We start from the raw sequence: 56,312 nt of genomic DNA, 5'->3' as shown, positions 1-56,312 counted from the left end.
CGCTATATAATAAGGTAGATAGCGACCGAGGGGCGCACACGCATGTCGAAGACAACCGTTCAGGGGCTGCTGGCTGGCCTGGCCATGGCCAGCGCCGTGGCTGCTCACGCCCAGGACACGATCCAGGTCACCTACGCCGGTTCCATGGGCGTGGTGATGGACAAGGCACTGGGCCCGGCGTTTGCCCAGCGCGAGCACGTGGCGTACCAGGGGCAGGGGCAGGGCGCCTATGGCATGGCGCGGTTGCTGGCGTCGAAGAAGGTGGTGGCGGATGTGTTCGTGTCCATCACCCCCGGGCCCATCGAGGTGCTCAAGCAGGCGGGGCTGGTGGACCAGGCAGTGCCGGTGGCCAGCACGCGCATGGTCATCGCCTACAACCCCAAGAGCCGGTTCGCCAGCCAGTTGCAGGCCGCCAGCCAAGGCACCCAGCCGTGGTGGCAGGTGCTGCAGCGCCCCGGCCTGCGCTTTGGTCGCACCGATGCGGCCACTGACCCCCAGGGCCAGAACATCATCTTCACCTTCAAGTTGGCGGAGAAGTATTACCAGCAGCCGGGCCTGGCCAAGGCCGTGCTGGGTGATGACCAGAACCCCGAGCAGGTGTTCGGCGAGGGCGGCCTGCTGACGCGCCTGGAGTCGGGGCAGGTGGACGCAGCGTCCGGTTATGAAAGCGCCACCCTGTCGGCCAAGCTGCCCTACATTGCCCTGCCCGATGAGATCAACCTGAGCAACCCCACCTTCAGCCACGACTGGTACGACACTGTCAGCCTCAGCCTGCCCGGCAAGGACGGCAGCGCCCAGGTGGTCACCCCGCAGCCGCTGGTGTTCTACGCCGCCGTGCTGAAGAACGCGCCGGACCCGGCGCGCGCCAAGGCGTTTGTCAGCTACCTGCAATCGGCGGCAGGCCAGCAGCTGTTCCAGGCCAACGGCTACGGCCAGCCCAAGGGCCCGGCGCTGTGACCGCATGAGGCGCGCAGGCTCGGCGTGGCTGGGGCTGCCGGCGCTGCTGGTGCTGGTGGCGCCGTTGCTGGCCCTGGTGGCCGCTACCGGTTGGGCGCATCTGCAACTGGCGTACGGTGACTGGAACGCGGTGGCGGTGTCGCTGGGGCTGACGGCCCTGTCGATGCTGCTGATCGTGCTGCTGGGCACGCCGCTGGCGTTCTGGCTGGCGCGCACCCAGGCACGCTGGCGCGGGCTGGTAGAAGGCGCGGTGCTGCTCAACCTGCTGACCCCGCCGCTGGCCATGGGCATCGTGTTGGTGACGGCCTATGGACCCTACGGCTATTTCGGCGAAGGGCTGCAGCACCTGGGCCTGAGCCTGAACAACAACCCGCCGGCCTTCGTGCTGGCGCAGGTGTATGGGGGGCTGGCGTACTACGTGCTGTGCGCGCGCAATGCCTTCGAGCAGGTGCCGCGCAGCCTGGAAGAAGCGGCGCGCAGCCTGGGCAGCACGGCGGGTGAGGTGTTCTGGCGGGTGACGGTGCCGCTGGCGCGACGCAGCCTGGCCAACGGCCTGGCCATTACCTGGGCGCGGGTGATCGGTGAGTTCGGGATAGTGATGGTCTTCGCCTACTTTCCCCAGGGCATCCCGGTGAAGTTGTTCGTCAACCTGCAGAACGAGGGGGTGGACGCGGTGTATGCGTTGCTGTGGCTGTTGCTGCTGGTGACCTTGCCGTTTCCGCTGTGGTGTTTGCGGGGGCGGCATCGTGAGCAGGCCTTCAGCTGAGGGGGGGCGGTGACGCGGCCTGCGGCCGCTGCTACGGGGGTCGTCGCAGCAACTGTCTTGAATTGGCGTCGTCTGAATCGCCGACTAAAGTCGGCTCCTACACCGTTCGTGGTAGGAGCCGGCCTTGGCCGCGATATGGGGTATACGCATTCGCGTAGCAGCTGCCGCTAGGCTGCGTCAGTTGAGGTGCGCCTTGAGTTCCAGGCCGGCCTGGCGCATGGCTGCCTTGACCTCGGGGATGTTGCTCAGCGGGTTGAGCAGCCCGTAGTCATGGATCATGCCGTTGTAGCGCACGGCGGTCACGTCCACGCCGGCGGCGTCCAGCTTGCGGGCGTAGGCCTCGCCTTCGTCGCGCAGCACGTCCAGGCCGGCGGTCTGCACCAGGGCCGGTGGCAGGCCCTTGAGCTGTTCGGGGCTGGCTTGCAGCGGCGAGGCGTGGATCTCGGCGCGCTGGCCGGCGTCGGTGGTGTAGCTGTCCCAGAACCAGGTCATCATGTTCTTGGTCAGGAAGTGCCCCTCGGCGTACTGCTGGTACGAGCCATTGTCAAAGTGCGCGTCAGTTACCGGCCACAGCAGCAGCTGGAACTTCAGTTGCGGGGCGCCCTGTTCCTTGGCCATCAGCGCCACCACCGCAGCCATGTTGCCGCCCACGCTGTTGCCCGCTACCGCCAGGCGCTTGCCGTCCACGCCAATCTGCCGGCCATGCTCGGCCACCCAGCGGGTCGCGGCGTAGGCCTGGTTGATGGCGGTGGGGTAGTGCGCTTCCGGCGACGGCGTGTAGTCGACATACACCGCCACGGCGCCGGAATTCACCACCAGGTCGTGGATCAGGCGGGCGTGGGTCGGGTAGTCGCCCAGCACCCAGCCGCCGCCGTGGAAGAACATGAACACTGGCAGCTCCCCCTTCACCTTGGCCGGCCGCACGATGGTCAGCTTGATGGCCTGGCCGTCGGCCTGGATGGTCTTGTTGCTGACCTCGGTGCCGCTGAGGTCAACCTTCACCGAGTTCTGCGCGCCGGTCAGCACCGCACGGGCGTCTTTGGGGCTCAGCTGTTCGAGGGGCTTGCCACCACCGGCGTTCAGCGCGTCGAGGAACGCCTGGGTGTGGTGCTCGGCGCCGGTGTCGGCGGCGAAGGCGTTGTTGATGGACAGGGCCAGCAGGGAAGCGGTGAGGGCTTTGCGAATGGTCATGAGGTTGTTCCTTCAAACGTTGTGTGGTTGGTATGGGGGCCACTTTACGGAGGATGACATGAAGGGACAATTAGCCTTATTTGAGAAATATTGATTCTGAATTGGGGACAATCAAGTGATGGCCTGCCCCTTGCTACGGCTGCTAGTGCAAGACCCATCCTTAGCGTTTGGTGGAGGTAGGCATGTTGATCACGAAATCGTTGTTGGCGGTGGCCATGGGCGTGGTGTTGTCGGCGTCCGTGGTGCTGATACCCGATTCACTCGGCGGTTTTTCCAGTGTCCATGCCAAGGAGGGCGGCAGCGGTGGCCATGGTGGCGGTAGCGGAGGTGGAGGTAGCGGAGGCGGAGGCAGTGGTGGTGGTGGTGGTGGTGGTGGTGGTGGTGGTGGTGGCGGCAGCGGAGGCGGCGGGGGAGGCAGTGGTGGCGGAGGCGGCCACGGTGGCAACAGCGGTGGCGGCGGCAACAGTGGCAGTGGTGGCAGCCACGGTGGTTCCGCCAGCAGCGGCGGCACCCATGGCGACGGCCACGCAGGCGCCTCGACCTCCGGCCGCAGCGGCACCCACGCCGAAGCGGGCGACAACCACGGCGTGCACGCTGCCGGTGAAGTGGGTGATGACCATGGCGTGCACGCCGCTGGCGAGCCAGGCGATGATCGCGGCGGTAGCTGATACTGGCGCAACACTAGCCCCATGAACGGGGCAAATCCCCAGGGACGGGGCCTTTGCCCCATACCCGCAGGGTATCGCACCAGACCTTGCGCCTATTGGCGCCCGCGCCCGCAAAGGGTGAAGATGTAGTCACCAATAAAAACAATCCGAGTAACCCCGCCATGCACACGCCTTTACTGGGCCAGCGCAGCGAAGTCTTTCACCTGGCCGACCCCCACGCAGTGTCGCAGTACGTCAACCAGCACGTGGGCAACCATTGCATCCAGCTGCCGCGCGCCAGCCGCCCGCTGGCCCATCTCAGCCACCGTTCGTTCGCCGAACTGGACCTGTGCCGCCTGGGCTACGGCGCCGCCGTGCGCGTGGTGTCGCCGGCGCTGGAGTGCTTTTTCCACCTGCAGGTGCTGCTGCACGGCCATTGCCTGTGGCGCCATGGCCGCGAAGCCCATTACCTGGCGCCGGGCGAGTTGCTGCTGATCAACCCCGACGATCCGGTGGACCTGACCTATTCGGCCGACTGCGAGAAATTCATCGTCAAGGTGCCGGTGCGCCTGCTCGACGGCCTGTGCCAGCAGCAGCGCTGGGCGCTGCCGGCCGGTGGCGTGCGCTTCGGCCAGCAGCGCTACCGGCTCGACCAGCTGCCCAGCCTGGTGAGCCTGCTGGGCATGGTCTGCCAGGAGGCGGAAGAGGCCTGCACGCCGCCGCGGGTGCAGGCCCACTACACGCAGATCATCGCCAGCAAACTGCTGGAGCTGACCAACGTGGTGTCCCTGGCCGGCGACGAGCCGCCCATGAACTTCGAACGGGTGGTGGAGCACATCGACCGCCACCTGGGCCAGGACCTGGCCCCGGAAGCCCTGGCCCAGGTGGCGCAGGTGAGCGTGCGCAGCCTGTACGGCCTGTTCGAGCGCAACGCCAGCACCACGCCTGCGCAGTACATTCGCCAGCGCCGGCTGGCGCGTATCCATGCCTGCCTTGGCGACCCCACCTGCAAGGTCCGCAGCCTGTCCGAGCTGGCCATGGACCATGGCTTCATGCACCTGGGGCGGTTTGCCGAGCAGTACCGCAAGCAGTTCGGCGAGTTGCCGTCCGAGACCTTGAAGCGCCGGCGCGACGGCCTTGCAGGCAACGGATAGCGATCTGCACGGATCGGCTATCGGCCGTACCCACCCATTCGTACGCTGGAGGTGCCTGAACAATAACAACGGAGGCCCCGGCCATGACCCTGGGAATCGATTACCTCAATGCCCTGCTGCAGGAAGACCGCGCGCAGGGCATCTACCGCTGCAAGCGCGAGATGTTCACCGACCCGCGGCTGTTCGACCTGGAGATGAAGCACATCTTCGAGGGCAACTGGCTGTACCTGGCCCACGAAAGCCAGGTCCCCAACGTCAACGACTACTACACCACCCAGATGGGCCGCCAGCCCATCTTCATTGCCCGCAACAAGGCCGGCGAACTCAACGCCTTCCTCAACGCCTGCAGCCACCGCGGCGCCATGCTGTGCCGGCACAAGACCGGCAACCGCAGTTCCTACACCTGTCCCTTCCACGGCTGGACCTTCAACAACGCCGGCAAGCTGCTGAAGGTGAAAGACCCGGCCGAGGCTGGCTACCCCGCAAGCTTCAACTGCGAAGGCTCCCACGACCTGACCAAGGTCGCGCGCTTCGAGTCCTACCGCGGCTTCCTGTTCGGTTCCCTGAACCCCGATGTGCCATCCCTCCAAGAGCACCTGGGCGAGTCGGCGAAAATCATCGACATGATCGTCGACCAGTCCCCCGACGGCCTGGAGGTGCTGCGCGGTTCCAGCAGCTACGTCTACGAAGGCAACTGGAAACTCACCGCCGAGAACGGCGCCGACGGCTACCACGTCAGCGCCGTGCACTGGAACTACGCCGCCACCCAGCAACAACGCCAGCAACGCGAGGCCGATGCAACCGCCAAGACCATGAGCGCCGGCGGCTGGGCCAAGCAGGGTGGGGGCTTCTACTCGTTCGACAAGGGCCACATGCTGCTGTGGACCCGCTGGTCTAATCCCCAGGACCGCCCGCTGTACGAGCGCCGCGACGAGCTGGCGCAACAGTTCGGCAGCGCCCGCGCCGACTGGATGATCCAGAACTCGCGCAACCTGTGCCTGTACCCCAACGTCTACCTGATGGACCAGTTCAGCTCGCAGATCCGCATCGCCCGGCCCATCGACGTCAACCGCACCGAAATCACCATCTACTGCATCGCGCCCAAAGGCGAGAGCGACGCCGCGCGCGCCCAGCGCATTCGCCAGTACGAGGACTTCTTCAACGTCAGCGGCATGGCCACCCCCGACGACCTGGAGGAGTTCCGCTCCTGCCAGCTGGGCTACCAGGGCAGCACCACCGCCTGGAACGACATGTCCCGCGGCGCCGCCCACTGGGTGGAAGGCGCCGACGCCGCCGCAGTGGAAATCGACCTGCACCCGCAGCTCAGCGGCGTGCGCACCGAGGACGAAGGCCTGTTCGTGATGCAGCACAAGTACTGGCAGCAGACCATGATCCAGGCCCTGCAGGCCGAGCGCATCACCGTGGAGGTGGTGCAATGATCAGCCATGACGCCGTGCGCGATTTCCTCTACCGCGAAGCCCGTTACCTGGACGACAAGGCCTGGGACGACTGGCTGGAACTGTACGCCCCGGACGCGACCTTCTGGATGCCCAGCTGGGACGACAACGACGAGTTGACCCAGGACCCGCAACGGGAGATCTCGCTGATCTGGTACGGCCGCCGCGACGGCCTGGAAGACCGTGTATTCCGCATCAAGACCGAACGCTCCAGCGCCAGCATTCCCGACACCCGCACCTCGCACAACCTCAGCAACATCGAGCTGCTGGAACAGCGCGACGGCGTGGCCCAGGTGCGCTTCAACTGGCACACCCTGAGCTTTCGCTACAAGACCGTGGACAGCTACTTCGGTACCAGCTTCTACACCCTCGATACCCGTGGCGAGCGGCCATTGATCAAGACCAAGAAGGTGGTGCTGAAGAATGACTACGTGCGCCAGCTGATCGACATCTACCACATCTGAGGCGGCCAGCATGACTTACAAGATCGCACTGAATTTCGAAGATGGCGTCACCCGTTTCATCGACAGCAGCGCCACCGAGACCGTGGCCGACGCCGCCTACCGCCAGGGCATCAACATTCCCCTGGACTGCCGCGACGGCGCCTGCGGCACCTGCAAGTGCTTCGCCGAGGCCGGCCGATACGAGCTGGGCGAGGAATACATTGAAGATGCCCTGACCGAGGAGGAAGCGGCCCAGGGCTTTGTGCTGACCTGCCAGATGCGCGCGCAGAGCGATTGCGTGGTGCGCGTGCCGGCGTCCTCGGACCTGTGCAAGACCAGGCAGGCCAGGTACGAGGCCACCATCAGCGCCGTGGAGCAGTTGTCCGACAGCACCATTGCGCTGAAGATCAAGGGTGAGGCCCTGAGCCAGCTGGCCTTCCTGCCGGGGCAGTACGTGAACCTGCAAGTGCCGGGCAGCGAGCATACCCGGGCCTATTCCTTCAGCTCGCTGCAACGCAATGGCGAGGTCAGCTTTCTGATCCGCAATGTGCCGGGCGGCTTGATGAGCACCTTCCTGACCGGCCTGGCGAAGGCCGGCGACAGCATGACCCTGGCAGGCCCGTTGGGCAGCTTCTACCTGCGCGAGATCCGTCGGCCGCTGTTGCTGTTGGCGGGCGGCACGGGCCTGGCGCCGTTCACCGCCATGCTCGAACGCATCGCCGAGCAGGGCAGCGAGTACCCGGTGCACTTGATCTATGGCGTAACCCACGACATCGACCTGGTGGAAACCGCGCGGCTGGAAGCCCTGGCGGCGCGCATTCCGAACTTCACCTTCAGCGCCTGCGTGGCCAGCCCGGACAGCAGTTACCCGCGCAAAGGCTACGTGACCCAGCATATCGAACCCGGCCACCTCAACGATGGCGATGTGGACCTGTACCTGTGCGGCCCGCCGCCGATGGTGGAGGCGGTGAGCGCTTACCTGCGCGACCAGGCCATCGTGCCTGCCAACTTCTATTTCGAAAAATTCGCTGCGGCTTGATGCCCCCATCACCGTAGCCGCTGCCGAAGGCTGCGCTGGCCTTGAGCCCCGCTGGAAATCTTCAGGGTTCACCCCGGCCAGCGCAGCCTGGCGGCAGCGGCTACAGAGGACACCTCATGAATCGATTCGAGAACAAAATTGCGTTGGTCACCGGCGCCGCCCAGGGCATCGGCCTGGGTGTGGCCCAGCGCCTGGCCGCCGAAGGCGCGCGGCTGGTGCTGGTGGACCGCTCCGAGCTGGTCTACGAACTGGAGGCGCTGCCCAACCAGCCGCTGGTGCTGACCGCCGACCTTGAGCAATACGACGAATGCGCGCGGGTGGTGGCAGCGGCGGTCAAGCATTTCGGCCGCCTGGACATTCTGATCAACAACGTCGGCGGCACCATCTGGGCCAAGCCGTTCGAGCACTACCAAGCCCAGCAGATCGAGGCCGAAGTGCGCCGCTCGCTGTTCCCCACCCTGTGGTGCTGCCACGCGGTGCTGCCGGTGATGCTGGGGCAGGGCAGTGGCGCCATCGTCAACGTCTCGTCCATCGCCACCCGCAGCCTCAACCGCGTGCCCTACGGCGCGGCCAAGGGCGGGGTGAACGCGCTGACCGCCTGCCTGGCGTTCGAGACCGCCGGGCGCGGCGTGCGGGTCAACGCCACGGCGCCGGGCGGCACTGAGGCGCCGCCACGGCGCATCCCGCGCAACAGCGCCGAGCAAACTGAACAGGAAAAAGCCTGGTACCAGCAGATCGTCGACCAGACCCTGGACAGCAGCCTGATGCATCGCTATGGCACGGTGGACGAGCAGGTGGGGGCGATTCTGTTCCTGGCCTCGGACGAGGCCTCGTACATTACCGGGGTGACCTTGCCGGTGGGCGGTGGCGACCTGGGCTGAGGTTACGCCTGTAGCCGTTGGCGCAGGCTATCCCAGCCGCCAACGACCTCAAGCGTACGCGCGGGCCAGCGCAGCCTGGCGGCAGCGGCTACCAGGCCGTGCAACACGCTGGCGCGCGGCGCCGCCGGTGCAGGTTCCACCACCGCCAGCACCGGCGGCCGCACCCGCGCCCGCGCCAGGTTGCGCACGATGCGGAACAGCCCGCTGGGCCGCACTTCCCCCTGCTGCACGCCAAAGCGCAGCCAGGCCTCCTGCACCAGGCGTTCAGCCTGGTCGCGGCAGCCGACAATGGCGGCGGCGTAGTTGATCAGCGCCTTGCGCTGGGTCAGGTAGAGGTCGAGCTTTGCCGTGCAAGGGTTCACGATCAGTCACCGGTCGTGGGGGAAGACAGGGTGATTCTAGATGCAATGCGAATCATTATCAATGACGATTCCTGATTTATGCACCTCCACGTTCATCGCAACGTATCCAAGCGGATAATTGCCAACCCCTGCATCTGTCTCTAGTCTTGGCACCATCGCCAGACTCACGATGGACAGGCGCTTGGATGGCTGGGTGAGCCCCTCATGATTCGTATTGGAAACGTCACAGTCTCGTTGGCCCTGCGCGAAATCCGCCAGGGCGCGGTGCCGGTCAAACTGGGCAGCCGCGCGTTCGACATCCTCGAAATGCTGATCGCCGCGCAAGGCCAGCTGGTCAGCAAGGATGAGCTGCTGGCGCGGGTGTGGCCCGACGCGGTGGTGGAAGAGAACAACCTGCAGGTGCACATCTCGGCCTTGCGCAAGGCCCTGGGCGATTCGCGCGAGCGCATCCGCACGGTGGCCGGGCGCGGTTACCGGCTGGTGCTCGACCCGGAACCTGCGCCCGCGGCGCCGGCCAGCGGGGCGCGCGACGGCCTGCTGATTGCCCTGCTTGAACGCCTGGGCCTGCACGACATGCTCGAGGCGCCCGTGCCCAGCCTGCCCGAGCTGCCGCCTGCGGTACTGCACGGCGCGCCCATTGTCTATGTGGTGGACGACGAAGCCAGCGTGCGTGACGCCCTGGCGCGGCTGCTGCGTTCCGCTGACATCGCGGTACAAACCTTTGCCTGCGCCGAAGACTTCCTTGCCTGCGGGTTCGAGCAACGCCTGGCCTGCCTGGTGCTGGACGTGAACCTGCAGGTGGGCACCGGCTTCGACCTGCAGGCCGACCTGCAGCGGCGTGGCAGCCAGCTGCCGATCATCTTCATGACCGGCTACGGCACCATTCCCATGTCGGTCAAGGCCATGAAGGCCGGGGCCCAGGAGTTCCTCACCAAGCCGTTCGACGAGGGCGAGCTGCTGGGTGCCATCGACCGCGCCCTGGCCGGCGCCCGCCAGCGTTTCGCCGCCCAGGCCCAAGCCCGCGAGGTGCGTGGCCGCTACCACACCCTTACCCCACGTGAACGGCAAGTGCTGGGGCTGCTGATCGAGGGCAAGGTCAACAAGCAGATTGCCGCCGCCCTGGGCACTCGCGAGGTCACGGCCAAGGTGCACAAGAAACACGTCATGGCCAAGATGCGCGCCGCCACCCTGGTGGAACTGGTGCGCCTGTGCGAACAGATCGGTGTAGACCCGGCCAGGGTCGACGCCCATGCCGGCTGAGCTGGTCGACTACCGCCAGCAATTGGGCGGTTTCAACGAACAATGGCTCAAACACCTCACCTGGCGCCTGCTGCTGGTGGACGGCGAGGTGGCCCGCTACCGGGTGCGCTCGCCGATTTCCGCGCGCGACTGGCTGATAGCGCGCCCGGCGGCGTTACCTTCCGAAGGCGGTTTCCGGCGCCTGCACCAGGAGTTCGATTTCCGCCAGCACCTGCATCCCGCCTGGGCCATTGTGCCGGTCGCGCTGATCAGCGCCGTGGATGGCCCCTTGCTGGTGCTGGACGACAGCCAGGGCCGCGGCCTGCACGAGGTGATGGGCGACCACCTGTCGATCCTGCGTTTCCTGCGCCTGGCGCTGGGCGCCACCCATGCCCTGGGCCAGGCGCACCGGGCAGGCATCCTGCACCGTGACATCAAGCCCTGCAACCTGGTCGAGGGCGCCGATGGCCACGTGCGCCTGATGGCGTTTTCACTGGCCTGCCAGCGTGACGTGCCGGTGCCGGCCGCCGAGGCCATCTGCGGCAGTTTTGCCTACATGTCGCCCGAGCAGGGCGGCCGCGTGGGCCATGAAGTGGACGAGCGCAGCGACCTGTACGCGCTGGGCGTCAGCTTCTACGAAATGCTCACCGGCCAGTTGCCGTTCGAGGGCAACGACCCCGTGGAGTGGCTGCACCAGCATTTGGCCCTGCAGCCGGCGCCGCTGGAAAGCCTGCGCCCCGCGGTGCCAGCGGCGCTGACCGGGCTGGTGTTCAAGCTGCTGGCCAAGCGCGCGGATGAACGCTATGCCGACACCGACGAACTGGCCGCCGACCTGCGCCTGTGCCTGGCGCAATGGACCGAATTCCAGGGCATCCACCCCTTCGAGCCCGGCGCCCGCGGCAGCCGCGCCCACGGGGTGATCAGTGCCGCGCTGCCGGGGCGCCAGCGCGAGTGCGCGGTGCTGCATGACCGGGTGCTGCGCTGCGCGGTCACCGGCGAAGGCGAGCGGGTGCTGCTCAGCGGCCCGCTGGGCAGCGGCAAGACCGCGCTGGTGCGCCAGGTGCACCAGGACCTGGTGGCCGGCAGTATTCTGTTTGCCGTTGGCCGCTTTGACCATGCCGGGCTGACCACGCCTTACGCGGCGGTGTCCACGGCCCTGCGCAGCCTGGTGCTGCGGGTGCTGGGCGAACACCCCGAGGGCCTGGCGCAGTGGCGCAGCCGTCTGCTGCTGGCGCTGGGCGACGGCGTGGCGCCGCTGCTGGCGCTGGTGCCCGAACTGGCCCTGGTGCTGGGCCAGCACGCGCCAGTGCCCGAGCCCGCCCGGGCCGACGGCAGTGACCGCCTGCAGCCGCTGCTGCGCGCCTGCCTTGCCGTGTTTGGCCGGCCCGGCACGCCACTGCTGCTGTTTTTCGACAACACCCAGGGCCTGGACAGCCACAGCCTGGCGCTGCTGCACAACCTGGTCGAGGCGCCCCTGGCCCACGTGGTGCTGGTGCTGGCCAGCCGCGACAGCGCGCCAGGCAGCCTGGCCCAGGCCGTGAAGCGCGGTGGTGGCCACTGCACTGAGCTTGCGCTGTTGCCGCTGGAGCCCGATGGCGTGCTGGCCATGGTCAACGGCCTGCTGGGCAGCGAGGGGCCGGCCCTGCTGCCGCTGGCCGAGGTTATCCACGCCAAGAGCGGCGGCAACCCGCTGTTCATCCAGCAGCTGGTGCGCACCCTGCTGGAAGAAAAACGCCTGGTGCCACGGCCTGGCGGGTTGGGCTGGGCCTGGGACCAGCAGGCGCTGGAGGCCTGCCCGCTGGCCGACAACGTCGTCGACCTGCTGCTCACGCGCATGGCCCGCCTGCCGCGCCGCAGCCGTTGGCTGCTGGGGCTGCTGGCGTTGATCGGCACCCGCGCCGACCTGGCGCACATCGCCCACCTGGGCCGCCTGGCGCCGGCGCGCACGCGGCTGGCGCTGGCCCCGGCGCTGCACGCCGGGCTGTTGCTGGGCGACGGCGAGGGCTGGTGCTTCAGCCACGACCGCGTGCGCGACACGGCCTACCACGCCATCGCTCCGCGCCTGCGCGCCTTGCAGCACACGCGCCTGGCGCACCTGCTGATCCAGGCCATGGACGACAGCCGCGCGCCGGGCTACCTGTTCCGCATTGCCCTGCATATCCAGCAGTGCGCCCATGAACAGCTGCAGGAAGCCGACCTGCGGGTGTTCGTCGACGCCCTGCTGCGGGCGGCGCAGCGGGCCCGCGACAGCTCGACCTTGCCCTTCGCCCTGCAGTACCTGCGCCTGGCGCGCGAGCTGGCAGGCTGCCCGCGCTGGGTGCAGGCCCCGCAGCAGCGCGACGCCATGGACATGCTGTACGCCCAGTGCCTGATGAACAGCGCTGACTACGCCGGCGCCCACGCCTGCATCGACCAGATCCTCGATCGCGCCGACTCGCTGACCCAGGTGTCGGCCCTGTACGTGCTGAAGATCGAGGCGCTGTCGCTGGCCGACAACTACGCCGCCAGCCTGCACACCGGGCGCGCCGGCCTGGCCCTGTTCGGCATCGAATTCAACGGCCATGACCGCGACCAGCTGCGCCTGCAGGTCAGCCAGGCGTTGGGCGACCGGCCGATCGACGCCTTGCTCGCGCACCAGGCGGTGAACAATTCCTTCATCGCCGCCGCGCTGGAGCTGATGGCGGCGATGATCATCCCGGCCATTCACGTCGAGCGCGAGCTGGCCTTGCCGCTGCTGGCGCGCATGCTACAGATGACCGTGCGCCATGGCGTCAGCCCGGCGTCGGTGCCGGGCCTGGCCTGGTTCGGCGTGCTGCTGGCCGATGAATACGGCGCCTATGCAGAGGGCCAGCACTACGTCGAGGTGGCGGTGCGCCTGGAGCAGGCCCTGGGCCTGGGCAGCGGGCAAGTCTCCACGCAGCTGGCCCTGGGCCGCACCAGCGCCTGGACACGCTCGCTGGCGTTCTCGCTGGAGTGCGGCGAGCAGGCGTTCGCCGCTGGCCGCCGCGAGGGGCGGGCGGCGCTGAGCTGCTACGCCTGCCATCACATGGTCAGCATCCTGCTGGTGATGGGCGGGCCGCTTGCGCGCGTGGCTCAGCGCCTGGACGCGGCCATGGGCGTGGCCGACGCTGCCGGTTTCGCCGACAGCCGGCTGCTGCTGGAAATCCAGCAGGCCTATGTGCGCGGCCTGCGGGATGCCGACAGCCCGGCGCACGGCGACCCGCTGCTGCCCTGGCAGGCCCGGGTAGAGGCCAGCCGCATGCTGCCCATCGGCTTCTTCTACTGGCTGTACCGGGGCATGCTGGCCTTCACCCAGGGCCGCCACGAAGCCGCCCGCGACGACCTGGCGCGCGCGGCCCAGCTCAAGGGCTGCATGGCCGCCCATGTGCACCTGGCGGACCTGGCGTGCTACTCGGCGCTCAACCACGCCGCCCTGGCGGCCAGTGCCCATAGCCCGCTGGCGGCCATCCAGGGCCTGCAGCCGCCGTTGCACGACCTGCGGCGCTGGGCGCAGCTCAACCCCCAGGCGTTCCTGGGCCGCGAACTGCTGGTGGAAGCCGAGATCGCCCGCCTGCAGGGCGACCTGCTGCGCGCCCTGCAGCTGCTGGAGGCGGCCATCGAGCAGGCGGCTGCCAGTGGCTGCGTGCCGGTGCTGGCCCTGGCGCACGAGCGCGCGGCCAACTGTCACCAGGCGCTGGGCCTGGCCAGCGCTGCCCGCAGCCACCGTTTCAGCGCCCGGGACGCCTACCTGCGCTGGGGCGCGTCGGGCAAGGTCGCGGCCCTGGAGGCCGCGCACCTGTACCTGAACAACAAACCGCTGGACGCCCGCGCGTCCATCGACATGCTCAACGGCCAGCAGTACCTGGACCTGGTCTCGGTGACCAAGGCGTCCCAGGCGTTGTCGCGGGAAATCGTCTTCGAGCGCCTGGTGGAGACCCTGCTGGCCAACACCATCGTCCACGCCGGCGCGCGCAATGGCGCGTTGATCCTGGTCGAAGGCGGCGACCTGCTCAGCGTCGCCAGCGGCGCAACCGCCGAGGCCGGCGTGTGCGTGACCCTGCGCCAGCAGCCCGTGCAGCCGCGCAGCCTGCCGCTGTCGTTGCTGTACACAGTGATGCGCACCGGCCGTACGGTGGCGCTGGAGCAGGCCGGCGGCGACGCCGAGTTCGCCGACGACCCGTACTTCGCCGTGCAGGCCGCCGGCGCCGTGTTGTGCCTGCCGCTGCTCAAGCAGGGCGAGGTGATTGGCCTGCTGTACCTGGAGAACGCCCTGGCCTGCGGCGTGTTCAGCCACCCGCGGGTGGCGATGATCGAGCTGCTGGCGGCGCAGGCGGCCATTTCGCTGGAAACCGCGCGCCTGTATGCCCAGGTGCTGGAGGAGAACGCCCGGCGCCGCGACACCGAGGCGCAGTTGCGCACCAGCCAGGCGTTGTTGGCCATCGGCCAGAAAATCATTCGTTCCGGCTCGTTCCGCTGGGACGTTACCAGCGACCAATCGCAATGGTCGGATGAACTGTTCGCCGTATGGGGCCTGCCGATCGCGGCCACCGCCCCGGCGCCCGAGGTGCTGGCGCGCCGGGTGCACGCGGACGACGCCGAGCGTTTCAACGCCCAGTTGCTGTGGGCGCGGCAGACGCGCCTGCCGCTGCGCATGGCCTTCCGCATCACCCTGGACGATGGCGCCGTGCGCCACCTGGAAGCCCACGCCGAGCCTGCCGAGGACGGCGTGTACGTGGGCGTGACCACTGACGTCAGCGAGCGCCGCGCCACCGAGGCCGCGCTGCGCAGCGCCCGCGCCGAGCTGGCCCAGGTGCGCCAGAGCACGGTGATGGGCGAGCTGGCCGCCAGCATCGCCCACGAAATCAACCAGCCGCTGGCGTCCATCGTCACCAACGCCAGCGCCAGCGTGCGCTGGCTGCAGCGCGAGGTGCCGCAGGTGGGCGAGGCCCTGGAAGGCCTGCGCGACATTGCCCGTGACGGCCGCCGCGCTGCCGATATCATCCGCGCCTTGCAGGCGTTGGCGCGCCAGGAACCGGCCAGCCGCAGCTGGCTGTTGATCGATGAGCTGATCACCCAGGTGCTGCGCCTGCTGGCGGTGGAAACCGACGCCCAGCAGGTCACGGTGCACACCGCCTTGCAGGCGGCCGGGGTGCATGTGCAGGTGGATGGCGTGCAGTTGCAGCAGGTGCTCTACAACCTGGTGGCCAACGCCGTGGAGGCCATGGCCAGCGTGCCGGCTGCCGCGCGGCGCCTGCAGGTGACGTCCAACGTGCCGGTGGCCGGGCAGCTGGTGGTGATGGTGGAGGACAGCGGGCCGGGTATCAGCGTCGAAGATGAAGGCAAGGTGTTCAACGCCTTCTTCACCACCAAGGCCAACGGCATGGGCATGGGGTTGGCGATTTGCCGTTCGATCATGGATGCCCAGGGCGGCACCCTGCACCTGCACCGGGGGCGGCAGGGGCAGACGGTGTTCGTGTTTACCTTGCCGTGTGCGGGCCTTGCGTGATGTCGGCGGGGGGGGGGGCATGGGGGGGCCGGGGCGCGGGGGCGCCTGCGGTGTGGGGGGGGGGGGGGGGGGCACCCCGACCACGGTCGGCTCCTACGCCGGACAGGGGTAGGAGCCGACCTTGGTCGCGATGCAGGCGCTGCGTTACCCGCGGGCAAACGCCAGCAGGTCCTGGTTCAGCTGGTCCTTGTGGGTGAAATACACCGCATGCGGGGCGCCGGGGTAGACCTTCAACTGCGCACCACGCACCAGCTCGGCCGCGGCCTTGCCGGTCACCTCGAAGCTCACCACCGCGTCGCCGTCGCCATGGATGACCAGGGTGGGGATGGTGATGCTGCGCAGGTCAGCGCGGAAGTCGGTCTCGGAGAACGCTGCCACGCAGTCATAGGTGCCCTTGAAACCGGCCTGCAGGGCCAGGAACTGGGTCCAGTCGAGCATCGGCTTGCCGACCTTGTTGGCGGGCTTGTCGCTGCCGGTGAACACCGGGCCGAAGGCGTCGAGGAAGCCGGCGCGGTCGTTCAACAGGCCGGCACGGATGCCGTCGAAAATGGCCGGGTCCATGCCCTCGGGGTGGTCGTCGCGGCGGCTCATCAGCGGCGTCACCGCGCTCACCAGCACCGCCTTGGCGATGCGCTGGCTGCCGTGGCGGCCCAGGTAGCGCGCCACTTCGCCGCCGCCCATGGAGAAGCCCACCAGGATCGCGTTGCTGATGTCCAGCTCGTCCAGCAGCTGCTCCAGGTCGTCGGCGAAGGTGTCGTAGTCGTAGCCGGTCCACGGCTGGCTGGAACGGCCGAAACCACGGCGGTCATGGGCGATGACGCGGAAGCCGTTGGCCGCCAGGAAGTTCATCTGGTAGTCCCACATGTCAGCGTTCAGCGGCCAGCCGTGGCTGAGCACGACGGGTTGCCCGGTGCCCCAATCCTTGTAGTAGAGCTGCGTGCCGTCGGTGGTGGTCAAGTAAGCCATGTGCGAACGCCTCGGTAGGGTATGGAATGGCCAACGCTATCGGGTATGCCGGGGTAATTCCTTGGCCGAACCTTAATCGTTCTTAATTCAGAACATTTAAGGTGGCGGCAAGGACGTTGCGCCCACGCGCGGGGAGACTGGCAGCCTGGACCGTAGAAGGAATTCTTGCCCATGAACGCCCGTACCCACATCCCTGGTGGCCCGCTGGACCCGGTGACCCTCGACCTGTTGTTGACCCTGGCCGCTACCCTGGCCGACGCCGATACGCCGCAGCCTGAAGCCCTGCACCAGCATTCCAGTGCCCTGTGTGCGCACCTGCTGGTGCACTACGGCGACACCGCCCCCGAGCCGCAGCGCCTGGCGCTGTCGCCCTGGCAGGCGCGGCGCGCCAAGCAGTTGATGCTGGAGCAACTGGGCGGCAGCCCGTCGATCGCCGACATTGCCAGCGCCTGCTCGCTGTCGCGCAGCCATTTTTCCCGCGCGTTCAAGAAGACCACCGGGCAGTCGCCCCGGGACTGGCTGCAACAGGCGCGGCTGGAGCGGGCCAAGGCGTTGCTGGCGGACAAGGCCCTGTCCATCGCCCAGGTGGGCCTGGACTGCGGCTTCGCCGACCAGTCGCATTTCACCCGGGTGTTCACCCGGGCGACCGGCACCACGCCGTTCGCGTGGCGCCGGGCGCTGCCGCGTCAGGCGCTTACCAACTGAACTTGAGTTCCACGCCCAGGTAATTGCTGTCATGCCCACCGGCGTCGCGCAGGGTCTGCCCGACGTTGTAGTGCACCGCTTCCACCGCACCGGCGAGGTTGGCGGTGAAGGCGTAGTCGGTGCGCAGCTGGGCATAGGCGCCGGTCCAGCGCTGGCCGGTGCCGGCGGTGTTGGCCACGGCAATATTGGGCTGGGTGTACACCGCATCCTCGGTGGTCTGGCGCCACAGCAGGCCGATGGCGGTCTGCACGCTCAGGCCCGGTAGCGGCTTGACCGTCAGCGATGGCTTGACGTGGATCAGGTTGCTGTAGCCGGTGTAGCCCGCCAGGGTGAAGTAGTAGCCGTTGGGGAACAGCGGGTTGAAGGTGCCCACGCGGCCGTCGCCGGGGTGGCTGTCACCCGAGGCAACGTCCAGTTGCAGGCCCAGGCGCGGCGTCCAGGGGGTGCTGGCGAAGGTGTAGCCCACGCGGCTGCCGCCAGCCCAGGCGCGAATGTCCTTGCCGCCCACGCTGCCACCCTGGTACATGCCCTCCAGGTCCCAGTCCACCTGCGCGGCGGTGCCGGCGTAGCGGGCGTCGAAGATGGAACGGTTTTCATGGCCCGACGCGTCCAGGTACTGGGCCTCGTCGCGCTGGTACAGCGCGTAGTAGGCGGACAGTTCCTGGCTGCCGTTGACCAGCCGCTCCACCCGCAGCATGTCGAAGCGCACGGCCTGGCTGGAGGTGTCGTCGAAGTCCTGGTCGTCGCGGTACTGCACCGGGTGGCTGGCGATGCCGATGAAGCGCCACTGCGCGGTTTCCCAGTCGGCCCACAGGGCGTCGAACGACTGGCGCACGTTGGGGCCGTCGCGCGACGACACGAAGCGCTGCAGGTCGAAGGCAAAGTCCTGGCGGCCGACGCGGGTCTTCAGGGTGCCGCTGTCGTAGGCGTTGATGTATTCCAGGAACGCCAGGCGCAGGTCCAGGCGGTTCTGGTCGGCGCCGCCAAGGGTGGTCTTGTCGTAGGCGCGCACGTCTTCGAGCTGGGTGAACAGCCGCCAGTGCTCGTTGAAGTGCAGGTCGGCGTGCACCTGGAAACGCTGCAGCAGGTAGTTGTCGCGCTTCACGCCCTTGGTGCCGAAGCCGTTGGCATCGTTCATCTCCAGGCGCTCGCGCAGGGTTGCCCCCAGGGACAGCCAGGCGCTGTCCCCCAGGGCAATGTACTTGAGGTCATCCAGCGGCTGGGTGCGCAGGGCCGGCGAGGCCAGCGCCGACCAGTCCTCCTGCCAGCGGTTGGCCTTGATGGCGGGGCGCGTGTCGTCGGCGGCAGCCAGCAGCGGCAGCAGCGCCAGCGACAGGCCGACGATTGGCCGCCTCACTGCTTGGCCAGGGCTTGGTGGATTTCAGCCACGTAGCCGCCCGGGAACTGCACCATGGCCGCCTGGCGGCCGTCGCTGCTGGCCGGTTGCACCAGCACGCTGGCGCCGCTGCCGGTGGCTTTCTGCAGGGTGGCGTTGAGGTCGGCGACTTCGTAGCCGGTGGTTTCGTGGCCGTACGGGAAGGGCAGGTGACCGTCGGTGACCAGCACGGTCATGCGGCCGAAGTCCGAGGTGATGCGCACGCGCTCGTAGGTGCCCTTGTCGCGGCCGATCTCGGCGCCCGGGGCGTGCTTGTCGTCAGCCACCACTTTGCCGTGGGAGAAGGTGGTGAAGGCCTTGATGAAGGCGGGGGCGCGGTCGGCTGATACGTACACGCGGTTTTCCGGTACGTACTGGAACGCTGCGTAGTTGGGGGCGGTGTTGTGCCAGTAGAGCTGCATGTTCACGCCGCCCGGCCATTGCACAACCGCGTCGCGGCCGATGGGGTCGGGGAACGGCGCGACAATCACGTCGGCGCCGGCCTGGCGCGCCAGCTTGACGGCCTGGTCCATGTCCTTGACCAGGTAGCCGTTGCGCTCATCGCCGAACGGGTGCGGGATGGGGGTCTTGAAACCGAACAGCGACACCGTGCCGGACGGCGTCTGCAGCAGCTGCGAGGTGGTGCTGCTAGGCGTGGGCGTGACATCGGCCACCACCTGCGGGGTGCTCTTGCCGCCGAAGGTGGCGGTGAAGCTTTGCACGAAGGCATCGACGTCGGCGGGCGCCACGTACACGTGGCTGGTGTCGTACTGCGGCCCAACCGCAGGGCCGGTGGCGGCCAGCGCCGACAGCGGCGTGGCAATGGCGAGCATGAGCAGGGTATGACGCATGACAAACTCCAGAGAGGGGTAAGCGGATGGCGTCAGGGTGGCGGGTGGGGTAGATGAATAATTGAATGGGTGTGCTTTTGTGGCGCTGCAACCTGTAGCCGCGGCCGCAGGCTGCGCTGGCCCTTTGCCACGCTGGTGATCTTCCGCGCACGCAGGGGCCAGCGCAGCCTGGCGGCAGCGGCTACGCGAAATTCTGCGCGCACCGCACCTGTAGCAGCGGCCCCAGGCCGCGTCCGATACGGAAAGCCGTGTTTGGTTACTAAAAATTTGTAGGAAATGCCCTACAACTTCAGCGATAATCGTCCTACAGCTCGAAAAATGGCGCTTGCCGTGCTGGGTTTGAGTGGCTAATCTCGCTCCGCCGTTGCTTGTCAGCGGTCGGGTTTAGTAGCCCGTCAATCCAGATTTTCACGCTGCCAGCCTGCGGTTGCAGGCCTTGTCATGGCGGCTGTGCACAGGGCACTTCGGTGCGCTGGGTCCCTGGGTTCCCGGTCTACTAACCTGTCGTCACAGCCGCCACCCTTCGTTTAGTAGCGAAGGCTGTCGGCTCCCAGCAACCCAGGAGCCGTACCATGACCCCTGTTGCCCCCGACCCACCCGACCTCACCACCGCCTTCCACCCCTTCGCCCCCTGGCACGCAACATCGAGCACCTGGCGGAAATCGCCCGGGCGTTGGTCGAAGCCTCGATAACCGGTCTGCCAAAACAACCCTGATCCGTAGCAGCTGCCGCAGGCTGCGTCCGAAACCAACGCGTACGATGTGGGGCCGGGACGCGGCCTTCGGCCGCTGCTACAGGGGGTGCATGGCCAGGTGGCCGGTCTTGTCGCTTTTCACTTCGTATTGCGGTTCGGCTTTGGAGGCGGGGCGGTGTTTGCCCATGAACTCCACGTCGCGAACGTGCACCTTGACCACCTTGCCGTGAATTTCACCGGCTTCGGCGTTCCAGCGTACGGCGTCGCCTGCCTTGAATGCTTTCATCGTCTGTTCTCCAGATACTGCTGGGCCTGGTCATATGACCCCTCTGGCACGCGAATAGCACAATCATTCAAAACGCCGGCCCGCAGTTATGCTTCACTATCGGGTCGCCCACCCCCAGCCCGTCAGGAGCCCGCCGCCCATGAACCGCAACGACCTGCGCCACGTCGACATGAACCTGCTGGTGCTGTTCGAAGCCTTGATGTTCGAACGCAACCTGACGCGCGTGGCTGAAAAGCACTTCATTGGCCAGCCGGCGGTGAGCGCCGCGCTGGGCCGGCTGCGGGACCTGTTCGATGACCCGTTGCTGATTCGCAACGGCCGCAGCATGGAGCCGACGCTGCGCGCGCTGGCGATTTTGGAAGAGTTGCGGCCGGCGCTGGACACCATTTCCGGCGCGGTCAGCCGTGCCAAGGATTTCGACCCCAGCACCAGCTGCGCCACCTTCCGCATCGGCCTGTCGGACGACGCCGAGTTCGGCCTGTTCCCGCCCTTGCTGGCGCAGCTGCGCGAGGAGGCGCCGGGCATCATCATCGTCGTGCGCCGGGCCAATTACTTGTTGCTGCCGGCCATGCTCGCCAGCGGCGAAATCTCGGTGGGGGTGAGCTATACCACCGACCTGCCGGCCAACGCCAAGCGCCGCAAGCTGCGCGATATCGGCTGCAAGGTGCTGCGTGGCGACAGCGCGCCCGGGCCATTGACCCTGGATGATTACTGCCAGCGGCCCCACGCCATGGTGTCGTTCTCGGGCGACCTGAGCGGCAACATCGACATGGACCTGGCCAAGGTCGGCCGCAGCCGCCGGGTAGTGCTGGGGGTGCCGCAGTTCCATGGCCTGCGGGCGCTGCTCAAGGGCAGCGACCTGATTGCCACGGTGCCCGACTACGCTGCCTGCGCACTGGTGGAAGACGGCGTGCTGCGCGCCGACGAGCCGCCGTTCCCGATCGTGCCGGCCGAACTGTCGATGGTGTGGAGCGGGGTGCACGACAACGACCCGGCCGAGCGCTGGTTGCGCGCCCATATCAGCCGAGTAATGGCGGCGCCGTTGCCATGAAGCACCCCGTACCGTAGCCGCTGCCGAAGGCTGCGCTGGCAGGTATGAACCCAGGAAATCGCCAGTGGGCACGGGGCCAGCGCAGCCTGGCGGCAGCGGCTACGCGAAGGGCACACCCGTTCAAAACACAGCACGTCCGTGCAATCGGTCCGGCGGCAGGGCGCTCACTATAGGCGCTCCTGATCACCCGCCAAGGACCCTCGATGAGCCAGCGCCGCCATGACCCCGCCGACCTTGCACTGCTGTGGCTGCGCGTGTGCGCCGCGGTGTTTTTGCTCAAGGTGCATGGCCTGCCCAAGCTGCTCGACTTCCACGCGCAACTGCAGCTGATCGAAGACCCGTTCCACCTGGGCGCCGTGCCCACCCTGTGCCTGGCCATTTTCGCCGAAGTACTGTGCCCGCTGCTGATCATTGCCGGCGTGCTGACCCGTCTGGCCTGCCTGCCGGTGCTGGCGGTGCTGCTGGTGGCGCTGGTGTTCGTGCACCCCGAATGGACCCTTGAGCAAGGCCAGTTCGCCTGGCTGCTGCTGATTCTGTTTACCACCATCCTGATTGGCGGCCCCGGCCGGCTGGCCGTGGGCCTGCGCCTGCCCGCGCCGCTGCGCTACGCCTGATTTTTCTTCCTTCCCAGGAGCTGCAATGAACGCCGAGCTGATTCTTCTCAATGGCAAGTTCCACACCGTCGACCGCCAGAACCCCACGGCCAGCGCCGTGGCCATCAAGGACGGGCGCTTCGTGGCCGTGGGCAGCGACGCCCAGGCCATGGCCTTCCGCGGCGCGGGCACCCAGGTCATCGACCTTAAAGGCCGCACGGTCATCCCGGGCCTCAACGACTCGCACCTGCACCTGATTCGTGGCGGCCTGAACTACAACCTGGAGCTGCGCTGGGAAGGCGTGCCGTCGGTGGCCGACGCCCTGCGCATGCTCAAGGAGCAGGCCGACCGCACCCCCACGCCGCAATGGGTGCGCGTGGTGGGCGGCTGGAACGAATTCCAGTTCGCCGAAAAGCGCATGCCCACCCTGCAGGAGCTGAACCAGGCTGCGCCCGACACCCCGGTGTTCGTGCTGCACCTGTACGACCGCGCCTTGCTCAACCGCGCCGCCCTGCGCGTGGTGGGCTACACCCGCGATACGCCGAACCCGCCCGGCGGCGAGATCCAGCGCGACGCCAACGGCGACCCTACCGGCATGCTGATCGCCCGGCCCAACGCCATGATCCTCTACGCCACCCTGGCCAAGGGGCCTAAGCTGCCGCTGGAATACCAGGTGAACTCCACCCGCCAGTTCATGCGTGAGCTGAACCGCCTGGGCCTGACCAGCGTGATCGACGCCGGCGGCGGCTTCCAGAACTACCCCGACGACTACCAGGTGATCGAGCAGTTGGCCAAGGACGACCAGCTGACCGTGCGCATCGCCTACAACCTGTTCACCCAGAAGCCCAAGGAAGAGCTCACCGACTTCAAGAACTGGACCTCCAGCGTCAAGCTGCACCAGGGCGACGACTACCTGCGCCACAACGGCGCCGGCGAGATGCTGGTGTTCTCTGCCGCCGACTTCGAGGACTTCCTGGAGCCGCGCCCGGACCTGCCGCAAACCATGGAAGAAGAGCTGGAGCCGGTGGTGCGCCACCTGGTGGAACAGCGCTGGCCGTTCCGCCTGCACGCCACCTATGACGAGTCGATCTCGCGCATGCTCGACGTGTTCGAGAAGGTCAACCGCGACATCCCCTTCAACGGCCTGCCGTGGTTCTTCGACCACGCCGAGACCATCTCGCCGAAGAACATCGAGCGCGTGCGCGCCCTCAACGGCGGCATCGCCATTCAGGACCGCATGGCCTTCCAGGGCGAATATTTCGTCGACCGCTACGGCCAGCAGGCCGCCGAAGCCACGCCGCCGATCAAGCGCATGCTCGCCGAGGGCGTGCCGGTGGGCGCCGGCACCGATGCCACGCGGGTGTCCAGCTACAATCCGTGGACCTCGCTGTACTGGATGGTCAGCGGCCGCACTGTCGGCGGCCTGGCCTTGCAGCCCGAAGGCCTGCCACGCGACACCGCGCTGGAGCTGTTCACCCATGGCAGCGCCTGGTTCTCGTCCGAGCAGGGCAACAAGGGCAAGATCAAGATCGGCCAGCTGGCCGACCTGGCCGCGCTGTCGGCCGACTTCTTCGCGGTAGAAGAGGAGGCGATCAAATGGCTGGAGTCGGTGCTGACCGTGGTCGGCGGCAAAGTCGTGCACGCCGACGCCGAATTCTGCGACCTGGCGCCACCGCGCCTGCCGGTGGTGCCCGAGTGGTCGCCGGTGGTCAAGGTGCCGGGCCACTGGCGCCCGCAAGCGCCCATGGCGCAACAGGTACACCACTGCAGCGGCCCGTGCGCCGTGCATGCCCATGGCCACGACCGGGCGCGCCAGTCCAACGCGCCGATCAGCGACTTCCAGGGCTTCTGGGGTGCGCTGGGCTGTTCCTGCTTCTCGTTCTGAATCCGTCAAACCACACGTTAGGAGTTCGTCATGAGCAACGCCCCTGTCTACAACCGCCTGAACAAAGATGACGCCGTAGTACTGCTGGTCGACCACCAGACCGGCCTGATCTCGCTGGTGCAGGATTTCTCGCCCAACGAGTTCAAGAACAACGTGTTGGCCCTGGCCGACTGCGCCAAGTTCTTCAACCTGCCGACCATCCTCACCACCAGCTTCGAAAACGGCCCGAACGGCCCGCTGGTGCCCGAGCTGAAAGAGATGTTCCCGGACGCGCCCTACATCCCGCGCCCTGGCCAGATCAACGCCTGGGACAACGCCGACTTCGTCCAGGCCATCAAGGCCACCGGCCGCAAGCAGCTGATCATCGCCGGTGTGGTGACCGATGTGTGCGTAGCGTTCCCGACCCTGTCGGCGCTGGCCGAAGGCTTTGACGTGTTCGTGGTGACCGACGCCTCGGGCACCTTCAACGACACCGTGCAACAGGCCGCCTGGGCACGCATGAGCGCCGCCGGTGCGCAACTGATGAACTGGTTCGCCGTGGCCTGCGAGCTGCACCGCGACTGGCGCAACGACATCGAAGGCCTGGGCAACCTGTTGTCCCAGCGCCTGCCCAACTACCGCAACCTGATGAACAGCTACGTGGCGCTGACCGCCAAGAAGTAACACAAACCCCGTAGCAGCGGCCCCTAGGCCGCGTCCCAGCCACCACCTGGGACGCGGCCTGCGGCCGCTGCTACGGGGTTGCGCTTGCGATTATTGCTGGACAGGGTACTGTCGCCTGCTTGAGCACAGGCAATTGGCCCCTGGACATGAAACACGTTGCAATCGCGCTATACCCCGACTTCCTGCTGCTGGACATGGCCGGCCCGGTGGAGGTGTTCTCCATCGCCAACCGCTACCTGGCGCCTTGCCAGCACTATCGGATTTCCACCTTCGCCACGGCCCAGCGCAGCGTGCGCGCCTCCAGTGGCATTACCGTGCAGGCCGATCACCTGGTCGAACAGGCCTGCGCCGATGTCGACCTGTTGCTGGTGCCCGGCGGCCCCGGCGCCTACAACGCTCAGCACCCCGAGCTGGTGGCCTGGCTGCGCGCCGCCGCACAGACGGTGCAGGGCTACGGCTCGATCTGCACCGGCGCGTTCATTCTCGGCCACGCCGGCCTGCTCGACGACCACCGCGTCACCACCCACTGGCACTACACCGAACGGTTGATCAAGGCCTTCCCCAAGGCGCAGGTGGGCACCGAGGACATCTACATCCACGACCGCAAGCTGATCTCCTCGGGCGGGGTGACCGCGGGCATCGACCTGGCGCTGTCGGTGGTGGCCCATGACCACGGGCGCAAGGTGGCGCTGGACGTGGCCAAGGTGCTGCTGGTGCTGATGCGCCGCCAGGGCGACCAGGCGCAGTTCAGCCCGCTGGTGGCCGAGGTGGCCGCCCAGGACTCGCCGGTGACGCGCGTGCAGCACTACATCCTCGACCACCTGGAGCAGCCGCTGACCCTCGAACGCCTGGCCGAGGCGGCCGCCTTGAGCCCGCGCCACCTGAGCCGGGTGTTCACCCGCGACGTGGGCATGACGCCCATGGCGTTTATCCAGAACGCGCGCATCGACCGTGCGCGCAACCTGCTGGAAAGCACCGAGTTGCCCCTCAAGACCGTGGCGTTCAAGAGCGGTTTTGGCAGCGTCCGACACATGCGCCTGCTGTTCAACGAGCGGTTGGGGCGCAGCCCGGCGGAATACCGGGCGCAGTTCAACTAGCACTCGGATGGCCGGATAGGGCACCCGAATGACCGTCCTGCGCCCCTTGTCGTCGTACCACCATGGGCAATGCCTGCCAAGATACTACCCAACCAGTACATAACGCGCGGGAGGCGGGCATGGGCGACATGGGGGTAATGGACGAGATCGCGCAGGCGCTGCGCGACAGCATGAGCCCCAGTGACCGGCTGGCCGGCTGGACCTTCCGTTGGACGGTTCAAGACGGGCGTATCACTTGCAGCCAGTGCCAGGCGTCGCAGTCGGCGAACCACCCGTGCGAGGCGTTCAGCCACCGGCCCGGGTGCGGGGCGCGCCGCGAGCAGGGCCCGTGGCAGGAGTTGGCGGGGTTGTTGGGGCGGTTGGCGGGGCACTGAACCCCGCCCGATGGCTCACGCCTCGCGCTGTTCGCGGGCCTGGCGCTCGGCCTTTTCCTTGCGATGGTTCTTCAGGTCCAGGCGCGCACCCCAGGCCATCACGGCGACGCCGATGAGCAGTAGCAGGACAAGTTGGCTGGTCGGCATGTGAATCTCCCTTGGAAAAAATCCCATTGGAACCCGTGGCCTGCGGTAAAACCAAACAGTTCACGGTTACATAATGTTTCGGCGTGCCCCGCGCCGGTGCAACTGGACGCCCGGGTACTGGCGCTCTTACACTGCGCCAGCCCCCCTTGGTAGCCACAGGCGCACGCCATGACCATGCCCGAACAGCCCGCGCGCCGGCGTTTCCGTGATTCCGTCCAGCCCATTCCGGCGCACCTGCGCCCGGCATTCGAAGCCTACGTGCTGGAGCATTACCGCAGCTTTCTGCTAGCCATCAACCTGATCGCCGCTGGCGCCTATTATTCCTACGTGTTCGCCGACGCTATCCTGATCCCGGACATGGCCTGGGCCTCGGTGGTCACCCGCACCACGCTGGTGGCGGTGGGCCTGGTGAACATCTTCCTGGTGTTCCGTTTCAGCCGGAACCTGTTGCTGCTCGACCTGCTGATGCCGGTGCACGACCTGATCTGCGCGGTGGCCTGGTTCGAGCTGCTCAAGCGCAGCCATTCTCCCGACGTGCCGACGTTCCTGTATGCCTCGGTGATCTTCGTGCTGCTGTGCAACCTGGGCGTGCGCGTGTCGTTCAAGGGCACGCTGTGGATTTCCCTGGCCATCAGCGCGGTGGTGGTGGGCAACGTGGCCCTGCTGCACCCCGGCGACCCCAAGGCGCTGCTGGTGTTCGTGGTGGTGTACCTGCCGGTGTTGCTGTTCAGCCTGTTCATTGCCTGGACCAACATCACCAGCGTGCGCCGAGCCTTCCTGGCCGACCAGGAAGAGCGCTGGCAGCAGGCGCAACTCTACGACCTCAACCAGCGCCTGCAGGCCCTGGCCATCACCGACGCGTTGACTCGCGTGGGCAACCGCCGCGCCTTCGACCAACACCTGAGCGAACGCTGGGCGCTGATGGAACAGGTGGGGCAACGGTTCGGGCTGTTGCTGGTGGACATCGACTATTTCAAGCCCTTCAACGACCACTACGGCCACCAGGCCGGCGACCGCTGCCTGGCGGAGGTGGCGCGGGTGATGGCGGCGAGCGTGGGACAGGGGCAGCTGTTCCGCTATGGCGGCGAAGAGTTCGCGATTCTGTTGCCGCTGGAAGGGCAGCCGCAGTTGCTGCTGGCCGCCGAGCGGCTGGCCAATGAGGTGCGGGGCTTGAAGATACTGCACCAGCATCGGCCTGACGGCCATGGGGTGCTGACGGTGAGCATCGGCGCGGCGTTGAGCGAGAATCCCGAGGCGGTGCAGCCCCAGGATCTGTTCGCGTTGTGTGACCGGTTGCTGTATCAGGCCAAGCAAGAGGGGCGTAACCGCTGCGCAGTCGCCTGACGACCAACCCCCGTAGCAGCGGCCGCAGGCCGCGTCCCTTAAGGGTTAACCCAATTCTGCGGCCGCTCCCCGTTCAACGCCGCCAGCAGATTGTCCACCGCGCACCGCGCCATCGCCTCCCGGGTTTCATGGGTAGCCGAACCGATATGCGGGGTCGCCACCACGTTGTCCAGCTGTAGCAGCGGTGATTGCGGGTCCACCGGCTCGCGCTCGAACACGTCCAGGCCCGCCGCGCGGATCTGCCCGGCCTGCAGGGCCTGGATCATGGCCTGCTCATCCACCACCTTGCCGCGCGAAATGTTGATGAAGATGCTGTCGGGCCCCATCAGCTCGAACTCGCGGGCGCCGATCAGGCCGGTGGTCTCGGCCGTCAGCGGCAGGGTCAGGCAGATGAAATCGGCCTCGCGCAGCAGTTCGTCGAGGCTGCAATGGCGGGCGCCGAAGCGCTGGTCGACGGCGGGCTTGGGCGAGTGGCTGTGGTAGATCACCGGCATGTTGAAGCCGAAATGCCCGCGCTGGGCCAACGCCTCGCCGATGCGGCCCATGCCGACGATGCCCAGGGTCTTGCCGTGCACGTCGGTGCCGAACTGCCTGGGGCCGACGCTGGCGGTCCATTGGCCGTTGCGCACCACGTTGGCCAGTTCCACCACGCGCCGGGCGGTGGCCAGTATCAGCGCAAAGCCGGTGTCGGCGGTGGTCTCGGTGAGCACGTCGGGGGTGTTGGTGAGCTTAACGCCGCGGCGGCTGAGGTCGGCGATGTCGTAGTTGTCGACGCCCACCGACACGCTGGAGACGGCTTCGAGGTTGGGCGCCAGGTCGAGCAGGGCGGCGTCCAGTTTCAGGCTGGCGCCCAGCAGACCGTGGGCCTGGGGCAGGGCTTCGCGCAGGCGCGCCAGGCCGTCGCTGGCCGGGTCTTCGATGTAGGTCACGTCCACCTGGTCGCCGAGGCGGGCGAGCAGGGCGGGGGACAGTTTCTTGTACAGCACCACGTGCTTTTTCATCAGGAACTCTCGACGTCAGGAATGGTGGGCAGTGAGGGGGCGGGCGCGGGCCGCGACCTTGTCGCAGCCGCCAGGGGCCAGCAATATCGTCAGCACCGCTGACAGCACCAGCGCGCCGCTCATCAGCAGGTACGAGGCGCCGGGGTTGCCGGTTTCGCTGTTGAGGTAGCCCACAAGGTAGGAACCGGCGAATGAGCCCAGGGCGCCCATGCTGTTGATCAGCGCCATGGCGCCGCCGGCGACGTTGGCCGGCAGCACCTCGGGGACGATGGCGAAGAACGGCCCGTAAGGGGCATACATGCAGGCGCCGGCCAGCACCAGCAGGCCGTAGGACCACCAGAAGTGCTCGCTGCCCAGGGCGTACGAGCCATAGAACGCCAGGGCCGCCAGCAGCAGCGGCGGCCACACGAAGCGCTTGCGCCGCTGGATGCGGTCCGAGCCCCAGCTCACCGCCAGCATGGCGATGACCGCGGCCAGGTACGGCAGCGCCGACAGCCAGCCGGCCTCGACCATGTCCATTTCCTGGCCCTGCTTGAGGATGGACGGCAGCCACAGCACGAAGCCGTACACACCAATGCTCCAGCAGAAGAACTGCACCGACAGGATGATGACCTTGGGCGAGCGGAACGCCTCGGCGTAGTTCTTCACAGGCTTGATGCCTTGCTGCTCGGCGGCCAGGGTCTGCTGCAGGTCCTGCTTCTGCTGGCCGCTGAGCCAGGTGGCGTCGGCCGGTTTTTCATCGGCCAGGCGCCACCAGATGAACGCCCAGGCGATGGCCGGCAAGCCCTCGACGATGAACATCCAGCGCCAGCTGTAGTGCTGCACCAGGTAGCCGGACACCACCGACATCCACAGCATGGTCACCGGGTTGCCGAGGATCAGGAAGGTATTGGCGCGCGAGCGCTCGGCGCGGGTGAACCAGTAACACAGGTACACCAGCATGGCCGGCATCACCACGGCCTCGACCACGCCGAGCATGAAGCGGATGGCGATCAGCCAATAGGCGTTTTCCACCATGCCGGTGAGGCTGGCCAGGGCGCCCCAGGCGATCAGGCTGGCGAAGATCAGCTTCTTCACGCTGCGCTTTTCGGCGTAGATGGCGCCGGGCACCTGGAAGAAGAAATAGCCGAGGAAGAACAGCGCGCCCAGCAGGGACGACAGCCCCGGCGTCATGGCCAGGTCCTTGGCCATGCCGGAGGCAGCGGCAAAGCCATAGTTGGCCCGGTCCAGGTAGGCCAGGCTGTAGGTGATGAACACGATGGGCATGATCACCCACCAACGGCGCGGGGCCAGTTTCAGCGGTTGCATGGCAAGGCTCCTGAGCATTTTGTTGTTGTCGCAACAGGGTTGTTCGGGTGGATCAGGCGCGGCGCAGGGCCGCGGCTTCCAGCAATTGGTCACGGCTGGGCAGGCCCTCCATGTCGCCCTGGCTTTGCACGGCGCGGCTGCCGATCCAGTTGCCGCGGTCGGTGGCCTGCGGGAGGGTCAGGCCTTCCAGCAGCGCGCTGATCACGCCCACCGCGAAGCCGTCGCCGGCGCCCACGGTGTCCACCACCTTGGCTACTTTGTGCGCGGCCACGTAGCCTTCGCCCAGGGCCGTGCGGTAATAGGCGCCTTCCGCGCCTAGCTTGATGGCCACCGCTTCCGCGCCGTGGTCCAGGTAGAACGCGGCGATGTCACCCGGGGTTTCATAGCCGGTCAGCAGGCGCCCTTCGGCCAGGCCCGGCAGCACCCAGTCGGCGTGGCTGGCCAGGGCGTTGACCTCGCTGATCATGCGCGTCTGGCTGGGCCACAACGACGGCCGCAGGTTGGGGTCGAACGACACGCTGCGGCCGGCACCGCGCATGGTCTGCATCAGGTGGCTGGACAGCTCCTGGGCGCTGGCCGACAACGCCGGCGGGATACCGGTGGCGTGCAGGTGGCGGGCGCCGAGCAGGTCATCGTTGAGGTCGGCGACGCTGAGGTGGCTGGCGGCCGAGCCGCGGCGGAAGTATTCCACCACCGGGTCCTGGCCGTCGTCCTCGCGGGACTTGAACTGGAAACCGGTGGGGTGCGCATTGTCCACGGCCACGTGGCGGCAGTCCAGGCCTTCGCGCTGCAGGGTGTCGACCACGAAGCGGCCCAGGGAGTCATTGCCCACGCGGCTCAGCCAGCTGACCTTGAAACCCAGGCGCGACAGGCCGATGGCGACGTTGCTGTCGGCGCCGGCAATGCGCTTGTGGAAGTGCGAGACGGCGGCGAGGTCGCCGGTCTGTTCGGCCACCAGCATGGCCATGGTTTCACCAAAACACAGGATATCAGCCATGGGCGACGCTCCCTGCCTGCGGTTGGCCCAAGTGGGCGAGGGTGGCCACGTGGCCACGGGTTACCTGCAGTAGATCCTCGCCTTGCAGCGGAAATTCCGCAGCGCGCATCACCCCGGGCGTCATGCGCCGCAGCAGTTGCTCCCACAGTTCCAGGTCACGCGGGTGCGGCGGTATGGCCACCAGTTTGCCGGCGCTGGTGCGCTCCACGGCCTTGCAGTGCACGTACTCCACGTACTGCGCCAGCTGTACGGCGGCGCTGAACACCGATTGATCCTGCCACTGCCAGTTGCCGATGTCGAAGGTCATGCCCACCGGCACCTTGTGCTCGCGGGCGCGGGTGAAGAAACGCGCCAGCGGGTCGATGCGCCCGCCCTGGGTGGTCTGGTCGTTTTCCACCAGCAGGCGCACCGGCTGGTCGGCCAGCAGTTGCTTGAGGGCAGCGAAGTCGTTGTGCGGGGCGAAGAAGCCCAGCGACACCTTCAGCCACTTCGAGCCGCAGGCCGCGGCGTTGGCCAGGGCGGTGACCAGCGCCGGGTCCGGCTCGGTGCGGCCTGCCTGCCACAGCTCCATGGGGCACGAATACACGCTTTCCAGGCCCTGGGCCTCGGCGGCCTGGCGCAATTGGTCAGCGTCGAGGGTGGTGAACAGTTCTTCACGCCATTCGATGACGTCAGCGCCGGCCTGCTTGAGCAGGGCGGCGAAGGGCACCTGGCCCTGTTCGCGAACCAGGGTGGCGCCGTAGCTGGACAGGCTGATGGACACGGGGTAGAGATTCATTGTTATTGGGCCTCTGAAACCGGTTACATTTCGATCAGTAAAAAGGTATGCGGAAGACCCCGGCGTGGGGCCGGTGGTTCATTTATTCGTGGGGATTGGCGCGATGTTGAAAATAAAGGGACGGCACATGGCCAGGTTTCCTTCTTCGATATTGTTGTTGTTTTATCAGCACTGAAATCGGTTTCAGTGTTGATTAGAAAACACCTTCCACGCGCGAACGTCAAGCCCCTGCGCGCCGCCGCGCACGCTGCAATACGCCTGGGGACCGGGACGCGGCCTGCGGCCGCTGCTACGAAGGGGGGGCACACCCGATCGCGTAGCAGCTGCCGCCAGGCGGCGTCTGGCCGTTACGCGGTCGGGACCTACTTTTGCGGGGTCGAACCGCGCACCACCAACTCGGCCGCGAAATCAAAGCGCTGCGCCGGCCCCGCATCGCCGCGCAACCGCTCCAGCAGGCACTCGAACGCACGCACGCCAATGGCATGGGTAGGTTGCGCCAGGGCCGTGATGCCGCTGCCCACCAGCGGGTACCAGTCCAGGTCGTCCAGGGCAATCAGGCCGACGTCGTCGAACAGGTTGCAGCCCAGTGTGCGCAATGCCTGGGCGGCCGCCAGTGCGGCCAGGCCGTTGGCACAGAACAGCGCCTTGGGGCCGTGGTCATTGCTGGCAAGAAAGTCGCGCAGGTGGGTTTCCAGCGCTTCGCCGGTTTGCACCCTGCAGCCACGCAATTGGCTGTCCTGCGCCACCAGCGCATCGAACGCACTGATGCGCTCGTTGCGCGAGCTGGTGCCGTCCTGGGGCTCGCTGACCAGCGCCAGGTCGCGATACCCACGGGCCTTGAGGTGCACCAGGCCCATGCGCATGGCGCCGGCGTTGTCGAGGCCGGTCATGTCGCTGTGAAAGGCTTCCAGCTTGCGGTCCACCAGCACCATGGGCAGCTCGCTCTGCAGTTCGCGCAGCTCGTCCATGTGCTTGCCCAGGGTGTTCACGATCAGCCCCTCGATGTTGTAGCTGCGCAGCGCCTGCAGCTGCTGCAGTTCCTGTTCGCCATCGCGGTCGGTGTTGCACACCACAAGGCTGTAGCCATGGCGGCGGCAGGCGGTTTCCACGCCGTGCATCACGGCAATGGAATAGGGGTTGCGGATGTCGGCCATCAGCATGCCGATCAGCCGCGTGCGCCCGCGCTTGAGGCCGCGGGCCATCTGGTTGGGGCGGTAGCCCAGCTCGCCGATGGCCTTTTCGATGCGCAAGGCGATGGCGTCCGAAAGCAGGGCTTTGTCGTCGCCGATGAAGCGCGACACGCTGGCTTTCGACACCCCGGCGCGGCGGGCAACGTCGAGCATGGTGACGCGGTGGCGGGGCGGGGTGGTGGGGCTGCTCACGGGCCTTGTTCCTTGTTGGCATGATTGCCGCCAGGGGCGAGGCAGGCTGACATGAACTCAGCACGGGCGCAGCGCACACCTTGAGGGGCGGGGCCTCAAGTGTACCGTTTATCGGCAGGCGGGGCGAAGTTCGAACTGCGCCCCGCAGGCAACTTGTAACAATCGGCCCCCGCAGGGCCGATCAGGCAACCGCTATCTTGCTGATCAGAAGCTATAGCGCAACCCCAGGTTTGCGCCCCACGGCTGCTCGATGTTCTTGCCGTTGCTATAGTCCAGGTCCACGTGCAGCTGCAGGTGCTTGTTCATGGATACCGCGACGCCGGTGCCGACTTCGCCGCGTGAGCCGGACAGGTCATTGTTGAAGGCGTTGCCGTTGACCTGCACGCGGTTGCTCTGGGCAAACTCATGGGCCAGCGCCACCCGCACGTAAGGCTGCACCATGCCGTTGTCCAGCGCGATGGTGCGCCCAAGGGTAGTACCGACCTTGCCCAGCAGGGAATGGGTTATGTCGCCTTCGGCACGCATGCCGTTGTCCATGGTGTAGTCGCGGCCACTGATTGCCACGCCGGCCAGTTGGGCATAAGGCTCCACGAAGTAGTCATCAGCCACGGTAATGTGCCGTCCGAACTCTAGCGAAGCGCCCACGCCGCTGTTGTCGTAGTTGCCCTTGGCACGGGTGCCATCGCTCATGCTGACCGTGGCGTCGTTCTGGAAGCGGTTGAACTTCAACACCCCGTCGAAATAATAGCCGTTGTCCGGGTTCAGCCAGGTCGCGTAGGCGCCCAGGTAGTAGCTGTCGACGCTGCCGGAGGTGCCGTGGTTAAGGTTCAGGCTGGAGTCGCTGTAACCGCCCATCACGCCGACCAACCAATTGCCATCGCCCATCGGCAAGGGAGCATCGGCGCCAAACGATAGACCTTGCTGGGTTTGCTTGTAGCTGACGTCGGTGCTGGTGGTGACGTTGTATTTGTTGCCGTACGCGCGCATCCAGAAACCGGGCTGGGCACCGTTGTAGCGCAGCTCGCCCATGCGTGACCGCAAGGTCGACAACTCGCCGTACCAGACGGTGGGCGCCGTGTTGAAGAGGGCCAATACCGTCGCGGTTTCAGGGCTGATTGTCTTGGTACTGGTATCCAGGAACCAGTCAGTGCCGCGCTGCATCAGCTCATAGGAATAGGTGCCCATGTCAACGGGCCCACCCAACAAGCTGAACTGGGCCGTGGAGCCAGTGCCGGTGTGTACGACCTGCAGGCTGTTGTCGGCGGCGGGGTCTTCGCCGCGGGCACTGACCAATAGCTTGTAATCGCCGGTGGCAGTGCCGCTGACGTCGACGAAGCTGGCCAGCTCGCGGGCGAAGTCCACGCTCAGCTCGAAGGTGCCGGTGCCCGATAATGAAGCCAGGGACAGCCGATAAAATTGACCCGCGTCACCCAGGGCCACGGTGCCATCCGCCAAGGCAAGCGTGCCGACGGTACTGTCGCCCGTGACCTGCCAGGTCGAGTCGCTGAGGTTGGCGCTGGCGATGTTGGTCAGGGTGCCCTTGAGGCTTGAACCGTCAGTCATCACCACGCTGGCTTGGCTGGAGGCGTCTGCCGTGAGATCGCCCACCATAGTGCTCCGGGCCAGGTTGACCTGCAGGTTGCCGCCGTTGCTGGCGACGCCGGTCCCAATCCAGTCGCTGCCGGTGAGTTGCGCCTGCGCCGCCATGCCATCGGCACTGATGGTGCCGTTCAGGGCGCTGGTGTCAAGTGCCAGGCTGGCAACATCAAGCAGGTTGCCGTTGATCTGCGAATCAGTCGCGTGCACGGTAGTGGTCGTGGCGCCGTCGTTGCTGATGTTGCCGTTGAGCACGCTGCTGGCAAGGGTCAGGCTGTCGACGTTGAGCAGGTTGCCGTTGATCTGCGAGCCAGTCGCTTGCACGGTAGTAGTGGTGGCGCCATCATTGCTGATGTTGCCGTTGAGCACACTGCCGGCAAGGGTCAGGCTGTCGACGTTGAGCAGGTTGCCGGTAAGTTGCGAACCGGTCATTTGCACCGTGGTGTTGCCGGTGCCATCGGAGGTCACGTTCCCTTCCATCAGGCTGCTGTCCAGGCTAAGCGCTACGGTGCTTGCGCCGCTGGCCTCGACGTTACCGCGCAGTTGGCTGCCGCCGCCTGCATTCACGACCACAGAGCTGCCATCCGCGGCACTGACATCGCCGGTGATCAGCCCCTGGTTAAGCGTGAAGGCCGCTGCAGTATTGGCTTCAGACAGGGAAATATTCCCTTTGATATGTGCGTTGTCCACCGCAACGCTGGCAGTGGAGCCCGAGTCCATCAACATGGCGATGCCAGCATCGCTGGTGAGCAGGCTGCCGTTGCGCAGCACGATGTTCGCCGAAGCGGGTCCGGCTAGAATCCCCCCCATCGCTATTCCGGCGCCGCTCGTGGTGGTCACGGTAGAGTCATCGATGACCAGGGTGGTAGGGACGGCGGGAATTCCCAGCATCATAATGCCATTGTTCGCCCCCGTAACCACTGTACCGGCACTGAGGTTTACGGTGCCGCCCGAGACCAGCAACAAGCCGGCGGCGAGCTCCGGCGTCGAGGCGCCACCCCTGGCTGTCACCTTTGTATTAACCAGGTCCAACGTCGTGGCCGCCCCTGCAACGCGAATGCCGATCTGGCCGCTGACCTCGCTATCAATCAGGGTCACCTGCCCGCCCCGGTCGACATTGATTGCATATTGGCGGGCACTTTGAATCGTGGAGTTACGGACCGTGGCGACGCTGTCGTATTGAACGTCGAGCGCTGCGTAGTAGCCGTACGAACCATCATTGGTCATGGTTACCCCATCGGCAACGATGGTGCTGCCATCCGTCGCTCTGGCGCCAGCCCGAAGCAGGAGCGTCCCGGGCGTGAGGTTAAGGGTGCTGCCCTCGATGGCATACGCGCCTTCTAGCTGATGGCCGTTGGTGGTCAGTGTGGAACCCCTCTGCATCTGATAAATATCGTAATCGGCCCTAATGGTCATGTCTTTGTCGACATTGAAAAATACGGTGGTGGCCTGGGCGCCTGCGGAGTAACTGGTCAGTGCGACCAATAGGGCGCCTGCCAATTGCCGTGTCTTGAAGGCCGGCTGTAACTGGATATTCACGGGAAGTTGTCCCGTACAATTACTTACATGCATTTTATTGGCTCCTTTGATTCGCGTGGGCACGTGTTGGGAGCGCAATACAATAAGGTCTAAAGTTTGAAGTGTTTGTAGGCATGATAACTTTCCAATGTAGGAAAATTCGCCGTCGTTTTCGGAAAGTTCCGCACAAGCCTTGAAAAAGCTTGCGCGGAAGTCCGCTTCAGACAACCAGTGAAGTTTAACCGCTTTGCATCAGCAATTACGGCGTCGGCACGCAGGTATTGCCGCCGCCGTCAAGATTCACCATCACGAAGTTGACAACGCCGCTACTGCCCGTTTGCCCTGCATTATCGATGTTGTACTTGATTTCAATACGCTTCATGGTCGAAGCACGCAGGAAGTCGGAGAACACCACGGGGTAGCTGAAGCCGTTGACGACATCACTCAGCGTTGTTTCGTATGGCGGGGTTGGGACTGTTTCGGTCGCCCCCGCAGTGCCGCCGGAGTCGAGTACGTCGTAAACCTGGAAGGTTGCAGTAAACTTCGCACCGACACCCCACTTCCCGTTTGCAGCCGGAATGCTCAGGCCAAACCCTTCCCAATACCTCTCGTTGCAGCGCACTATATAGGCAGGAAACGGCGTGGCACTCGGGTATTGTTGAATAGGGCGGCCTGTGACACTCGGCAGTGGCAGGCCGATAATGCCCCCCAGCTGCGAATCGACCAATGTGGTACGAGACTGCTGGTAGCCGTCGGCCGGGTCGTCGGTGATGACCTTGTAATACACGGGAACCGCCGGCCCGAATGTCCCTTCTAGAATGAACTGCCATGGAATGTCAAAGGTGATGACTTGGCCAACAGCGGCATTCGTGATGGGTTGAACATCAACGGGCTCGTCAATGCCAGGCCACATCAGTGCCAGATAGTGCGCGTTCGCTGTAAACCCAGCAATCAGCACTACGTCTGCGGTGGCGTCTTCGCCCTCATCGCCAACCAGCAATTTGTTGTCGTCCGCCGCACTCTGCCAGCTGGCGCTCTTGACGCGTACCAGGTTCAACAGGCTGTTCTCCGGGCCGGGTTCGCCAGGCGGAAAGTCGGGGCCGGGTACCGCCAGGTCATAGTCCACACGGATAGTGTTGGTGAAGGTGCCGACATTGGTTTGGTTCCGGACTACCTTGACCCTGACGGCGATATTGGTGCCGTCCTGGCCGCCACTCGATACCACACTGTATGGCAGGGGAATCAGCGCGCTATCCGTTACGAGGGGATAAACGAAGGCGGGGGTTGTCATGTTATCCCAGTACACTTGGGCCTGGTCGCCTGCAATGAATGGGGCATACGTCGGCAACCTCAACCCGGCTTGCAGATACAGGTCTTCGCGAGTCAACAGGGTGCCGGTGCTTGCTTTTTCCAGGGTCAGTAGTCTGCCGTTGAAATCGGGCAGAGGGGTCAACAGCACTTGCAGTTTTGGTTGCAGCGCGGTCATCTGGGCGTTGTCATTGCCTGCCCGGTCGAAAACTTGATACCACAGCACGAACGTGCCTTCGAGTTGCCGCCTGATGTCCGCTTCGGAAACCCTGACAGTGATGGGCAGCGAGGGGTCTGCGATGATCTGCGTATCGACAATGATGCCAGCGTCGTCTTCGGTACCGAGCGCTGTCACGCGGGTCCAGTGGAACTCAATTCGATCATCCCGGGCGATATCCACCCAGCGCTGCACATTACCCGTGATGCCTCCATTGGCGGTGAGGTACTCGTCGGTAATCCCGTCCAGCACCTCTTGGGGAAACACCACCGGCGCGAGCGAGTTGCCAAGATTGGGACGGTCGTGATCGATGGTGATGATGTACGGCGCGGTCGTATCATCGCCAATGACGTCGTTTTCGACTTTGCCGACAAAAGTATGACGGCCGCTGGCGCGCAGAGCGGTCTGTTCGATGAACACCACCTGGTCTTCCGGAGCGCTGCCACCCGGAACGATTTTGCCTATCACCACAGTACCGTCTCCGTCCCAGGTGCCGGAGATAGTGCTTGGCAGGTCGGGAAGGGGTACATAAGGAATAATGATGGACAGGTTTTCGTGGGTTTTTTCAGAACGCAGCAGGTTGAAATGGTCACCAGGCAATTGCGGATCGGGGAGGTTGGCAAGCACCCCTTCCACGATGGGGGGCAATACTTGGTTAACACCAGGCTGCCGAGCGGTGGCCAACTCGATGCGCAGTTTTTCTGCCTGAAGCTTGGCTTTCCAGCTGGCAATATTTTCTTTATGGGTGGGGGTGGATGACGACATAGGTCGAACTCCGTATCAGTCAGTGCGTGAAGGCTGTTGGAAAAAGCTGCTCCAAAAGCCGGTGGCGCGGTGTGGTTCACACCTGCTGATACCCATTCAATGCTCATTTCCGTGGGGTGCCTACTGATAGAAATGACAGGTAGGCGCCTTGGCCCGACCAGCGGTCCATTGGCCCACGCCCGGCAGCAAACCCCATTCATCCGAACTGTTAGTTCTGACAGTAGCGGGCCATATGGCCCAGCACGCCTAATTGGTAATACAAGCACTGGCGGCTTGCCTAGTGCCTAATTCCACGAGGTATTGTCATGACCAACACCCCACCTCCCGGCGCCAGCACGCCAACACGTCGGCCAGACGTATTTTCCCCTCCCAGGGCCCAGGCGGTGCTGCTAGACCTGCCCGGGGCGCTGGAACATAACCTGCTGCCCATCAGCGCCCTGACCTCCCCCCTGGTCGTGGAGTTCGACCAATGGGCGCTTGCGCCCGTGAACCCGAATGATCTTTCTGCCGAGGTGTTCTACTACTGGAATGACGCCGAATTGGGCAGCAAGACATTCAGCTACCCCTTCGACCCCACCCAATTGTTTTTCGAGGTGCCCGTCGCCCACCTGCAAGAAGGCGTTCACAGGCTTAAGTACCGGATATCCTCCTTCTTATACGACGATGATTCCAAGATCACTGAGGTGACCATCGACCGTAGCGCGCCCTACCGCAATTCCTCCCCGGTGGAGCCCCGGCTGCCCGCTGACGTCGGCGCCGGAGGCATTGACGACGCTTATCTGGCCAGCCACGGCGACCAGGTACTGATCACGATCGATGCCTATCTCGATTGCAAGCCCTATGACGTGATCGAACTGTACTGGCGCAACCTTTCCCCGGTGCCAGGGGATGAGTTGGTCGCGGCCAGGCTGGTGGTACCAGCGGGCGCTGGCATTGGGCCTTTCGATGTAGTGGTGCCGGGTGATGTGATTCGCGCGCGTCGCAACGGCAGCAAAATCCTGAAGTATTACATCAAGGACCGGGCGGGCAACGCCAGCGCCGACTCACGCGAAACGTTGGTGAGCGTGAACGTAACCGTCCCGCCCAGCCTGGCACGCCCGAAAGTACCTGCCTTGGATGATGGCCTGATCACCCGTGCCGATGTCATCGCCAACCCTGGCGTGGAAGTGCTGATTGACCAGTATGATTACCAGGCCGGTGATTCCATCAGTGTCGATTGGGGCGGGCAGGTCATGGTGGAGGTCCCCGTGGAGCCTAACCCTTCGTTTCCCCTGCGGCGGCAAATTCCCTGGGATGTGCTGGCGGTGGGTAATCATTTCGAAGTGCCTCACGAGGTCGACGTAACCTATACCGTGGTGCGTGGCGCGCAGCGCTGGCCGTCAGTGGAACTTGAGGTGGCGGTTGACTTCAGCGTGGCCGGGCCGCCCAACCCGGCCATCGACCCCGTCAATTCGCGTCTGCCGCTGGTGACGGTGAAAGGTGCTACCGGCGACAACGTCATCACCCTTGCCGACGCCAACCAACCGGTGCGCGTAGAAGTGCTGCTGTACGCAGACCCGCAGCTCGACGAGAGGCTTGATCTGTTCTGGGGCGGGCTGGTGGGGGACGCACCGGTGGCGACCTACACGGTGCAAGCCGGCGACACGGCGGGCAAACTGATTGTCTTCGCGGTGCTTTGGGAGGACGTACAGGTGGGGGGCGGCAGTCTGGAGGTGCCGGTGCGTTACACCACCTTCAACGGCATCAACGGCCAGCAGTGCCGGGACACCTTGTGCCGCGTGGAGGTTGCCGTAGAGGACCGTACCTTGCCGGTGCCGTTCTACCCGGACCCCAACCCTGCCACGTTCGCTGCCGACCCTGAGGAGACCTGGAACCCGATCATCGCCAATTACAATTGCGCGGCCCACCCATGGCGCGGCGTGGTCATCAAGATTCCGGCCAGTGACCGTTTCGTCGCTAACAGTCGGATTGTGCTGGAATGGAAGGGCTATTCCACCTCAAACCTGGTCGACAGCTCGTTCCTGCCTGGAACCCTGTATCAGGAGGAGCGCGATATCACCGCAGCAACGGAAAAACAGGAAGTTTCCTTCACGATTGCGCCAGCAGATTTTCGTCGTTGCATCCTGCCTACCAGCTACCGGGGGCAGGGCGAGGGCCAGCGCACCCCGGGCTCCGGCTACGCTTTCTACACGCTGTACTCACCGGGCCTGCCCGCCGTGCACAACGAGCATAAGCAATCTTATTGCCGCATTGACCTGATTCGGGCGGGCGCCCATTGCCCTTGCAGTTGGGACGGCTACCCGACCGAAGAGGAGGATTGGTGCCTGGGCTGTGACCCTATCACCGACGACACGTGTGCACCGCAACCTTGAGCGGCGCGGGTTTCAGTTGAGCAACCCTGCGGCGATGTTGATGGAAAACCCCAGTATCGCCGTATTGAACAGAAACCCGATCAACGAGTGCCCCAGCACCACCCGCCGCAACGCGCGGGTGGCTACCCCCACGTCGGAGGTCTGCACGGCCACGCTGATGGTGAAGGAGAAGTACAGAAAGTCCCAATAGTCGGGGTCGGTCTCGCCATCGGCAAACCGCAGGGGTGCCTCCTGGGCCTTGGTGAGGTAGAACAGCCGCGCATAGTGCAGGGCGAAAATGATGCCGGTCATCAGCCAGGAGCCGATCACCGTCAGCGCCGTAAGCGCGTAGTGCAGGCCGCGCACGCCGGTGCTCAGTTGCTTGCCACCGGCCAGCAGGAACCCAATGGCGGCCAGGCTGGCGATGGCGGCGATGCACACGGTCACCAGCACCAGGCCGGCGTTTTCGTCTTCCTGCTGGGCGGTTTGCTGGACCTTCTGCGCGTCGGCGTGGGTGGCCAGCCAGGTCATCAGCAGCAGGTAGCACCACACGCCGCAGTTCCAGCCGATGATCACCCGCATGACCGGGTCGGCGGGGGCCAGCAGCCCGGCGGCAATGCCCAGGGCGGCGGAGGATGACAGGCGAGGGTGGGTGCGGGGCAGGCTGGGCAGGGCCATGGCAATCCTTTGAATGAGTGGTACATGGACTGTAGCCGCTGCCGCCAGGCTGCGCTGGCCCCGGGGCACGCTGAAGATTTTCAGGGTAATCAAGGGCCAGAGCAGCCTGCGGCAGCGGCTACAAGGTGTGGAGGCAGTAAGGAGTTGGGCAAAACGCGGCTCGCCATACACTTTTTTTCAGGTCTTGTCACCTGTCAGAACTACCAGTAGTCAAGAATTCATTTAACCGGTTCAATGTAGGACCAGTCCTACAAGGAAAGTGCGCGATGACCACAGACTCTCCCAACGAGCCCGTGCTACTGCAGGGCATGATGAGCCAGGCGCGCCTGATGCGGCATGCCCGGGTGCAACGGCGGCCCAGCAACGATGCGGTGTTTGACCGCCATCCCGGTCCGCAGTGCCCGGGCGGCGAACCAAAACCTGGGCTGCCACGCTGAGGCATTGCGCTTTCTACCAGTAACGCGCACCGGCGTTCCGGCGTTCAATGGCGGCCAACGACCGCTACCCGGAACACTTTCAACATGGACATCATCACTTTCATCCTCGTGGGCCTGTTCACTGGCGCCATGGGCGGCTGGGCCGCCTTTACCTTCGGCACCAAGACCGGCAAGGTGATCGCCGGCTCCGCCAGCCTGGGCGCGGTGGCCCTGGAGACGGATTCGGCCTTGCAGGGTTTCATGGGCTATGGGCACGAATCGGGCGAGCTGGTGTTCACCCTTGGCGGCGCCTACGTGGTGGGTTTTTTCGCCACCATCGCGCTGTTGACCCAACTACTGCTCAAGCAGGACTCCCGGTACCGCATCACCCTGATCGACGTGGTGTTTGGCAACAACAAGGCGCTGGACGCCTACCACGACGCCAAGCGTCACGAACTGGAGACGCTGCTCAAGCGTGAACTCAATATCGAGGCGCTGAGCGCCGAGCGGGCGCTGCTCGACCAGCGCCAGGCGCAATTGGACGTGCAACGGCGGTTGCTGGCCGTCGAGCTTGAAGAGGCGCAAGCGCTGCTGCAGGCCCGCGATGGCGTGGCAAAGGGGCGCCTGGCCATGCCCTTGCCGTTGCAGTACAAGCAGCTGATCTACCCCGATTTCTTCGAACTGTTGCCCCGGCAGGTGTTCAAGGTGTGCCGCTTCCACCATGCCTTGCTCGCGCAGACCGACCGTTTCCTGGCCGGTGGCACCGGTGGCTTTGACACCTACCTGCTGGCTGTCGCCGGGCACCTGGCCACCCACCTGTTCGGCCAGACCGCGCAGGTGGGCATGGAGGAGGTGCGCGTACACTTTCGCCAGCTGGACCCTGCCGACAAGGTCTACAAGCCCTACGTGGTGCAGGGCGGTACCGAACTGGAAGTGAGCGGCGTGCACATTGACGACGGCCTGATCAGGGCGTCGCGCGAATCACGGCGCAGCCTGGTGTATTCGGCCAACAAACGACTGGCCATCAGCAGCGGCGCCAACTTTCTGTGGCAGGACTACCTGGTGCATGTGTTCGAGGCCATCAAGGTGGCGGGGTTGCCGCGCTACAGCCTGGGCATTTCCATTCGCCATCGGGCGGCACATTCCAGCGTGTTGTACCTGTTCAGCTTCATCCAGCTGGAGCAGGTGATCCAGCATGAGATGGTGCGGGCACACAGGCATTCCTTAGTGGAATCGGCTGCATAAAAAACATGAATTTTATTTATGAGTTGTCGGGGGTTATTTTTATCTGCACCTGAAAGGAGATAACACCATGGACACCCCCACCCACGAACAGCACTGGCAGCGCAACCTCGCCGTGTGCGTCTTCGGCGCCTTCACCACCATCGTCGCCATGACCCTGCTGTTGCCGTTCCTGCCCATCTACGTAGAGCACCTGGGCGTCAGCGACCCGGCCGCCGTGGTGCAGTGGTCGGGCATTGCCTTCGGCGCCACTTTCCTCTCGGCCGCGCTCACCGCCCCGTTATGGGGCCGCCTGGGCGACCGCTACGGGCGCAAGCTGATGCTGATTCGCGCCAGCCTGGGCATGGCCATCGCCATGTCGCTGATCGGCCTGGCGGAGAATATCTGGCAATTGGTGCTGCTGCGCTTGCTGGCGGGGTTGTTGGGCGGCTACGCCTCGGGCGCGACCATCCTGGTGGCCACGCAAACCCCCAAGGCGCGCTCGGGCTGGGCGTTGGGCATCCTGTCGTCGGGCATCATGGCCGGCAGCCTGGCGGGGCCGTTGATTGGTGGGTTATTGCCGCCGTTGGTGGGCATCCGCAACACCTTCTTCCTTGCCGGCGCGGTGATTTTCGTGACCTTCCTGGGCACTGCCTTCCTGCTCAAGGAAGCGCCACGGCCCAAGCGGGCGCCGGTGGCCAAGGGCGCGCCGAAGGCCACGGCCGGGGTGAACATGAAGCCGGTGTGGGCGATGTTCGTGGTGGCGTGCCTGGTGATGTTCTCGAACATGTCCATCGAACCGATCATCACCGTGTACCTGATGCAATTGGGCGCGGCCAACGTGACGCTGGTGGCCGGGGTGGTGATGTCGGCGGCGGCGCTGGGCAGCATTCTCTCGGCGTCGCGCCTGGGCAAGCTGGCGGACCGGGTAGGGCACTGGAAGGTGGTGATCGGCTGCCTGGTGGCGGCTGCGGTGTTGCTGGTTCCCCAGGCGCTGGTCACCGAGCCGTGGCAGCTGGTGGTGTTGCGCTTGTTGATGGGCCTGGCGTTGGGCGGCTTGTTGCCGTGCATTGCCGCCATCATCCGCCACTCGGTGCCTGAAGGTATTGCGGGGCGCATGCTCGGCTATTCCACCTCCAGCCAGTACGTGGGGCAGGTGTTGGGGCCGTTGGCCGGTGGCTACCTGGGTGGCCACGTGGGCATGCGCGTGGTGTTCGTGGTGACCTGCGTGCTGATGGCGGTGGGGGCGGTGGTGACCGCCCTGGCACGCCCGCGGCCGCAGGCCTCAGAAGGACATGGCGACGGCGAAGAACACCCCGCAGGCCACTACCACGTAAAGTGAAAACCTGACCAGCTCCTTGACTCCGAACTCTTCCATTGTCTCGACTCCTGCATCGCTGTTCTGATGGCTGAACTATGCGCTGCAGGGGTCGAAGGACACCAGATTCAGAAACACGAGAAAAAACCGGATCAGATGGCGCGGCCCGGACGCGGCCTTACGGCCGCTGCTACGGATATTGCTGCGCCATCAGGCAATGGTATCCACCACCCCGCCATCCACGCGCAGCGCAGCCCCGGTAGTGGCCGAGGCCTGGGGCGAGGCGATGTACACCGCCATGTTCGCCACCTCTTCCATGCTCGCTGCGCGCTGGATGATCGAGGTGGGGCGGTTTTTCATCACGAACGCCGCGGCCGTTTCTTCCAGCGAAGCGCCGCTGGCCGCCTGGTCGTCCTTGAGCATCTCCTGCAGGCCTTCGGACAGGGTAGGGCCCGGCAGAATGGCGTTCACCGTCACCCCGGTGCCGGCCATGCGCTTGGCCAGCCCGCGGGAGATGGACAGGTTGGAGGTCTTGGTGAAGCCGTAGTGGATCATGTCCGCCGGGATATTCAGCCCCGACTCGGACGAGATGAAGATGATCCGCCCCCAGCCGCGCTCGGCCATCTTCGGCGCGTAGGCCCGCGACAGGCGCACGCCGGACATCACGTTGACCTGGAAGAAACGTTCCCATTCCTCGTCGGGGGTGTCGAAGAAGTCCTGCAGGGCGAACACGCCCAGGTTGTTCACCAGGATGTCGACCTGGGGCACGCTGGCCACCGCCTGCCTGCAGCCTTCAGCCGTGGCCAGGTCGCCGGCTAGGCCCTGCACCTTGGCGCCGCTCACGGCCTGCTGCAGCTTGGCCACTGCAGCGTCCACGACGTCGGCCTTGCGACCGTTGATGATTACGTGGGCGCCGGCCTGGGCCAGGCCCTTGGCGATGGCGAAGCCGATACCCTGGGTGGAGCCGGTGACGAGCGCGGTCTTGCCGTTCAAATCGATATGCATGGCGGGTCTCCCGTTGGATGAGTCAGACAGCATAGGTGCAAGTATCGAGACCGGCTGTGCCGGCTGGCGTTCCGCCTATACTGCAATTCCCTTCCCGTGTTCCTCTCAGGAGTCACGCCATGAACCTGCGCACCTGCCTGTTGCCCATTGCCCTGCTCAGCGCCGCCCTGGCCAGTGCCCCGCTGTGGGCCAGTGGCGGCGACGACTCGCCGCCCAAGCCCAACTGCCCCAAGGGCAAGGTCTGGGACAGCAAAAGCAAAAGCTGCGTGATGCAACAGAGCAGCGCCGCCAGCGATGCAGACCGCACCGACTACGCCTACCGCCTGGCCAAGGACGGGCGTTACGAAGAGGCCATCGCCTTGCTCGACACGCTCAAGCAGCCCAACACCGCCAAGGCGCTCAACTACCGCGGCTACGCCACGCGCAAGCTGGGGCGCACCGACGAGGGCATCGGTTACTACCTGCAGTCGGTGCAGCTCGACCCGCGCTATGCCCAGGTGCGTGAGTACCTGGGCGAGGCGTACGTGATCAAGGGGCGGCTTGACCTGGCCAAGGAGCAGTTGGCGACCATCAAGTCCATTTGCAGCACCACCTGCGAGGAGTACCAGGATTTGGCGGAGGCGATCGAGGGGGCTTCGAAGACCTGATGGCGCGATACCGCGGTGTCGGCGGACGCGGCCTGGGGCCGCTGCTACGGGGCTAGCGCTCGAACATCCGTGGGTCGTACATGAAGTCATAGACCTGCACGACCTGCACCTGGCTGATGGCGGGGTGCCTGGGGTTGAGCAGCACATTGCGTTCCAGTGCCAGTACGGCCGAGGGCACGATCAGCCCCAGGTACTTGCCCTCGCGCAGCCAGGCGCTGCCGAACGCCATGCTCGGCCGGTCGGCGGGCAGGGTATTCCAGCCAGCGGGCAGCTCATGGCCGCCAGGCTCGAGGTATAGGGCGGGGTCATCCGGCAGTTCGAAGCAGGTAATCTTCATGGCCATGACCGGCTCGCCGTTGGCGTGCACGAAGGTTTCCAGGCAACAAATGCCAGGTGTCAGGCCCATGTACTCGGCGGGCAGGTCCTGGTCGTTCCAGCGGCCGCCAGCGATGGCAGCACCTTGGCCGGACAGATCAGTTGCACGACGGGCCTTGGCGATGCGCCAACCGCGCATCAGGCCACGCCCCCCCATTCCAGTGCATGCAGCACGCGCAGCACCTGGCGGGCACCGATTTCGGTTTCGCACAGCATGATCGGGGCCTCGTTGCCGAGGGCCTTGTTGGCAGTGGCCATCCATTGCGCCGCTGCTGGCTTGGCTTCGAACACTTCCTGGGCCAGTTGCGATACCGCGGCAATGCGGTCCAGCCGCTCGGAAGCCACCGGGTCCAGCGGTTTGTGTTCTCGACGGCGACGTTCCAGCGTGGAGATCGAAGCGTTCATGAGCGTTTCCAACTGCCGCTCCGCAAGGTCGAAGGTCACGCGGATGGCCATGGACAAGTCGGCGGCGAAGCCTTCCTTGATCTGTACCAGGCGTTGGGCGTCCAGCAGCGAAGCGCGGGCGTTACTGAATGCCCAGAATTGCTCGGTGACCTGCTCTCGCGGGCTACCCTTGCTACGTGGCGTGTGGCGCGAGGGAAGGGCAGGATTCATTTTGCATCCCTCATTTGAAGAAAATATTCGGTCAGGTGAAGTCTATGCGCTTTCAGTCATGGTTGCCACCGTGGTGTGCCGGACGCGGCCGGCGGCCGCTGCTACGGGGTGTAGAGGATTTTGCCCATGCTGATGCGGGGTTCAACGGCGTAGCCTAGACGCTCATAGAAGCCCGCCACCGCGTCGTTGCCGGCGGTGATCTGCAGGTTGATCTTCAGGCAGCCCAACGCGGCCAGGGCGGTTTCGGCATGGCGCACCAGGGCGGCGCCGATGCCGTGCTGCTGCCAGGCCGGGTGCACCGCCACCGAATATAGCCAGCCGCGGTGGCCGTCGTAGCCGGCCATGGTGGTGCCCACCACCTGGCCATCCTGCAGCGCCACGAACAGCAGGTCATCCACCGCCAGCTTGCGTTCCAGCGCAAGCTCAGGGCGGTTGTGGGCCGTGGGGTAGGCGAACACGTCGCGCCACAGGGCAATCACGGCGTCGCGGTGCAGGTTGTCGTCGTAGGTGATGATCTGGGCCATGGCCGGTCCTTGGAGTGGGCGAAAGCATGGATTCTAATGCCCCGCCAGCTACGCTCAAGGGAAATCTCGCCGAGCGCCGCCGCCATGAAAACCCTGATGTTGCTGTGCTGCCTGGCACTGGCCAGTTGCAGCGGCGTGGACGTACACACCTACCGTGACCAGCAGCCGACGCTGGACCTTGCGACCTTTTTCGCTGGCCGCACCGAGGCCTGGGGCATTTTCCAGAAGCGCTCCGGCGAGGTGGCGAAGCGCATGCACGTGGTGGTCGACGGCCGCCTGCAGGGTGACGCGCTGATACTGCATGAGGCGTTCACCTACAGCGACGGCACCCAGCAGGTGCGTGAATGGACCCTGCGCCCGGACGGCCCCGGGCGCTGGCGCGGCACCGCTGGCGATGTGATCGGCGAGGCCACGGGGGAGGTCTCGGGCAACACCCTGCACTGGCAGTACGACCTCAACCTGCTGGTGGACGGCAAGACCTGGCAGGTGCATTTCGATGACTGGATGTACCTGCTGGACGCGCACACCCTGGCCAACCGTTCGACCATGAGCAAACTGGGCTTCGAGCTGGGCCAGGTGTCGTTGTTTTTCCGCAAGCCTTAAGCGGCGCGCAACGTCTTGACGATGGCCAGGGCGTTGGCGGTCAGGCGCAGTTCGCCCAGCTGCTGGCGGCTTTGCCAGCGGCATTCGGCGATTTCGTTCTGCGGCGTGGCTACGGCGCTGTCGGCGATACGCGCCTCGAACAGGTGATGCAGGGTGTCGTCGCTTTCGTAAGCGCCCAGGAACACCAGGTCCACCACCTGCAAGCCGGTTTCCTCGCGCAGCTCGCGCACGGCGGCCGCGGCGGGGCTCTCGTCTTTTTCAATCTTGCCGCCGGGCAGGTTCCAGCGGGATTTGGCCTTGCGCACGTAAAGAATCCGGTCTTCACGGCGGCAAATCAAGGTAGCGCGCTCTTTCATGGTGCAGGTTTCCGCGATACTGCAACGCGATGCGCTGGAACAGGCATCTACGCTGTCACAAAAATGTCATGTCCTTGACGCAAGCATTAACAATGCCAACCCAATGTGACATTGATTCGTTCGCCCGCCGCAGGTTCCGATGGCTGGACAACAAATATTCCATTGATTTACGGTGCGCCTGCCAGGGAAAGGAACTTGCCGGTGGGCGCCTGTCACATAAATTGCAGGCATTGCCCGGTAAAGTGTAGAAAAACAACAATAAGGAGGCTGCCCATGAGCTGCTTGATATGCGCGGGAAGCGCAGAAGATCTGCAGTGCGAAGGCGCGTGGGAAGAACGTCATTGCCCCGAATGCGGGCGTTATCGCATGTCACATGAGCTGGTGCTGACCCTGATGGAGCAGGGCCAGATTTTCGACGTGCACAAGATGCGGGCCTGGCTGCAGGACCGCCGGCACCAGTGCGAGGTGCCCAGCGTGGAGATTCACGAGGCCTTGCTGGTGCCGTAGCAGGTCAGCGCAGCGGCCGGAAGAACGCGCGGATGTCCTCAGCCAGCGCATAAGGGCACTCCATGGCGGCGAAATGCCCGCCGCGGTGCAGGTGCGTCCAGCGTTGCACGTTGTAGCAGCGCTGCACCCAGCTGCGCGGCGGCATGGGCAGTTCCGCCGGGAACTGCGCCACGCCCAGGGGTGGCAGCACGCGCTGGCCGGGGCTGAACTGCAGCGGTTTGCGCCGGCTTTCCAGGTACAGGCGGAAGGTGGCGCCGATGCCGCCGGTCAACCAGTACAGGGCGATGTTGGTCAGCAGCGCGTCCAGGCCGAACGCCCGTTCCACGTCGCCCTGGCAGTCGCTCCAGGCCTGGAATTTTTCCAGTATCCACGCCGCCAGGCCGGCGGGCGAGTCGTTGAGGCCCACCGCCAGCGTTTGCGGGCGGGTGCCCTGGATTTGCCCATAGGCGCCGTGCATCTGCGCCCAGGCGCTGGCCTGGTCGAGAAAGCGCCGCTCCTCGTCGCTGGCGGGCGGCTGGTCGGGGCCCAGGGGCGGGCGGTAGGAGCCGGGGATGAAGTTCAGGTGCAGGCCCTTGACCCGCACCGGGTAGCGGTAGGCCAGCCAGGTGGAGACGCTGGCGCCCCAGTCGCCGCCCTGGGCGCCGAAGGTGTCGTAGCCCAGGGCGGTCATCAGTTGCGCCCACAGGCCGGCGATCTCGAACGGGCCGGTGCCCTTGGCGCTGGGCGCGGGCGAGAAGCCGTAGCCGGGCAGCGAGGGCACCACTACGTGGAAGGCGTCGGCGGCGTCGCCGCCATGGCTGGCGGGGTCGGCCAGCAGCGGCAGGATGGCTTCCATTTCCACGAACGAGCCGGGCCAGCCGTGGGTCAGCACCAGCGGCAACGGCGCCGGGCCCTGGCCGCGCTGGTGCAGGAAATGAATGCGTTGCCCGGGCATGTGCGCCATGAACTGCGGCAGGCGGTTGAGCCGCGCCTCCTGGGCGCGCCAGTCGAAACCCTCGCGCCAGTAGTCCACCAGCCGGCGCAGGGTGGCGCTGTCGGTGCCTTCGCTCCAGCCATTGCCTTCCACGCCGGCGGCCCAGCGGGTGGCCCCCAGGCGCTGGTGCAAATCATCAAGTGCCGTCTGCTCGATGGCAATCCTGAAGGGCTCAATCCTCATCCGTCCTACTCCCTGAACGCGGCGGTGGCCTACGGATGATAAATGACCTGACGGTTTTGTGCAGGTTCCGTAGCAGTGGCCGCCAGGCCGCGTCCCGCCACACCACCGGCTCAGAAGTGGTAATACACCCCCACGGTCAGGTTCTGCGGGTCGTCCCCTGCCTGTTCCACCGGCGTCCCCTCGTAGGTCACCGAGGCGTTGCGCTGGTTGCTGATCATGCCCACGTGCACGTAGCTGGCGAAACGTGGGGTGAAGAAGTGGTCCCAGCCGATCATCGCGCCATAGGCATCCTTGGCGCCGAACTCCACCGTGCGCTTGACCAGTAGCAGCCGGCCCAGGTCGCGCTTGCCCAGGGGCTTGATGAACCCTGCGGTGAGCACCGTGGTGCTCGGCGTGCCGCTTTCATCCACGTCCTGGCGCTGCCAGGTGAGGCTGCTGGAGAAGGGCCCGAAGTCGTAGAACGCCGACAGGCTCTTGTAGTAGTTGGCGGTTTGTTTGAGGCTGCCGTCGTCTTCCCAGGGGTCGCTGAGGTAGCGGTTGAACGAGGCCAGCAGGATCAGGCGCTTGTCGGTGTACTGCAGCTTGGCGCCGCCGCCGCGCAGGGTGCGCCCCGCACTGGCGTGGTCGTCCAGGCCAAGGCTGGCGGCGGTGCCAATGCTCCAGCCATGGAAGGTGGGGGTGGTGTAGGCCACGGTGTGCTTGGGCCGCAGGTCCAGATAGTAGGCGCCCTTGCCGGCGGCGGGCACCGCCAGGTAGGTGTAGGGCGAGCCGTAGCTGGCCAGGAACGGGTCGGCGTAGGTGGGCGTGCCCATGCCGTAGGTCTTGCCGATTTCCAGCTTGCCGTAGGCTTTGCTGCGCAACGCCGCCACGGCCAGGCGCAGGGTGCCGATGCTGCTCCAGTCCTGGCCCACGGTGTTGCCGTTGACGTTGAAGCCTTCCTCCACGTCCATTTCCAGCACGGTATCGGTGGCCACCGGGGTGCGCGCGTACACCCCCAGCTTGTTGGTCCAGGCGCCACCGCCGCCCAGCTGGGTGCCGGTGGAGTGGCCGGAGTCGTGATAGCTGGCGAAGGCGTCCAGGGTGCCGTAGGCCTTGAGCTTGCTGTCGAACCCGCTGTCGATGGCGTAGTAGCCAAAGCCGGGGGCGATCATGGCGATACCGGGAAAACCGTCTGCCTGGGCCTGTGGCGCCAAGGCCAGGCCTTGGGCAAAGACCGCCAGGGACGCGGCGGTAGCATAACCTTTGTTCATCGACAGCTCCTTGGGAAGACCGGGGAACTGCAGGGTCGATGAAGGCGGCCCAGGGCGGGAATGGTTTATTGGTTCAGGCCATGCGCTTTGCTCAAGGGCCACGCGGCGGGCACGCAAATGCGCGGGTAGGGAGGGGCAGCCAAGGCAGCGCGGGCTGCAAGGGGCTGGCCGTCAAGCGGGCGGGCGCGCCATTTTGCACCATTGCATGCGGTGCCCTGGTGCACGCTGGCAAGTGCGGGGCAGGTCAAGGCCGGGCGTGGCGGCGGCCTTGAACGCGGGTCAAGGCCTTGCCCAATATGCAGGGTGGGAGTGTGTTTGCGACGTCGCTTACAGGCACTCGCGCACGGCTTTGTTCAGCGCGCCACGGCCCAGGGTCAGGGGCTCGCGCTGGTACCAGGAGACTTCGCTGCCGTTGGAGGTCTTGTAGATCTCCAGGATCTCGTCGGCGGCCAGCTTGCTGCTCACCACCAGGCGGTAGTGGCGGCTGTTGCCCGAGGACTCGGTGTCAGGGCGCAGCGCCTGCCATTTGGGGGCGATGCATTCACCCACTTCCTGGGGCGACTTGAGGCTGGTAAAGGTCTTGTTGGGGGAGTTGGGGGTGGCGCAGCCGGCCACGCACACAACGGCGAAGAGAGACAGTAAAGGTAGGCGCATTGAACGGTATCCTGGAACACGGACGCGGCCGCGGGGTGGCGTGCTGGCAGGCACGCAACGGTCAATTATATCGAGGAAATCCGATATGGGGAGATTTTTGCGGGTTGTTCAGGGGGGCGACAGGGGGGGACTTTGGTTGTAGGGGGAGGACGCAGCCTGCGGCAGCTGCTACGGGTGTGCGTAGCAACGGCCGCGTCCGGGAATCAGCGCGGCACGCGCACCCAGCCCTCCATCAGCACCCGGGCGCTGCGGCTCATGATGGCCTTGAGTACCTTCCATTCGCCATTGACCCGCTCGGCTTGGGCGCCTACGCGCAAGGTGCCGGAGGGGTGGCCGAAGCGCACGCTCTGGCGCTCGCCACCGCCGGCCGCCAGGTTCACCAGGGTGCCGGGGATGGCTGCCGCTGTGCCGATGGCCACGGCGGCGGTGCCCATCATGGCATGGTGCAGCTTGCCCATGGACAGCGCGCGCACCAGCAGGTCGACGTCGCCTGCACCTACCGCCTTGCCGCTGGAGGCGGTGTAGGCGGCGGGCCCGGCGACGAAGGCCACCTTGGGCGTGTGCTGGCGCGTGGCGGCCTCGTCCAGGTGCGAAATCAGGCCCATGCGCAGGGCGCCGTGGGCGCGGAGGGTCTCGAAGCGTGCCAGCGCCTTGGGGTCGCCGTTGATGGCGTCCTGCAGCTCGGTGCCGGTGTAGCCGATGTCGGCGGCGTTGAGGAAGATGGTGGGGATGCCGGCGTTGATCAGCGTCGCCTTGAAGGTGCCGATGCCGGGCACCTCCAGGTCGTCCACCAGGTGGCCGGTGGGGAACATGGCGCCTGCGCCGCCTTCTTCCTCGGCGGCCGGGTCCATGAACTCCAGCTGCACTTCGGCGGCGGGGAAGGTCACGCCGTCCAACTCGAAGTCGCCGGTTTCCTGCACCGCGCCGTCGGTGATGGGCACGTGGGCGATGATGGTCTTGGCGATGTTGGCCTGCCAGATGCGCACGGTGGCCACGCCGTTGCGCGGGATGCGCTCGGCCGGCACCAGACCGTTGCTGATGGCGAACGAACCCACGGCGGCCGAGAGGTTGCCGCAGTTGCCGGTCCAGTCGATGAACGCCGCGTCGATGGCCACCTGGCCGAACAGGTAGTCCACGTCGTGGCCGGGCCGCGTGCTCTGGCTCAGGATCACCGTCTTGCTGGTGCTGGAGGTGGCGCCGCCCATGCCGTCGATCTGCTTGCCGTACGGGTCGGGGCTGCCGATCACGCGCAGCAGCAGCGCGTCGCGGGCCGGGCCCGGTTGGCGGGCATCTGCAGGCAGGTCATCAAGCTTGAAGAACACGCCCTTGCTGGTGCCGCCACGCATGTAGGTGGCGGGAATGCGGATTTGTGCGGGGTAGCTCATGGCATCGCTCCTCAGGCCGCGGGGGCTTGTTCGAGGAAGTCCTGGGCGAAGCGTTGCAGCACGCCGCCGGCTTCGTAGATGGAGACTTCTTCGGCGGTGTCCAGGCGGCAGGTCACCGGCACCTCAAGGCGTTCGCCGTTAGCGCGGTGGATCACCAGGGTCAAGGTGGCGCGCGGGGTGCGTGCGCCGACCACGTCATAGGTCTCGCTGCCGTCGATGGCCAGGGTGTGGCGGTTGGTGCCCGGCAGGAACTCCAGCGGCAGCACGCCCATGCCCACCAAATTGGTGCGGTGGATGCGCTCGAAGCCTTCGGCGGCAATCGCTTCCACGCCGGCCAGGCGCACGCCCTTGGCGGCCCAGTCGCGTGACGAGCCCTGGCCGTAGTCGGCGCCGGCGATGATGATCAGCGGCTGCTTGCGGTTCATGTAAGTCTCGATGGCCTCCCACATGCGCATCACCTGGCCCTCGGGCTCCACGCGGGCCAGGGAGCCCTGCTTGACCTGGCCGTTTTCCTTGACCATTTCGTTGAACAGCTTGGGGTTGGCGAAGGTGGCGCGCTGGGCGGTCAGGTGGTCACCGCGGTGGGTGGCGTAGCTGTTGAAATCTTCCTCGGGCAGGCCCATTTTCGCCAGGTACTCGCCAGCGGCGCTGTCGAGCATGATGGCGTTCGAGGGCGACAGGTGGTCGGTGGTGATATTGTCCGGCAGCACCGCCAGCGGGCGCATGCCCTTGAGCGGCCGGGCGCCGGCCAGGGCGCCTTCCCAATAGGGCGGACGGCGAATGTAGGTGCTCATGGGGCGCCAGTCGTACAGCGGGCTGACCTTGGGGCCGGTGTCCTCGTGGATGGCGAACATGGGGATGTACACCTGGCGGAACTGCTCGGGCTTCACCGAGGATTTGACCAGGGCGTCTATTTCGGCGTCGCTGGGCCAGATGTCCTTGAGGCGAATTTCCGCGCCGTCAGGGCCGTGGCCCAGCACGTCCTTCTCGATGTCGAAGCGGATGGTGCCGGCGATGGCGTAGGCCACCACCAGCGGCGGCGAGGCCAGGAACGCCTGCTTGGCGTAGGGGTGGATGCGCCCGTCGAAGTTGCGGTTGCCCGAGAGCACGGCGGTGGCGTACAGGTCGCGGTCGATGATCTCCTGCTGGATGGCCGGGTCCAGGGCGCCGGACATGCCGTTGCAGGTGGTGCAGGCGAACGCCACCACGCCGAAGCCCAGCTGCTCCAGTTCCGGCAGCAGGCCGCCTTCTTCCAGGTACAGCTTGACGGTTTTCGAGCCGGGCGCCAGCGAGGTCTTCACCCACGGCTTGCGGGTCAGGCCCAGGCGGTTGGCGTTGCGCGCCAGCAGGCCTGCGGCGATCACGTTGCGCGGGTTGCTGGTGTTGGTGCAGCTGGTGATGGCGGCGATGATCACCGCGCCGTCGGGCATCTGCCCCGGCGTCTCGGTCCACGGTGCGGCGATGCCCTTGGCCGCCAGGTCGCTGGTGGCCAGGCGCGCGTGGGGGTTGCTGGGGCCGGCCATGTTGCGCACCACGCTGCTCAGGTCGAAGCTCAAGGTGCGTTCGTATTCGGCAGTGGCCAGGCTGTCGGCCCACAGGCCGGTCAGCTTGGCGTAATCCTCCACCAGCTGCACCTGCTGGTCTTCGCGGCCGGTGAGTTTCAGGTAGTCGATGGTCTGCTGGTCGATGTAGAACATCGCCGCGGTGGCCCCGTATTCGGGGGCCATGTTGGAAATGGTCGCGCGGTCGCCCAAGGTCAGCTTCGCCGCGCCCGCACCGTAAAATTCCAGCCAGGCGCCCACCACTTTCTGCTGGCGCAGGTATTGGGTCAGGGCCAGCACCATGTCGGTGGCGGTGATGCCCGGCTGCAATTGGCCAGTCAGCTCCACGCCGATGATGTCCGGCAGGCGCATCCACGAGGCGCGGCCGAGCATCACGCTCTCGGCTTCAAGGCCGCCGACGCCGATGGCGATCACGCCCAGGGCGTCGACGTGGGGGGTATGGCTGTCGGTGCCCACGCAGGTGTCGGGGAAGGCCACGCCGCCCTGCACCTGGATCACCGGCGACATTTTCTCCAGGTTGATCTGGTGCATGATGCCGTTGCCGGGCGGGATCACGTCGACGTTCTTGAAGGCTTTCTTGGTCCAGTCGATGAAGTGGAAGCGGTCTTCGTTGCGGCGGTCTTCGATGGCGCGGTTCTGCTCGAACGCCTGCGGGTCGAAGCCTGCGCGCTCCACGGCCAGGGAGTGGTCGACGATCAGTTGGGTGGGCACCACCGGGTTGACCTGCGCCGGGTCACCGCCCTGGCTGGCGATGGCGTCGCGCAGGCCGGCCAGGTCCACCAGCGCGGTCTGGCCGAGGATGTCGTGGCACACCACGCGGGCCGGGAACCAGGGGAAGTCGAGGTCGCGTTGGCGGTTGATCAGTTGGCTCAGGGAGGCACTGAGGGTGGCCGGGTCGCAGCGGCGCACCAGGTTCTCGGCCAGCACGCGGGACACGTAGGGCAGGGTGGCGTAGGCGCCGGGCTTGATCGCGTCGATGGCGGCGCGGGTGTCGAAATAGTCCAGGGCGGTGCCTGGCAGGTTCTTGCGGTATTGAGTGTTCATGGTAGTGGGCTCATTCACGGTGTCTGTCACACAATCGCGAGGGCGAGCACTCATCCGTAGGAGCCGGCCTTGGCCGCGATGGCGATATTGCGGGCCCCATCG

At 65.8% G+C, this 56,312-nt stretch carries 49 protein-coding genes and 1 pseudogene; 25 read left to right on the top strand and 25 right to left on the bottom strand.

What is annotated here, in order from left to right; all coding sequences use genetic code 11:
• Positions 1-42: 42 nt before the first annotated feature.
• Together AC0Z2B_RS20970 and AC0Z2B_RS20965 are read left to right on the top strand one after the other, a co-directional pair.
• Positions 43-957 (top strand): extracellular solute-binding protein, encoded by a 915-nt coding sequence (locus tag AC0Z2B_RS20970; protein WP_416424717.1) that lies wholly within the window; start codon positions 43-45, stop codon positions 955-957.
• Positions 958-961: 4 nt separating this feature from the next.
• A complete protein-coding gene (locus AC0Z2B_RS20965; protein ID WP_476299142.1) occupies positions 962-1,723 on the top strand; it encodes a molybdate ABC transporter permease subunit in 762 nt (253 codons plus the stop codon).
• A 177-nt stretch (positions 1,724-1,900) separates the two neighbouring features.
• Here the strand turns inward: AC0Z2B_RS20965 and AC0Z2B_RS20960 are convergent, their stop codons facing one another.
• Complete coding sequence (locus AC0Z2B_RS20960; RefSeq protein WP_476299140.1) at positions 1,901-2,914, bottom strand: alpha/beta hydrolase; 1,014 nt, start codon at positions 2,912-2,914, stop codon at positions 1,901-1,903.
• 182 nt (positions 2,915-3,096) lie between these two features.
• Between AC0Z2B_RS20960 and AC0Z2B_RS20955 the strand changes: the two are divergent.
• The 6 genes and pseudogenes from AC0Z2B_RS20955 to AC0Z2B_RS20930 form a co-directional block, all read left to right on the top strand.
• Positions 3,097-3,573 (top strand): annotated as a pseudogene (locus AC0Z2B_RS20955) (hypothetical protein); the annotation flags it as partial.
• A 170-nt stretch (positions 3,574-3,743) separates the two neighbouring features.
• Positions 3,744-4,715, top strand: coding sequence for an AraC-like ligand-binding domain-containing protein (locus AC0Z2B_RS20950; protein WP_476299139.1), 972 nt, complete (start codon positions 3,744-3,746; stop codon positions 4,713-4,715).
• Between the two features lie 83 nt (positions 4,716-4,798).
• On the top strand, positions 4,799-6,154 hold the full coding sequence (gene benA, locus AC0Z2B_RS20945) for a benzoate 1,2-dioxygenase large subunit (RefSeq protein ID WP_476299137.1): 1,356 nt from the start codon (positions 4,799-4,801) through the stop codon (positions 6,152-6,154).
• The gene (gene benB, locus AC0Z2B_RS20940; RefSeq protein ID WP_476299135.1) at positions 6,151-6,636 is read left to right on the top strand and encodes a benzoate 1,2-dioxygenase small subunit; all 486 of its coding nucleotides are present in this window, start codon (positions 6,151-6,153) and stop codon (positions 6,634-6,636) included. Before benA ends, benB begins: the two co-directional genes overlap by 4 nt.
• Positions 6,637-6,646: 10 nt before the next feature.
• Positions 6,647-7,654, top strand: a complete 1,008-nt coding sequence (benC, locus tag AC0Z2B_RS20935; protein ID WP_476299133.1) for a benzoate 1,2-dioxygenase electron transfer component BenC — start codon at positions 6,647-6,649, stop codon at positions 7,652-7,654.
• A 116-nt stretch (positions 7,655-7,770) separates the two neighbouring features.
• On the top strand, positions 7,771-8,535 hold the full coding sequence (locus AC0Z2B_RS20930; RefSeq protein WP_476299131.1) for a 1,6-dihydroxycyclohexa-2,4-diene-1-carboxylate dehydrogenase: 765 nt from the start codon (positions 7,771-7,773) through the stop codon (positions 8,533-8,535).
• A gap of 2 nt (positions 8,536-8,537) precedes the next feature.
• Here the strand turns inward: AC0Z2B_RS20930 and AC0Z2B_RS20925 are convergent, their stop codons facing one another.
• Positions 8,538-8,897: an RNA polymerase sigma factor gene (locus tag AC0Z2B_RS20925; RefSeq protein WP_476299129.1), complete on the bottom strand. Its 360-nt coding sequence runs from the start codon at positions 8,895-8,897 to the stop codon at positions 8,538-8,540.
• Between the two features lie 204 nt (positions 8,898-9,101).
• Between AC0Z2B_RS20925 and AC0Z2B_RS20920 the strand changes: the two genes are divergently transcribed.
• Both AC0Z2B_RS20920 and AC0Z2B_RS20915 read left to right on the top strand, forming a co-directional pair.
• Entirely contained in the window at positions 9,102-10,157 is a 1,056-nt protein-coding gene (locus tag AC0Z2B_RS20920; protein WP_476299127.1) for a response regulator, read from the top strand.
• Positions 10,147-15,642 carry a trifunctional serine/threonine-protein kinase/ATP-binding protein/sensor histidine kinase gene (locus tag AC0Z2B_RS20915; protein WP_476299125.1) on the top strand — a complete coding sequence of 1,832 codons (5,496 nt, stop codon included), beginning with the start codon at positions 10,147-10,149 and terminating at the stop codon, positions 15,640-15,642. The genes AC0Z2B_RS20920 and AC0Z2B_RS20915 overlap by 11 nt, the downstream gene beginning before the upstream one ends.
• A gap of 144 nt (positions 15,643-15,786) precedes the next feature.
• On the opposite strand, the gene AC0Z2B_RS20910 is transcribed toward AC0Z2B_RS20915, so the two are convergent.
• Positions 15,787-16,608, bottom strand: a complete 822-nt coding sequence (locus AC0Z2B_RS20910) for an alpha/beta fold hydrolase (protein ID WP_476299124.1) — start codon at positions 16,606-16,608, stop codon at positions 15,787-15,789.
• 171 nt (positions 16,609-16,779) lie between these two features.
• On the opposite strand from AC0Z2B_RS20910, the gene AC0Z2B_RS20905 reads away from it, so the two are divergent.
• The gene (locus AC0Z2B_RS20905; protein WP_476299123.1) at positions 16,780-17,313 is read left to right on the top strand and encodes a helix-turn-helix domain-containing protein; all 534 of its coding nucleotides are present in this window, start codon (positions 16,780-16,782) and stop codon (positions 17,311-17,313) included.
• Here the strand turns inward: AC0Z2B_RS20905 and AC0Z2B_RS20900 are convergent.
• The 3 genes from AC0Z2B_RS20900 to AC0Z2B_RS20890 form a co-directional block, all read right to left on the bottom strand.
• On the bottom strand, positions 17,303-18,670 hold the full coding sequence (locus tag AC0Z2B_RS20900; RefSeq protein ID WP_476299122.1) for an alginate export family protein: 1,368 nt from the start codon (positions 18,668-18,670) through the stop codon (positions 17,303-17,305). The genes AC0Z2B_RS20905 and AC0Z2B_RS20900 overlap by 11 nt on opposite strands.
• Positions 18,667-19,539, bottom strand: coding sequence for a glyoxalase (locus AC0Z2B_RS20895; protein ID WP_476299120.1), 873 nt, complete (start codon positions 19,537-19,539; stop codon positions 18,667-18,669). Before AC0Z2B_RS20895 ends, AC0Z2B_RS20900 begins: the two co-directional genes overlap by 4 nt.
• A 791-nt stretch (positions 19,540-20,330) precedes the next feature.
• A complete protein-coding gene (locus tag AC0Z2B_RS20890) occupies positions 20,331-20,519 on the bottom strand; it encodes a hypervirulence associated TUDOR domain-containing protein (protein WP_476299118.1) in 189 nt (62 codons plus the stop codon).
• 139 nt (positions 20,520-20,658) lie between these two features.
• Between AC0Z2B_RS20890 and AC0Z2B_RS20885 the strand changes: the two genes are divergently transcribed.
• From AC0Z2B_RS20885 to AC0Z2B_RS20860, 6 genes are all read left to right on the top strand, one after another.
• Positions 20,659-21,570, top strand: a complete 912-nt coding sequence (locus AC0Z2B_RS20885; RefSeq protein WP_416424699.1) for a LysR family transcriptional regulator — start codon at positions 20,659-20,661, stop codon at positions 21,568-21,570.
• Between the two features lie 203 nt (positions 21,571-21,773).
• The gene (locus tag AC0Z2B_RS20880; protein ID WP_476299117.1) at positions 21,774-22,184 is read left to right on the top strand and encodes a DoxX family protein; all 411 of its coding nucleotides are present in this window, start codon (positions 21,774-21,776) and stop codon (positions 22,182-22,184) included.
• Between the two features lie 25 nt (positions 22,185-22,209).
• Complete coding sequence (locus AC0Z2B_RS20875) at positions 22,210-24,048, top strand: amidohydrolase (protein ID WP_476299115.1); 1,839 nt, start codon at positions 22,210-22,212, stop codon at positions 24,046-24,048.
• Between the two features lie 30 nt (positions 24,049-24,078).
• A complete protein-coding gene (ycaC, locus tag AC0Z2B_RS20870) occupies positions 24,079-24,711 on the top strand; it encodes an isochorismate family cysteine hydrolase YcaC (RefSeq protein WP_027980710.1) in 633 nt (210 codons plus the stop codon).
• A gap of 146 nt (positions 24,712-24,857) precedes the next feature.
• Entirely contained in the window at positions 24,858-25,808 is a 951-nt protein-coding gene (locus AC0Z2B_RS20865) for a GlxA family transcriptional regulator (protein ID WP_476299113.1), read from the top strand.
• A gap of 137 nt (positions 25,809-25,945) precedes the next feature.
• Positions 25,946-26,182 carry a hypothetical protein gene (locus AC0Z2B_RS20860; RefSeq protein WP_476299111.1) on the top strand — a complete coding sequence of 79 codons (237 nt, stop codon included), beginning with the start codon at positions 25,946-25,948 and terminating at the stop codon, positions 26,180-26,182.
• A 15-nt stretch (positions 26,183-26,197) separates the two neighbouring features.
• On the opposite strand, the gene AC0Z2B_RS20855 is transcribed toward AC0Z2B_RS20860, so the two are convergent.
• Positions 26,198-26,329: a hypothetical protein gene (locus AC0Z2B_RS20855; protein ID WP_416424694.1), complete on the bottom strand. Its 132-nt coding sequence runs from the start codon at positions 26,327-26,329 to the stop codon at positions 26,198-26,200.
• Positions 26,330-26,497: 168 nt separating this feature from the next.
• Here AC0Z2B_RS20855 and AC0Z2B_RS20850 point away from each other — a divergent pair, with 168 nt between their 5' ends.
• On the top strand, positions 26,498-27,673 hold the full coding sequence (locus AC0Z2B_RS20850) for a diguanylate cyclase (protein WP_473002552.1): 1,176 nt from the start codon (positions 26,498-26,500) through the stop codon (positions 27,671-27,673).
• A 38-nt stretch (positions 27,674-27,711) separates the two neighbouring features.
• On the opposite strand, the gene AC0Z2B_RS20845 is transcribed toward AC0Z2B_RS20850, so the two are convergent.
• The 7 genes from AC0Z2B_RS20845 to AC0Z2B_RS20815 form a co-directional block, all read right to left on the bottom strand.
• Positions 27,712-28,674, bottom strand: coding sequence for a 2-hydroxyacid dehydrogenase (locus tag AC0Z2B_RS20845; RefSeq protein WP_476299109.1), 963 nt, complete (start codon positions 28,672-28,674; stop codon positions 27,712-27,714).
• Positions 28,675-28,689: 15 nt separating this feature from the next.
• Positions 28,690-29,982: an MFS transporter gene (locus AC0Z2B_RS20840; protein ID WP_476299107.1), complete on the bottom strand. Its 1,293-nt coding sequence runs from the start codon at positions 29,980-29,982 to the stop codon at positions 28,690-28,692.
• Positions 29,983-30,034: 52 nt separating this feature from the next.
• Positions 30,035-30,979 carry a sugar kinase gene (locus AC0Z2B_RS20835; RefSeq protein ID WP_476299105.1) on the bottom strand — a complete coding sequence of 315 codons (945 nt, stop codon included), beginning with the start codon at positions 30,977-30,979 and terminating at the stop codon, positions 30,035-30,037.
• Positions 30,972-31,757 carry a sugar phosphate isomerase/epimerase family protein gene (locus tag AC0Z2B_RS20830; protein ID WP_476299104.1) on the bottom strand — a complete coding sequence of 262 codons (786 nt, stop codon included), beginning with the start codon at positions 31,755-31,757 and terminating at the stop codon, positions 30,972-30,974. The genes AC0Z2B_RS20835 and AC0Z2B_RS20830 overlap by 8 nt, the downstream gene beginning before the upstream one ends.
• 362 nt (positions 31,758-32,119) lie before the next feature.
• Positions 32,120-33,139: a LacI family DNA-binding transcriptional regulator gene (locus AC0Z2B_RS20825; RefSeq protein ID WP_476299102.1), complete on the bottom strand. Its 1,020-nt coding sequence runs from the start codon at positions 33,137-33,139 to the stop codon at positions 32,120-32,122.
• A gap of 204 nt (positions 33,140-33,343) precedes the next feature.
• A complete protein-coding gene (locus AC0Z2B_RS20820) occupies positions 33,344-36,307 on the bottom strand; it encodes an autotransporter outer membrane beta-barrel domain-containing protein (protein WP_476299100.1) in 2,964 nt (987 codons plus the stop codon).
• Positions 36,308-36,512: 205 nt separating this feature from the next.
• Positions 36,513-38,543: a hypothetical protein gene (locus AC0Z2B_RS20815; RefSeq protein ID WP_476299098.1), complete on the bottom strand. Its 2,031-nt coding sequence runs from the start codon at positions 38,541-38,543 to the stop codon at positions 36,513-36,515.
• Positions 38,544-38,848: 305 nt separating this feature from the next.
• Here AC0Z2B_RS20815 and AC0Z2B_RS20810 point away from each other — a divergent pair, with 305 nt between their 5' ends.
• Positions 38,849-40,915, top strand: coding sequence for a hypothetical protein (locus AC0Z2B_RS20810; protein WP_476299097.1), 2,067 nt, complete (start codon positions 38,849-38,851; stop codon positions 40,913-40,915).
• A 12-nt stretch (positions 40,916-40,927) separates the two neighbouring features.
• Here the strand turns inward: AC0Z2B_RS20810 and AC0Z2B_RS20805 are convergent, their stop codons facing one another.
• A complete protein-coding gene (locus AC0Z2B_RS20805) occupies positions 40,928-41,566 on the bottom strand; it encodes a DUF1345 domain-containing protein (RefSeq protein ID WP_476299208.1) in 639 nt (212 codons plus the stop codon).
• Positions 41,567-41,838: 272 nt separating this feature from the next.
• Between AC0Z2B_RS20805 and AC0Z2B_RS20800 the strand changes: the two genes are divergently transcribed.
• The 3 genes from AC0Z2B_RS20800 (at position 41,839) to AC0Z2B_RS20790 (ending at position 44,551) form a co-directional block, all read left to right on the top strand.
• Positions 41,839-42,009 (top strand): hypothetical protein, encoded by a 171-nt coding sequence (locus AC0Z2B_RS20800; protein ID WP_476299096.1) that lies wholly within the window; start codon positions 41,839-41,841, stop codon positions 42,007-42,009.
• Positions 42,010-42,093: 84 nt separating this feature from the next.
• Entirely contained in the window at positions 42,094-43,233 is a 1,140-nt protein-coding gene (locus AC0Z2B_RS20795) for a hypothetical protein (RefSeq protein WP_476299094.1), read from the top strand.
• Positions 43,234-43,300: 67 nt separating this feature from the next.
• Positions 43,301-44,551, top strand: coding sequence for an MFS transporter (locus tag AC0Z2B_RS20790; protein WP_476299092.1), 1,251 nt, complete (start codon positions 43,301-43,303; stop codon positions 44,549-44,551).
• Between the two features lie 186 nt (positions 44,552-44,737).
• On the opposite strand, the gene AC0Z2B_RS20785 is transcribed toward AC0Z2B_RS20790, so the two are convergent.
• On the bottom strand, positions 44,738-45,532 hold the full coding sequence (locus AC0Z2B_RS20785) for an SDR family NAD(P)-dependent oxidoreductase (RefSeq protein WP_473002536.1): 795 nt from the start codon (positions 45,530-45,532) through the stop codon (positions 44,738-44,740).
• Positions 45,533-45,651: 119 nt separating this feature from the next.
• Here AC0Z2B_RS20785 and AC0Z2B_RS20780 point away from each other — a divergent pair, with 119 nt between their 5' ends.
• On the top strand, positions 45,652-46,179 hold the full coding sequence (locus AC0Z2B_RS20780) for a tetratricopeptide repeat protein (RefSeq protein WP_476299091.1): 528 nt from the start codon (positions 45,652-45,654) through the stop codon (positions 46,177-46,179).
• 52 nt (positions 46,180-46,231) lie between these two features.
• Here AC0Z2B_RS20780 and AC0Z2B_RS20775 read toward each other — a convergent pair whose 3' ends face one another.
• The 3 genes from AC0Z2B_RS20775 to AC0Z2B_RS20765 form a co-directional block, all read right to left on the bottom strand.
• A complete protein-coding gene (locus AC0Z2B_RS20775) occupies positions 46,232-46,693 on the bottom strand; it encodes an RES family NAD+ phosphorylase (RefSeq protein WP_476299089.1) in 462 nt (153 codons plus the stop codon).
• Positions 46,693-47,169 (bottom strand): type II RES/Xre toxin-antitoxin system antitoxin, encoded by a 477-nt coding sequence (gene parS, locus AC0Z2B_RS20770; RefSeq protein ID WP_476299088.1) that lies wholly within the window; start codon positions 47,167-47,169, stop codon positions 46,693-46,695. Before parS ends, AC0Z2B_RS20775 begins: the two co-directional genes overlap by 1 nt.
• Positions 47,170-47,270: 101 nt before the next feature.
• Complete coding sequence (locus tag AC0Z2B_RS20765) at positions 47,271-47,693, bottom strand: GNAT family acetyltransferase (protein ID WP_476299086.1); 423 nt, start codon at positions 47,691-47,693, stop codon at positions 47,271-47,273.
• A gap of 84 nt (positions 47,694-47,777) precedes the next feature.
• Between AC0Z2B_RS20765 and AC0Z2B_RS20760 the strand changes: the two genes are divergently transcribed.
• Positions 47,778-48,296, top strand: coding sequence for a DUF3833 domain-containing protein (locus AC0Z2B_RS20760; RefSeq protein ID WP_476299084.1), 519 nt, complete (start codon positions 47,778-47,780; stop codon positions 48,294-48,296).
• Here the strand turns inward: AC0Z2B_RS20760 and AC0Z2B_RS20755 are convergent.
• Positions 48,293-48,652 carry an NUDIX hydrolase gene (locus AC0Z2B_RS20755; protein ID WP_476299082.1) on the bottom strand — a complete coding sequence of 120 codons (360 nt, stop codon included), beginning with the start codon at positions 48,650-48,652 and terminating at the stop codon, positions 48,293-48,295. The two genes, AC0Z2B_RS20760 and AC0Z2B_RS20755, sit on opposite strands and share 4 nt — an antisense overlap.
• Before the next feature lie 366 nt (positions 48,653-49,018).
• Here AC0Z2B_RS20755 and AC0Z2B_RS20750 point away from each other — a divergent pair, with 366 nt between their 5' ends.
• Positions 49,019-49,159: a hypothetical protein gene (locus AC0Z2B_RS20750; RefSeq protein ID WP_476299080.1), complete on the top strand. Its 141-nt coding sequence runs from the start codon at positions 49,019-49,021 to the stop codon at positions 49,157-49,159.
• A 4-nt stretch (positions 49,160-49,163) separates the two neighbouring features.
• Here AC0Z2B_RS20750 and AC0Z2B_RS20745 read toward each other — a convergent pair whose 3' ends face one another.
• From AC0Z2B_RS20745 to acnD, 5 genes are all read right to left on the bottom strand, one after another.
• Positions 49,164-50,315, bottom strand: a complete 1,152-nt coding sequence (locus tag AC0Z2B_RS20745) for an epoxide hydrolase family protein (RefSeq protein WP_476299078.1) — start codon at positions 50,313-50,315, stop codon at positions 49,164-49,166.
• A gap of 110 nt (positions 50,316-50,425) precedes the next feature.
• Positions 50,426-51,565, bottom strand: coding sequence for a porin (locus AC0Z2B_RS20740; RefSeq protein WP_476299076.1), 1,140 nt, complete (start codon positions 51,563-51,565; stop codon positions 50,426-50,428).
• 327 nt (positions 51,566-51,892) lie between these two features.
• Positions 51,893-52,219 carry a hypothetical protein gene (locus AC0Z2B_RS20735; protein ID WP_476299074.1) on the bottom strand — a complete coding sequence of 109 codons (327 nt, stop codon included), beginning with the start codon at positions 52,217-52,219 and terminating at the stop codon, positions 51,893-51,895.
• Between the two features lie 203 nt (positions 52,220-52,422).
• Positions 52,423-53,604 (bottom strand): 2-methylaconitate cis-trans isomerase PrpF, encoded by a 1,182-nt coding sequence (prpF, locus tag AC0Z2B_RS20730; RefSeq protein ID WP_476299072.1) that lies wholly within the window; start codon positions 53,602-53,604, stop codon positions 52,423-52,425.
• An 11-nt stretch (positions 53,605-53,615) separates the two neighbouring features.
• Positions 53,616-56,210 carry a Fe/S-dependent 2-methylisocitrate dehydratase AcnD gene (acnD, locus tag AC0Z2B_RS20725; protein WP_476299070.1) on the bottom strand — a complete coding sequence of 865 codons (2,595 nt, stop codon included), beginning with the start codon at positions 56,208-56,210 and terminating at the stop codon, positions 53,616-53,618.
• Between the last annotated feature and the right edge of the window lie 102 nt (positions 56,211-56,312).

Source organism: Pseudomonas sp. GYB4201 (assembly GCF_056312595.1).
The sequence above is the reverse complement of the archived record's forward strand: the minus strand, read 5'-3'. Positions and strand labels throughout refer to the sequence as shown.

Bases quoted from the DNA above. Each gene is read 5' to 3' on its own strand.
- acnD (WP_476299070.1), bottom strand. From the start codon at position 56,210: ATGAACACTCAATACCGCAAGAACCTGCCAGGCACCGCCCTGGACTAT.
- AC0Z2B_RS20965 (WP_476299142.1), top strand. From the start codon at position 962: ATGAGGCGCGCAGGCTCGGCGTGGCTGGGGCTGCCGGCGCTGCTGGTG.
- AC0Z2B_RS20855 (WP_416424694.1), bottom strand. From the start codon at position 26,329: ATGCCGACCAGCCAACTTGTCCTGCTACTGCTCATCGGCGTCGCCGTG.
- AC0Z2B_RS20820 (WP_476299100.1), bottom strand. From the start codon at position 36,307: ATGCATGTAAGTAATTGTACGGGACAACTTCCCGTGAATATCCAGTTA.
- AC0Z2B_RS20780 (WP_476299091.1), top strand. From the start codon at position 45,652: ATGAACCTGCGCACCTGCCTGTTGCCCATTGCCCTGCTCAGCGCCGCC.
- AC0Z2B_RS20795 (WP_476299094.1), top strand. From the start codon at position 42,094: ATGGACATCATCACTTTCATCCTCGTGGGCCTGTTCACTGGCGCCATG.
- AC0Z2B_RS20880 (WP_476299117.1), top strand. From the start codon at position 21,774: ATGAGCCAGCGCCGCCATGACCCCGCCGACCTTGCACTGCTGTGGCTG.
- AC0Z2B_RS20950 (WP_476299139.1), top strand. From the start codon at position 3,744: ATGCACACGCCTTTACTGGGCCAGCGCAGCGAAGTCTTTCACCTGGCC.
- AC0Z2B_RS20875 (WP_476299115.1), top strand. From the start codon at position 22,210: ATGAACGCCGAGCTGATTCTTCTCAATGGCAAGTTCCACACCGTCGAC.
- AC0Z2B_RS20910 (WP_476299124.1), bottom strand. From the start codon at position 16,608: ATGGCTTACTTGACCACCACCGACGGCACGCAGCTCTACTACAAGGAT.
- AC0Z2B_RS20745 (WP_476299078.1), bottom strand. From the start codon at position 50,315: ATGAGGATTGAGCCCTTCAGGATTGCCATCGAGCAGACGGCACTTGAT.
- AC0Z2B_RS20750 (WP_476299080.1), top strand. From the start codon at position 49,019: ATGTCACATGAGCTGGTGCTGACCCTGATGGAGCAGGGCCAGATTTTC.
- AC0Z2B_RS20845 (WP_476299109.1), bottom strand. From the start codon at position 28,674: ATGAAAAAGCACGTGGTGCTGTACAAGAAACTGTCCCCCGCCCTGCTC.
- AC0Z2B_RS20785 (WP_473002536.1), bottom strand. From the start codon at position 45,532: ATGCATATCGATTTGAACGGCAAGACCGCGCTCGTCACCGGCTCCACC.
- benA (WP_476299137.1), top strand. From the start codon at position 4,799: ATGACCCTGGGAATCGATTACCTCAATGCCCTGCTGCAGGAAGACCGC.
- AC0Z2B_RS20765 (WP_476299086.1), bottom strand. From the start codon at position 47,693: ATGGCCCAGATCATCACCTACGACGACAACCTGCACCGCGACGCCGTG.
- AC0Z2B_RS20905 (WP_476299123.1), top strand. From the start codon at position 16,780: ATGAACGCCCGTACCCACATCCCTGGTGGCCCGCTGGACCCGGTGACC.
- AC0Z2B_RS20760 (WP_476299084.1), top strand. From the start codon at position 47,778: ATGAAAACCCTGATGTTGCTGTGCTGCCTGGCACTGGCCAGTTGCAGC.
- AC0Z2B_RS20865 (WP_476299113.1), top strand. From the start codon at position 24,858: ATGAAACACGTTGCAATCGCGCTATACCCCGACTTCCTGCTGCTGGAC.
- AC0Z2B_RS20735 (WP_476299074.1), bottom strand. From the start codon at position 52,219: ATGCGCCTACCTTTACTGTCTCTCTTCGCCGTTGTGTGCGTGGCCGGC.
- benB (WP_476299135.1), top strand. From the start codon at position 6,151: ATGATCAGCCATGACGCCGTGCGCGATTTCCTCTACCGCGAAGCCCGT.
- AC0Z2B_RS20815 (WP_476299098.1), bottom strand. From the start codon at position 38,543: ATGTCGTCATCCACCCCCACCCATAAAGAAAATATTGCCAGCTGGAAA.
- AC0Z2B_RS20755 (WP_476299082.1), bottom strand. From the start codon at position 48,652: ATGAAAGAGCGCGCTACCTTGATTTGCCGCCGTGAAGACCGGATTCTT.
- AC0Z2B_RS20895 (WP_476299120.1), bottom strand. From the start codon at position 19,539: ATGCGTCATACCCTGCTCATGCTCGCCATTGCCACGCCGCTGTCGGCG.
- AC0Z2B_RS20840 (WP_476299107.1), bottom strand. From the start codon at position 29,982: ATGCAACCGCTGAAACTGGCCCCGCGCCGTTGGTGGGTGATCATGCCC.
- AC0Z2B_RS20930 (WP_476299131.1), top strand. From the start codon at position 7,771: ATGAATCGATTCGAGAACAAAATTGCGTTGGTCACCGGCGCCGCCCAG.
- AC0Z2B_RS20800 (WP_476299096.1), top strand. From the start codon at position 41,839: ATGACCACAGACTCTCCCAACGAGCCCGTGCTACTGCAGGGCATGATG.
- AC0Z2B_RS20790 (WP_476299092.1), top strand. From the start codon at position 43,301: ATGGACACCCCCACCCACGAACAGCACTGGCAGCGCAACCTCGCCGTG.
- AC0Z2B_RS20890 (WP_476299118.1), bottom strand. From the start codon at position 20,519: ATGAAAGCATTCAAGGCAGGCGACGCCGTACGCTGGAACGCCGAAGCC.
- AC0Z2B_RS20970 (WP_416424717.1), top strand. From the start codon at position 43: ATGTCGAAGACAACCGTTCAGGGGCTGCTGGCTGGCCTGGCCATGGCC.
- prpF (WP_476299072.1), bottom strand. From the start codon at position 53,604: ATGAGCTACCCCGCACAAATCCGCATTCCCGCCACCTACATGCGTGGC.
- benC (WP_476299133.1), top strand. From the start codon at position 6,647: ATGACTTACAAGATCGCACTGAATTTCGAAGATGGCGTCACCCGTTTC.
- AC0Z2B_RS20850 (WP_473002552.1), top strand. From the start codon at position 26,498: ATGACCATGCCCGAACAGCCCGCGCGCCGGCGTTTCCGTGATTCCGTC.
- AC0Z2B_RS20830 (WP_476299104.1), bottom strand. From the start codon at position 31,757: ATGAATCTCTACCCCGTGTCCATCAGCCTGTCCAGCTACGGCGCCACC.
- AC0Z2B_RS20810 (WP_476299097.1), top strand. From the start codon at position 38,849: ATGACCAACACCCCACCTCCCGGCGCCAGCACGCCAACACGTCGGCCA.
- AC0Z2B_RS20835 (WP_476299105.1), bottom strand. From the start codon at position 30,979: ATGGCTGATATCCTGTGTTTTGGTGAAACCATGGCCATGCTGGTGGCC.
- AC0Z2B_RS20860 (WP_476299111.1), top strand. From the start codon at position 25,946: ATGGACGAGATCGCGCAGGCGCTGCGCGACAGCATGAGCCCCAGTGAC.
- AC0Z2B_RS20885 (WP_416424699.1), top strand. From the start codon at position 20,659: ATGAACCGCAACGACCTGCGCCACGTCGACATGAACCTGCTGGTGCTG.
- AC0Z2B_RS20915 (WP_476299125.1), top strand. From the start codon at position 10,147: ATGCCGGCTGAGCTGGTCGACTACCGCCAGCAATTGGGCGGTTTCAAC.
- AC0Z2B_RS20960 (WP_476299140.1), bottom strand. From the start codon at position 2,914: ATGACCATTCGCAAAGCCCTCACCGCTTCCCTGCTGGCCCTGTCCATC.
- ycaC (WP_027980710.1), top strand. From the start codon at position 24,079: ATGAGCAACGCCCCTGTCTACAACCGCCTGAACAAAGATGACGCCGTA.
- parS (WP_476299088.1), bottom strand. From the start codon at position 47,169: ATGAATCCTGCCCTTCCCTCGCGCCACACGCCACGTAGCAAGGGTAGC.
- AC0Z2B_RS20775 (WP_476299089.1), bottom strand. From the start codon at position 46,693: ATGCGCGGTTGGCGCATCGCCAAGGCCCGTCGTGCAACTGATCTGTCC.
- AC0Z2B_RS20920 (WP_476299127.1), top strand. From the start codon at position 9,102: ATGATTCGTATTGGAAACGTCACAGTCTCGTTGGCCCTGCGCGAAATC.
- AC0Z2B_RS20740 (WP_476299076.1), bottom strand. From the start codon at position 51,565: ATGAACAAAGGTTATGCTACCGCCGCGTCCCTGGCGGTCTTTGCCCAA.